The 54,330-nt window shown below is 68.6% G+C and carries 57 protein-coding genes and 1 tRNA gene (1 of these 58 only partly in view); 35 read left to right on the forward strand and 23 right to left on the reverse strand.

Going from position 1 to position 54,330, the window contains the following annotated elements; all coding sequences use genetic code 11:
* The first annotated feature begins 25 nt into the window (after positions 1-25).
* From GPA22_RS17055 to GPA22_RS17070, 4 genes are read left to right on the forward strand one after another with little or no spacing between them, the layout of a single operon-like run.
* Positions 26-949 (forward strand): ABC transporter permease subunit, encoded by a 924-nt coding sequence (locus tag GPA22_RS17055; protein ID WP_169257316.1) that lies wholly within the window; start codon positions 26-28, stop codon positions 947-949.
* 50 nt (positions 950-999) lie between these two features.
* Complete coding sequence (locus GPA22_RS17060) at positions 1,000-2,160, forward strand: ABC transporter substrate-binding protein (RefSeq protein WP_169257256.1); 1,161 nt, start codon at positions 1,000-1,002, stop codon at positions 2,158-2,160.
* A gap of 11 nt (positions 2,161-2,171) precedes the next feature.
* Positions 2,172-2,804, forward strand: a complete 633-nt coding sequence (locus GPA22_RS17065; RefSeq protein ID WP_169257257.1) for a flavin prenyltransferase UbiX — start codon at positions 2,172-2,174, stop codon at positions 2,802-2,804.
* Positions 2,804-3,436: an LON peptidase substrate-binding domain-containing protein gene (locus tag GPA22_RS17070; protein ID WP_169257258.1), complete on the forward strand. Its 633-nt coding sequence runs from the start codon at positions 2,804-2,806 to the stop codon at positions 3,434-3,436. The genes GPA22_RS17065 and GPA22_RS17070 overlap by 1 nt, the downstream gene beginning before the upstream one ends.
* Before the next feature lie 26 nt (positions 3,437-3,462).
* Here the strand turns inward: GPA22_RS17070 and mutY are convergent, their stop codons facing one another.
* Complete coding sequence (mutY, locus tag GPA22_RS17075; RefSeq protein WP_169257259.1) at positions 3,463-4,557, reverse strand: A/G-specific adenine glycosylase; 1,095 nt, start codon at positions 4,555-4,557, stop codon at positions 3,463-3,465.
* A gap of 133 nt (positions 4,558-4,690) precedes the next feature.
* Between mutY and GPA22_RS17080 the strand changes: the two genes are divergently transcribed.
* The 12 genes from GPA22_RS17080 to GPA22_RS17135 all read left to right on the forward strand — a co-directional run bounded on the left by GPA22_RS17080 (position 4,691) and on the right by GPA22_RS17135 (position 13,134).
* Complete coding sequence (locus tag GPA22_RS17080; protein ID WP_169257260.1) at positions 4,691-5,191, forward strand: flavin reductase family protein; 501 nt, start codon at positions 4,691-4,693, stop codon at positions 5,189-5,191.
* Between the two features lie 143 nt (positions 5,192-5,334).
* On the forward strand, positions 5,335-5,865 hold the full coding sequence (locus tag GPA22_RS17085) for a superoxide dismutase family protein (RefSeq protein WP_169257261.1): 531 nt from the start codon (positions 5,335-5,337) through the stop codon (positions 5,863-5,865).
* 140 nt (positions 5,866-6,005) lie between these two features.
* Positions 6,006-6,365 carry a hypothetical protein gene (locus tag GPA22_RS17090; RefSeq protein ID WP_169257262.1) on the forward strand — a complete coding sequence of 120 codons (360 nt, stop codon included), beginning with the start codon at positions 6,006-6,008 and terminating at the stop codon, positions 6,363-6,365.
* Positions 6,366-6,555: 190 nt separating this feature from the next.
* Positions 6,556-7,221, forward strand: coding sequence for a c-type cytochrome (locus GPA22_RS17095; RefSeq protein WP_169257263.1), 666 nt, complete (start codon positions 6,556-6,558; stop codon positions 7,219-7,221).
* Complete coding sequence (locus GPA22_RS17100) at positions 7,218-7,817, forward strand: DsbE family thiol:disulfide interchange protein (RefSeq protein WP_169257264.1); 600 nt, start codon at positions 7,218-7,220, stop codon at positions 7,815-7,817. Before GPA22_RS17095 ends, GPA22_RS17100 begins: the two co-directional genes overlap by 4 nt.
* The gene (locus GPA22_RS17105; RefSeq protein ID WP_169257265.1) at positions 7,814-8,380 is read left to right on the forward strand and encodes a TlpA family protein disulfide reductase; all 567 of its coding nucleotides are present in this window, start codon (positions 7,814-7,816) and stop codon (positions 8,378-8,380) included. Before GPA22_RS17100 ends, GPA22_RS17105 begins: the two co-directional genes overlap by 4 nt.
* Before the next feature lie 17 nt (positions 8,381-8,397).
* Positions 8,398-10,059, forward strand: coding sequence for a multicopper oxidase family protein (locus GPA22_RS17110; protein ID WP_169257266.1), 1,662 nt, complete (start codon positions 8,398-8,400; stop codon positions 10,057-10,059).
* On the forward strand, positions 10,056-10,799 hold the full coding sequence (locus tag GPA22_RS17115; RefSeq protein WP_169257267.1) for a cytochrome c biogenesis CcdA family protein: 744 nt from the start codon (positions 10,056-10,058) through the stop codon (positions 10,797-10,799). Before GPA22_RS17110 ends, GPA22_RS17115 begins: the two co-directional genes overlap by 4 nt.
* A gap of 59 nt (positions 10,800-10,858) precedes the next feature.
* Positions 10,859-11,731, forward strand: a complete 873-nt coding sequence (locus GPA22_RS17120; protein ID WP_169257268.1) for a WD40/YVTN/BNR-like repeat-containing protein — start codon at positions 10,859-10,861, stop codon at positions 11,729-11,731.
* Entirely contained in the window at positions 11,724-12,194 is a 471-nt protein-coding gene (locus tag GPA22_RS17125) for a c-type cytochrome (RefSeq protein WP_211169189.1), read from the forward strand. The genes GPA22_RS17120 and GPA22_RS17125 overlap by 8 nt, the downstream gene beginning before the upstream one ends.
* A gap of 2 nt (positions 12,195-12,196) precedes the next feature.
* The gene (locus GPA22_RS17130; protein WP_169257270.1) at positions 12,197-12,631 is read left to right on the forward strand and encodes a DUF411 domain-containing protein; all 435 of its coding nucleotides are present in this window, start codon (positions 12,197-12,199) and stop codon (positions 12,629-12,631) included.
* Between the two features lie 17 nt (positions 12,632-12,648).
* Entirely contained in the window at positions 12,649-13,134 is a 486-nt protein-coding gene (locus GPA22_RS17135; protein WP_169257271.1) for a c-type cytochrome, read from the forward strand.
* Positions 13,135-13,282: 148 nt separating this feature from the next.
* Here the strand turns inward: GPA22_RS17135 and GPA22_RS17140 are convergent.
* A tRNA-Gly gene (locus GPA22_RS17140) sits at positions 13,283-13,357 on the reverse strand.
* 123 nt (positions 13,358-13,480) lie between these two features.
* Here GPA22_RS17140 and thiS point away from each other — a divergent pair.
* The 4 genes from thiS (at position 13,481) to sppA (ending at position 17,342) form a co-directional block, all read left to right on the forward strand.
* The gene (gene thiS / locus GPA22_RS17145) at positions 13,481-13,684 is read left to right on the forward strand and encodes a sulfur carrier protein ThiS (protein ID WP_169257272.1); all 204 of its coding nucleotides are present in this window, start codon (positions 13,481-13,483) and stop codon (positions 13,682-13,684) included.
* Positions 13,685-13,740: 56 nt separating this feature from the next.
* Positions 13,741-14,526 (forward strand): thiazole synthase, encoded by a 786-nt coding sequence (locus GPA22_RS17150; protein ID WP_169257273.1) that lies wholly within the window; start codon positions 13,741-13,743, stop codon positions 14,524-14,526.
* A 113-nt stretch (positions 14,527-14,639) separates the two neighbouring features.
* A complete protein-coding gene (trmB, locus tag GPA22_RS17155; RefSeq protein WP_246264478.1) occupies positions 14,640-15,416 on the forward strand; it encodes a tRNA (guanosine(46)-N7)-methyltransferase TrmB in 777 nt (258 codons plus the stop codon).
* Between the two features lie 120 nt (positions 15,417-15,536).
* Positions 15,537-17,342, forward strand: coding sequence for a signal peptide peptidase SppA (sppA, locus tag GPA22_RS17160; RefSeq protein WP_169257274.1), 1,806 nt, complete (start codon positions 15,537-15,539; stop codon positions 17,340-17,342).
* 3 nt (positions 17,343-17,345) lie between these two features.
* Here sppA and hemW read toward each other — a convergent pair whose 3' ends face one another.
* From hemW to GPA22_RS17185, 5 genes are read right to left on the reverse strand one after another with little or no spacing between them, the layout of a single operon-like run.
* Positions 17,346-18,572, reverse strand: coding sequence for a radical SAM family heme chaperone HemW (gene hemW / locus GPA22_RS17165; RefSeq protein WP_169257275.1), 1,227 nt, complete (start codon positions 18,570-18,572; stop codon positions 17,346-17,348).
* Entirely contained in the window at positions 18,569-19,165 is a 597-nt protein-coding gene (gene rdgB / locus GPA22_RS17170; protein WP_169257276.1) for an RdgB/HAM1 family non-canonical purine NTP pyrophosphatase, read from the reverse strand. The genes hemW and rdgB overlap by 4 nt, the downstream gene beginning before the upstream one ends.
* 4 nt (positions 19,166-19,169) lie before the next feature.
* Positions 19,170-19,889, reverse strand: coding sequence for a ribonuclease PH (rph, locus tag GPA22_RS17175; protein WP_169257277.1), 720 nt, complete (start codon positions 19,887-19,889; stop codon positions 19,170-19,172).
* A 9-nt stretch (positions 19,890-19,898) separates the two neighbouring features.
* A complete protein-coding gene (locus tag GPA22_RS17180) occupies positions 19,899-20,816 on the reverse strand; it encodes a protein phosphatase 2C domain-containing protein (protein ID WP_169257278.1) in 918 nt (305 codons plus the stop codon).
* 10 nt (positions 20,817-20,826) lie between these two features.
* A complete protein-coding gene (locus GPA22_RS17185; protein WP_169257279.1) occupies positions 20,827-21,777 on the reverse strand; it encodes a serine/threonine protein kinase in 951 nt (316 codons plus the stop codon).
* 93 nt (positions 21,778-21,870) lie between these two features.
* On the opposite strand from GPA22_RS17185, the gene GPA22_RS17190 reads away from it, so the two are divergent.
* Positions 21,871-22,737 (forward strand): YicC/YloC family endoribonuclease, encoded by an 867-nt coding sequence (locus GPA22_RS17190; protein ID WP_169257280.1) that lies wholly within the window; start codon positions 21,871-21,873, stop codon positions 22,735-22,737.
* Positions 22,738-22,841: 104 nt separating this feature from the next.
* On the opposite strand, the gene GPA22_RS17195 is transcribed toward GPA22_RS17190, so the two are convergent.
* Positions 22,842-23,432 (reverse strand): DUF4276 family protein, encoded by a 591-nt coding sequence (locus GPA22_RS17195; protein WP_169257281.1) that lies wholly within the window; start codon positions 23,430-23,432, stop codon positions 22,842-22,844.
* Positions 23,432-24,628 carry an AAA family ATPase gene (locus tag GPA22_RS17200; protein ID WP_169257282.1) on the reverse strand — a complete coding sequence of 399 codons (1,197 nt, stop codon included), beginning with the start codon at positions 24,626-24,628 and terminating at the stop codon, positions 23,432-23,434. Before GPA22_RS17200 ends, GPA22_RS17195 begins: the two co-directional genes overlap by 1 nt.
* 633 nt (positions 24,629-25,261) lie before the next feature.
* Here GPA22_RS17200 and GPA22_RS17205 point away from each other — a divergent pair.
* Positions 25,262-26,398, forward strand: coding sequence for a S8 family serine peptidase (locus tag GPA22_RS17205; protein ID WP_169257283.1), 1,137 nt, complete (start codon positions 25,262-25,264; stop codon positions 26,396-26,398).
* A 136-nt stretch (positions 26,399-26,534) separates the two neighbouring features.
* Here the strand turns inward: GPA22_RS17205 and GPA22_RS17210 are convergent, their stop codons facing one another.
* From GPA22_RS17210 to GPA22_RS17220, 3 genes are read right to left on the reverse strand one after another with little or no spacing between them, the layout of a single operon-like run.
* Positions 26,535-27,179, reverse strand: coding sequence for a DUF4124 domain-containing protein (locus tag GPA22_RS17210; RefSeq protein ID WP_169257284.1), 645 nt, complete (start codon positions 27,177-27,179; stop codon positions 26,535-26,537).
* A 17-nt stretch (positions 27,180-27,196) separates the two neighbouring features.
* Positions 27,197-27,598, reverse strand: a complete 402-nt coding sequence (locus GPA22_RS17215) for a DUF488 domain-containing protein (RefSeq protein ID WP_169257285.1) — start codon at positions 27,596-27,598, stop codon at positions 27,197-27,199.
* Between the two features lie 32 nt (positions 27,599-27,630).
* On the reverse strand, positions 27,631-28,422 hold the full coding sequence (locus GPA22_RS17220) for an EcsC family protein (protein WP_169257286.1): 792 nt from the start codon (positions 28,420-28,422) through the stop codon (positions 27,631-27,633).
* Positions 28,423-28,610: 188 nt separating this feature from the next.
* Between GPA22_RS17220 and GPA22_RS17225 the strand changes: the two genes are divergently transcribed.
* The 6 genes from GPA22_RS17225 to GPA22_RS17250 all read left to right on the forward strand — a co-directional run bounded on the left by GPA22_RS17225 (position 28,611) and on the right by GPA22_RS17250 (position 34,805).
* Positions 28,611-29,840 carry an Eco57I restriction-modification methylase domain-containing protein gene (locus tag GPA22_RS17225; protein WP_169257287.1) on the forward strand — a complete coding sequence of 410 codons (1,230 nt, stop codon included), beginning with the start codon at positions 28,611-28,613 and terminating at the stop codon, positions 29,838-29,840.
* Positions 29,841-29,932: 92 nt separating this feature from the next.
* Positions 29,933-31,225, forward strand: a complete 1,293-nt coding sequence (gene gshA / locus GPA22_RS17230; RefSeq protein ID WP_169257288.1) for a glutamate--cysteine ligase — start codon at positions 29,933-29,935, stop codon at positions 31,223-31,225.
* Between the two features lie 9 nt (positions 31,226-31,234).
* Positions 31,235-32,191, forward strand: coding sequence for a glutathione synthase (gene gshB / locus GPA22_RS17235; protein ID WP_169257289.1), 957 nt, complete (start codon positions 31,235-31,237; stop codon positions 32,189-32,191).
* On the forward strand, positions 32,188-33,243 hold the full coding sequence (locus tag GPA22_RS17240; protein ID WP_169257290.1) for an FAD:protein FMN transferase: 1,056 nt from the start codon (positions 32,188-32,190) through the stop codon (positions 33,241-33,243). Before gshB ends, GPA22_RS17240 begins: the two co-directional genes overlap by 4 nt.
* A complete protein-coding gene (locus GPA22_RS17245) occupies positions 33,243-34,139 on the forward strand; it encodes a DMT family transporter (RefSeq protein ID WP_169257291.1) in 897 nt (298 codons plus the stop codon). Before GPA22_RS17240 ends, GPA22_RS17245 begins: the two co-directional genes overlap by 1 nt.
* A 60-nt stretch (positions 34,140-34,199) precedes the next feature.
* Positions 34,200-34,805, forward strand: a complete 606-nt coding sequence (locus GPA22_RS17250) for a 2-hydroxychromene-2-carboxylate isomerase (RefSeq protein ID WP_169257292.1) — start codon at positions 34,200-34,202, stop codon at positions 34,803-34,805.
* Between the two features lie 18 nt (positions 34,806-34,823).
* On the opposite strand, the gene GPA22_RS17255 is transcribed toward GPA22_RS17250, so the two are convergent.
* Complete coding sequence (locus GPA22_RS17255; protein WP_169257293.1) at positions 34,824-35,477, reverse strand: hypothetical protein; 654 nt, start codon at positions 35,475-35,477, stop codon at positions 34,824-34,826.
* A 65-nt stretch (positions 35,478-35,542) separates the two neighbouring features.
* Here GPA22_RS17255 and GPA22_RS17260 point away from each other — a divergent pair, with 65 nt between their 5' ends.
* From GPA22_RS17260 to purU, 4 genes are all read left to right on the forward strand, one after another.
* Positions 35,543-37,474 carry an ATP-binding cassette domain-containing protein gene (locus GPA22_RS17260; RefSeq protein WP_169257294.1) on the forward strand — a complete coding sequence of 644 codons (1,932 nt, stop codon included), beginning with the start codon at positions 35,543-35,545 and terminating at the stop codon, positions 37,472-37,474.
* 62 nt (positions 37,475-37,536) lie between these two features.
* On the forward strand, positions 37,537-38,775 hold the full coding sequence (ilvA, locus tag GPA22_RS17265) for a threonine ammonia-lyase (protein WP_169257295.1): 1,239 nt from the start codon (positions 37,537-37,539) through the stop codon (positions 38,773-38,775).
* 241 nt (positions 38,776-39,016) lie between these two features.
* Positions 39,017-39,631: a bifunctional phosphoserine phosphatase/homoserine phosphotransferase ThrH gene (gene thrH, locus GPA22_RS17270; RefSeq protein WP_169257296.1), complete on the forward strand. Its 615-nt coding sequence runs from the start codon at positions 39,017-39,019 to the stop codon at positions 39,629-39,631.
* Positions 39,632-39,635: 4 nt separating this feature from the next.
* Positions 39,636-40,523 carry a formyltetrahydrofolate deformylase gene (gene purU / locus GPA22_RS17275; protein WP_169257297.1) on the forward strand — a complete coding sequence of 296 codons (888 nt, stop codon included), beginning with the start codon at positions 39,636-39,638 and terminating at the stop codon, positions 40,521-40,523.
* Positions 40,524-40,610: 87 nt separating this feature from the next.
* On the opposite strand, the gene GPA22_RS17280 is transcribed toward purU, so the two are convergent.
* The 3 genes from GPA22_RS17280 to GPA22_RS17290 are packed head-to-tail and all read right to left on the reverse strand — an operon-like array spanning position 40,611 to position 43,208.
* Positions 40,611-42,065: an ammonium transporter gene (locus GPA22_RS17280; protein ID WP_169257298.1), complete on the reverse strand. Its 1,455-nt coding sequence runs from the start codon at positions 42,063-42,065 to the stop codon at positions 40,611-40,613.
* 10 nt (positions 42,066-42,075) lie between these two features.
* Positions 42,076-42,414 (reverse strand): P-II family nitrogen regulator, encoded by a 339-nt coding sequence (gene glnK / locus GPA22_RS17285; RefSeq protein ID WP_169257299.1) that lies wholly within the window; start codon positions 42,412-42,414, stop codon positions 42,076-42,078.
* Positions 42,415-42,464: 50 nt separating this feature from the next.
* Complete coding sequence (locus GPA22_RS17290; RefSeq protein WP_169257300.1) at positions 42,465-43,208, reverse strand: TorF family putative porin; 744 nt, start codon at positions 43,206-43,208, stop codon at positions 42,465-42,467.
* 327 nt (positions 43,209-43,535) lie between these two features.
* Here GPA22_RS17290 and GPA22_RS17295 point away from each other — a divergent pair, with 327 nt between their 5' ends.
* The 3 genes from GPA22_RS17295 to GPA22_RS17305 all read left to right on the forward strand — a co-directional run bounded on the left by GPA22_RS17295 (position 43,536) and on the right by GPA22_RS17305 (position 46,669).
* On the forward strand, positions 43,536-43,799 hold the full coding sequence (locus tag GPA22_RS17295; protein ID WP_169257301.1) for an accessory factor UbiK family protein: 264 nt from the start codon (positions 43,536-43,538) through the stop codon (positions 43,797-43,799).
* Between the two features lie 97 nt (positions 43,800-43,896).
* Positions 43,897-45,396 carry a YifB family Mg chelatase-like AAA ATPase gene (locus GPA22_RS17300; protein ID WP_169257302.1) on the forward strand — a complete coding sequence of 500 codons (1,500 nt, stop codon included), beginning with the start codon at positions 43,897-43,899 and terminating at the stop codon, positions 45,394-45,396.
* A 79-nt stretch (positions 45,397-45,475) separates the two neighbouring features.
* A complete protein-coding gene (locus tag GPA22_RS17305; RefSeq protein WP_169257303.1) occupies positions 45,476-46,669 on the forward strand; it encodes a multidrug effflux MFS transporter in 1,194 nt (397 codons plus the stop codon).
* 25 nt (positions 46,670-46,694) lie between these two features.
* On the opposite strand, the gene GPA22_RS17310 is transcribed toward GPA22_RS17305, so the two are convergent.
* The 7 genes from GPA22_RS17310 to GPA22_RS17340 all read right to left on the reverse strand — a co-directional run.
* Positions 46,695-47,696 (reverse strand): hypothetical protein, encoded by a 1,002-nt coding sequence (locus GPA22_RS17310; protein ID WP_169257304.1) that lies wholly within the window; start codon positions 47,694-47,696, stop codon positions 46,695-46,697.
* Positions 47,697-47,886: 190 nt separating this feature from the next.
* Complete coding sequence (locus GPA22_RS17315) at positions 47,887-48,624, reverse strand: ABC transporter ATP-binding protein (RefSeq protein WP_169257305.1); 738 nt, start codon at positions 48,622-48,624, stop codon at positions 47,887-47,889.
* Positions 48,614-49,390 (reverse strand): ABC transporter ATP-binding protein, encoded by a 777-nt coding sequence (locus GPA22_RS17320; protein ID WP_169257306.1) that lies wholly within the window; start codon positions 49,388-49,390, stop codon positions 48,614-48,616. Before GPA22_RS17320 ends, GPA22_RS17315 begins: the two co-directional genes overlap by 11 nt.
* Positions 49,387-50,487, reverse strand: a complete 1,101-nt coding sequence (locus GPA22_RS17325) for an ABC transporter permease subunit (protein WP_169257307.1) — start codon at positions 50,485-50,487, stop codon at positions 49,387-49,389. Before GPA22_RS17325 ends, GPA22_RS17320 begins: the two co-directional genes overlap by 4 nt.
* Before the next feature lie 17 nt (positions 50,488-50,504).
* The gene (locus GPA22_RS17330; protein ID WP_169257308.1) at positions 50,505-51,437 is read right to left on the reverse strand and encodes a branched-chain amino acid ABC transporter permease; all 933 of its coding nucleotides are present in this window, start codon (positions 51,435-51,437) and stop codon (positions 50,505-50,507) included.
* A 273-nt stretch (positions 51,438-51,710) separates the two neighbouring features.
* A complete protein-coding gene (locus GPA22_RS17335) occupies positions 51,711-52,826 on the reverse strand; it encodes a branched-chain amino acid ABC transporter substrate-binding protein (RefSeq protein ID WP_169257309.1) in 1,116 nt (371 codons plus the stop codon).
* Positions 52,827-53,360: 534 nt separating this feature from the next.
* On the reverse strand, positions 53,361-54,330 hold the 3' portion of the coding sequence (locus GPA22_RS17340; RefSeq protein WP_169257310.1) for a branched-chain amino acid ABC transporter substrate-binding protein. 143 nt of this gene lie beyond the right edge of the window; the window shows 970 of its 1,113 coding nt (coding positions 144-1,113); the start codon falls outside the window, past its right edge — the gene reads right to left on this strand; it ends in the stop codon at positions 53,361-53,363.

Here is a 54,330-nt window from a genome sequence, read left to right on the forward strand (position 1 = left end):
GGCGTGGGCGCCGGTTGCGGCGGGGGTGGGGCTCGCCGGTCTCGCGGCAGGCGTGCTGGGCGCGGACTATGCGCTGGCGCAGGCGGCTTTCGTGCTGACCTGGGCGATCGCCGGGCTGGGCGTGATCCTGATCGTCGGCCAGTGCGGCCAGATTTCGCTCGGGCAGGGCGCCTTGCTGGGGCTCGGTGCCTACGCGCAGGCGCTGCTCATGCTGCGTGGCGTGCCGGCGCCCGTGTCGCTACCGCTGGCGGCGGCGCTCGGGGCGGCCGGAGGCTGGCTCGCGAGCCTGCCGGCCCGGCGCCTCGGCGGCCTGTATTTCGCGATGAGCACGCTCGCCTTCGCGCTGATCGTCGAGGAGGGGCTGGTGCGCGCGGAAGCGCTGACCCACGGCGCCGCGGGCCTTGCGGTGCCGCCGCTGGCGCTCGCCGGCCGCGTGGCGGACACCTCGGCCGCGCAGGCGCTGGTGAGTGGCGTCGTGCTGGCGCTGGCCTGGCTGGCGTGCCGGCGCTGGGTGCGGTCGCGGCTCGGGCGCGCGTGGCGCGCGGTGCGCGAGGACGAGGCCGCCGCGGCCGCCGCCGGGATCGACGTCGCGCGCGCCAAGTCGCTGGCCTTCGTGCTCGGTGGCGGCCTGTCCGGGCTGGCGGGCGCGCTCTACGCGCACTGGATCGGCTTCGTGAGCCCCGAGCAGTTCGGCCTGATGCTGTCCTTCGAGCTGCTGATGCTCGCCTTCATCGGCGGGGCGCGACACCTCGCCGGGGCATTGTGGGGGGCGCTGGTGGTCGTCGCGCTGCCGCAAGGGGTGTCGCTCGCGGTCGAGCGCCTGCCGCCGGACATCGCCGGCGCGGCCGGCATCGAGACCCTGCTGTTCGGTGCAGTGCTCGTCGCACTGGTGCTGCTGCGTCCGGCGGGACTGGCGGGGGGCGACGGCGCGGGCGCGGATCGCCGATAATCGGCCCTTTCAATCGGCCTGTTGGCGCCGTCCCGGCGCCGGGAACATCCATGAACCTGATCCGCCGCATCCTCGTCCTGTCGTCCCTGCTCGTCGCGGGCGTGGCGGGCGCGCAGGCGCCCGGCGTGAGCGAGCGCGAGATCGTCGTCGGCAGCATCCAGGACCTGTCCGGCCCGATCGCGCTGCTCGGCGCGCCGGTGCGCGACGGCATGCTGATGCGCTTCGAGGACGCCAACGCCGCGGGCGGCGTGCACGGCCGGAAGCTGCGCCTCGTCGTCGAGGACGCCGGCTACGACCCGAAGAAGGGCGTGCTCGCGGCGAAGAAGCTCATCCAGCGCGACCGGGCGTTCGCCTTCCTCGCCGACCTCGGCACCCCGGTGGTGATGGCGACGATGCCGCTGATCGTCGATGCCGGCCGGCCGCATCTCTTCCCCTTCTCGCCGCACGAATCGACCTACGCGCCGCGCCATCCGCTCAAGTTCCAGCTGTTCGCGCCCTACCAGGACTACATGGACGCGGCGACGCGCCACATGGTGCAGACGCACGGCTACAGGCGCACCTGCCTGCTGTACCAGGACGACGACTACGGCCTGGAGGTGATGAAGGGCGTCGAGGCGGGGCTGGCGAAGCTCAGGCAGGCGCTCGCCGAGAAGACCAGCTACAAGCGCGGCGCGACCGACTTTTCCAGCCAGGTCGCGCGCCTGCGCGGTGCGGGCTGCGACTTCGTCGTGCTCGCGACGGTCGTGCGCGAGACCGTCGCCGCCGTCGCCGAGGCGCGCCGCACCGGCTGGAACGTCGACCTGCTGGTCACCGCGTCGGGCTATTCGGCGCAGACACACGAGCTGGGCGGCAAGGCGGTCGAGGGCCTCTATGGCGTGACCGTGCTGCCGCATCCCTACGAAGCGGGCGCGAACGCGCAGCTCGCCGACTGGATCCGCCGCTACCGCGCACGCTTCGGCGTCGCGCCCAACGTGTGGAGCGTGATGGGCTACGGCGTCGCCGACCTCTTCGTGAAGGCCGCGGACCAGGCCGGGCGCGAGCTCACCGTCGAGCGCTTCACGGCGGCGCTGGAATCGCTGCATACCCCGCGCGACTTCTTCGGCGCCCCGGAGTATCGTTTCAGTCGTGACGACCACCTCGGCAATCGCCAGGGCCGCATCGCGCAGATCCAGGATGGCCGCTGGGTGATCCTGACCGACTACCTGAAGTGAGCCCAGTCCCGATGAGCCTCCCCGCCCCGCAGACCGTCGCCGTCGCCTTCACCGGCGCTTCCGGCATGCCCTACGGGCTGCGCCTCGTCGAATGCCTGCTCGCGGCCGGCTGCACGGTGTGGCTGCTGTATTCGCAGGTCGCGCAGATCGTCGCGCGCCAGGAGATGGGGCTGGACCTGCCTTCGCGCCCGGCCGAGGTCGAGGCCGCGCTCGCCGCACGCTTCCAGGCCACGGAGGGCCGGCTGCGCGTGTTCGGGCGCGAGGAATGGTTCGCGCCGCTCGCCTCCGGCTCCAACCCGGCCGACGCGATGGTCGTGTGCCCGTGCACGATGGGCACGCTCGCCGCGATCGCCGCCGGACTCAGCCAGAACCTCATCGAGCGCGCCGCCGACGTCGCGATCAAGGAAGGGCGCAAGCTCGTGCTCGTGCCGCGCGAGACGCCGTTCTCGGCGATCCATCTCGAGAACATGCTCAAGCTCGCGCGCCTGGGCGTCGTGATCCTGCCGCCCAGCCCCGGCTTCTACAACCATCCGCGGACCGTCGAGGACCTCGTCGATTTCGTCGTCGCGCGCGTGCTCGACCAGCTGCGCGTGCCGCATCGCCTGACGCAGCGCTGGGGCGAAGCGGACGGGGAGGGCGCGTGATGGACGACGCCCGCCTGTCGCCGCCGTTGCCCCCGCTGTTGCCCTTGTTCCCGCTGCACACGGTGCTGTTCCCGGGCGCGCTGCTGCCGCTGCACGTGTTCGAGGCGCGCTACATGGACCTCGCGACGCGCTGCCTGAAGGACGACGCGGTGTTCGGCGTTAACCTCATCGCCGAGGGCCGTGAGGTCGGCGCGCCGGCGCGGCCCTACGAGGTCGGCGTGAGCGCCCGCATCGTTCGTTGCGACATGGTCCGGCCCGGCACGCTCGACCTCGTCACGCGCGGCGAGCGCCGCTACCGCGTGCTGCGCTCCGAGGCCGGACCCAACGGCCTGCTGCTGGGCGAAGTCGAATGGCTCGCCGAGGCGCCGCCGACGCCGATCCCCGGGAACTGCGCACCGCTCGTCGCGCTGTTGCGCGCCATCGTCGCCGACGCCGGCGAAGAACGGCTGCCCGGACCGCACGCCTTCGACGACGCCGGCTGGGTCGGCCTGCGCTTCGCCGAAGTGCTGCCGATCCCGGCGCAGGCCAAGCAGGCGCTGCTGGAACTGGACGATCCGGCCGACCGGCTGGAGATCGTCCGCCAGTTCCTCGACCAGCGCGGACTGCTCGCGGAGCGCCTGGAAAAGGGCTGAAGCGGGGCTGCTGACCGCCGCAGTGTTCAGAAGGCCAGCCGGCCCTGCGGCGCCTCCTGCGGTGCGCGCGCGAGCTCGGTGAGGATGCGCCGCACCGGCGTCGGCAGGCCGGCGCCCTCCAGGTCGGCCAGCGCGAGCCAGCGATGGTCGCCATCCGCGACCGCATGTCCGGCGGGCGCGACATCGACGCGGACCGGCGTGATCTCCAGGCGGAAATGCGTGAATGCATGGTTCAGCGGCGCGAGCGTCGTCGCGCCGCGTGGCGTGAGGCCGTAGCGCGCCGCGACCCAGCGTGCGGCGTCGGCTTCGTGTTCGGGCACTTCCGGCAAGGCGAGCAGCCCGCCCCAGATCCCGCTCGGCGGCCGGCGTTCGAGCAGCACCCGGCCGTCGGCCACGATCACCGCGACGCGCGCGTGCCGCTGCGGCACGGCCTTCTTCGGCCGCGCCGCGGGCAGTTCGGCGACGCGCTCGTCGCGCAGCGCGACGCAGATCTCGGCCATCGGGCAGCGTCCGCAGGCGGGCCGGCCGCGCGTGCACAGCGTCGCGCCGAGGTCCATCTGCGCCTGGATGTAGGTGCCGATGCCGGTCTGCGGCAGCAGCGCTTCCGCGAGCGCCCACAGACGCTGCTCGACCGCGCGCTCGCCGGGGAAGCCGTCGATGCCGAAGGCGCGGCACAGCACGCGCTTGACGTTGCCGTCGAGGATCGCCGCGCGTTCGCCGAACGCGAAGGCGGCGATCGCCGCGGCGGTCGAGCGGCCGATGCCGGGCAGTTCCGCGATCTCCGCGGCGCGGCGCGGGAATGCGCCGCCATGCTGCGCGACCACCGCCTGCGCGGCCTTGTGCAGGTTGCGCGCGCGCGCGTAGTAGCCCAGCCCGCTCCACAGCGCGAGCACGTCGTCGACGGGCGCCGCGGCGAGGCTCGCGAGGTCCGGGAAACGCGCGAGAAAGCGCGCGTAGTACGGGATCACGGTGTCGACCTGGGTCTGCTGCAGCATGATCTCCGACAGCCAGATGCGGTACGGGTCGCGCGTGGCCTGCCACGGCAGGTCGTGCCGCCCGTGCTTGCGGTGCCACGCGATCAGCCGCGTCGCGAAATCGCCGTCCTGCGTCGTGTCGTCCATTCCTTTCCTGTTCCCGATGCCTGTTCCGGCCCTGTCCCGCGTTGCCCAATGCCTTGTGCGCGGCGATAATCGCCGGTTCCAACCAATTTCGCGCCCGTCCCGAGAAGGGCCGGCGCCGATCACAAGAACCCCCATGTCCCAGCCGCCCGTCTCTCACCAGGATTTCACCCGCGCCTTCCGCGACGCCCTCGGCATGTTCGCGACCGGCATCGCCGTCGTCACGACGCGCGCACCCAACGGCGAGGCGATCGGCCTGACGGTCAATTCCTTCAACTCGGTGTCGCTCGATCCGCCGCTCATCGTCTGGAGCCTGTCGCGGCATCTGGCGAGCCTGCCGGTGTTCGAAGCCTGCGAATACTACGCGGTGAACGTGCTCGCGGAAGACCAGCAGGCCCTGTCGCAGCTCTTCGCGACGCGTTCCGACGACAAGTTCGCCGGCCTCGAGGTCGAGGACGGCCTCTACGGCGTGCCGCTGCTGCAAGGCTGCTGCGCGCGCTTCGAGTGCCGCAACACCGCGCGCCACGAAGGCGGCGACCACCTCGTGTTCATCTCCGAAGTCGTGCGTTTCGACCGCGAAGACCGTACCCCGCTCATCTACCACTGCGGCGCCTATCGCCGTCTCGCCGCGGGCTGAGCGTTCCGCGGCCGGCACCCGGGGCCGGCCCCGCAGCGGGGGCGTGACCGTATTCCTTTCGGCGTAGCGATGGATCATGTTGAACTGTAGCCGGCTTGCAGGCCGGCCATCGACATCCTCCCTTCGAGAAAGGACAGAAGAACATGAACGCCCGCTCCCCGATCCTCGCACTGCCCGCAACCCTCCTCGTCGCCGCCTGCAGCGCCCTCGGCCTCGGCGGCCCGGTCACCGCCGAGGCACCCCTCGCTGCCACCAAGGGCAGCACGGTGTCCGGCACCGTCAAGTTTGTCGAAGGCGATGCCGGCGTGCTCGTCGAAGCCCGCGTGACGGGGCTCGCCCCCGGCAAGCACGGCTTCCACATCCATGAGAAGGGAGACTGTTCGGCCCCCGATGCCACCAGCGCCGGCGGCCACTTCAACCCGACCGGCGAGCCCCACGGCAGCCCCGAACGGGGCGCACACCACCTCGGCGACATGCCGATGCTGATCGCCGATGCCGACGGTAATGCCCGGCTCGACACGATCCTCGAAGGCGTGACGATCAATGGCAAGGGCGAGGGCAACATCGTCGGCCGCGGCGTCATCGTGCATGCCGCAGCGGACGACTTCCTCACCCAGCCGACCGGCAACTCCGGCGCGCGCGTCGCGTGCGGCGTGATCGCGCTGCGCAAGTAGCCGCAGGGCGCCCGGCTCCTCATCGGCAAGCCGCTGCCGTTCGACTCGCGTGAACCTTTTCTTTCGGTCGCCTGTCGAACCTGACGTGTTCGGCGTCCGCCGACATGGTTATATATCCTTGTCTTGATCGGTCATTATCCGTGTATCGTTTCCGGCGCCTGCTCGCCCTGCTTCTGATCGTTGCCCTGCCCGCGTATGCGTGGGCGGCCGTCGGTCTGCCGGAAGCATGCGGCATACAGGCCGTGCCGACGGCGCAGGCAGCGGCGCCAGGCCACCCCTGCTGCGCATCCGGGCAGATGGGCGACGACACGTCGCAGCAGTCCGACCACGGCACGCCCTGCAAACTCGGGCAGCAATGCAAGACCGGGTCGCTGTCCGTGCTTCCGGCCGCCTTCCCGGCGCCCCCACTGCGTGCGCCGTACCTGCTCGTCGCCGACGGCGAAAGCCAGGTTTCCGCGCGCCTTCCCGACGCCATCTGGCGACCACCCCGTCTCCTCTGACCCATTTCGGCGGAATGTCTTTGCCGGCGCGCCCCTTGGGCTCGCGGGCGAGCTTTCGACCGTCCTGACCCGGGACCGACCCCCGCGCTGACGTGGCTGTACCGCCGCGGCCGCCGGAACGTGCGCGCCCCGCACGGATTCGGCGGCCGGCCCCGTGGTTCCGCGCATGGAACGACAACGGAGACCAAACATGATCCTGCACCGCTGGTTTGCGGCCCTGGCCGTCCTCGCGTCCGCGGCCGCCGCCTTCGCCGCGGGCGACGCGGCGCGCGGTGCCCAGGCTTTCCGCGCCTGCTCCGGCTGCCATTCGCTGGCGCCCGGAGATCACCGCACCGGGCCCAGCCTTGCCGGCGTCTTCGGCCGCCGGGCCGGCACGGCCGATGGCTTCGGGCGCTACTCCGAGGCGCTGCGCAAGTCGGGCATGGTGTGGAACGCGCAGGCCCTGGACGGATGGCTGCGCGATCCGGCCGCCTTCATCGCGGGCAACGGCATGACGTTCCCGGGCCTGCCCGATGCGCGCGTCCGCGCCGATCTGATCGCCTATCTGCAAGCCGTCTCGGCAGGGAAAATCGCCGCGCCGAAGACGCCAGGCCTGCCCGACCTCAGGGCGGCCGATGCGGGCGACCGGGTGAGCGCCATCGCCCACTGCGGCGACACCTATCGGGTCACGCTTGGCGACGGTACGCGGCGCGCGTTCTGGGAGTTCAACCTGCGCTTCAAGACCGACTCCTCGGCGCACGGCCCGCGCCGCGGCCAGCCGGTGATCGTCGGCGCCGGCATGGGCGGCGACCGCGCCCAGGTGGTTTTCGCCGAGCCGGCCGAGATCTCCAGCTTCATCCGGAGCCACTGCGAATGAACAAATCCGATAGCCCGAATGCCGGCGCTCCGGCGCAGCAAAACCTGTCGGCGAGCGGACCGCGGCGAACGGCCTTCCTGCTGCCGCTAGCCGTGTTCGCCCTCCTCGTCGCCGTGCTGGGCGTGGGCCTGTTCCTCGACCCGCGCGAGATTCCTTCGCCGCTGATCGGCCGGCCCGTCCCCGTTTTCGACCTGCCGCCGGTGCAGGGACGCACGCTGGGCCTGGCGAGCCGCGACCTCCAGGGCGAGGTGTCGCTGGTGAACGTGTTCGCGTCCTGGTGCGTCGCCTGCCGCGAGGAGCATCCGGTGCTGATGGAGCTCGCGCGTACCGGCGCCGTGCCCATCCACGGCCTCAACTACAAGGACAAACCGGAGGACGCGGCACGCTGGCTGAAAGAATGGGGCGACCCCTACACCCGCACCGGTGCCGACCTGGATGGACGCGTGGCCATCGACTGGGGCGTCTACGGGGTGCCGGAGACCTTCGTCATCGGCCGCAACGGCCGCATCGCCTACAAGCACATCGGCCCGATCACGCGCGAGTTCGCGCGCGACAAGCTGCTGCCCATGATCGAGCAACTACGGCAGGCGCCATGAGACTTCCCGCTTCCGTTCGCAATTCGCGCCGCCTGCTCCTCGGCCTCCTTGCCGGCCTGGCCCTGGCCGGCGGACTTGCGGCCTACGCCTTGCACGGCTCCCCGGCGACGGCGGCCGGGGCCGCCGAACGCAGCCTGCCGCGCGGCGTGCACTTCCAGGACGGTCAGGGCAAGGCGCTGAGCCCGGAGGATTTCCGTGGCAGGGTGGTGCTGCTCAACGTCTGGGCCACCTGGTGCGTACCCTGCCGCAAGGAGATGCCCGCCCTCGACCGTCTCCAGAAGCAGCTGGGCGGTCCCGCCTTCGAGGTGGTGGCGGTGTCGATCGACCAGGACGCCAATCTGGTGCGCGAGTTCTACCTCAAGTACGGCATCAGATCCCTCGCGCTCTACATCGATCCCACGACAAGCATCACTTCCACGCTGGGCACTGTCGGCATCCCGACCACCCTGCTGGTGGATCAGGCTGGCCGCGAGGTCTGGCGCAAGGTGGGGCCGGCCGAGTGGGATGCGCCGGCCTCGGTCGCGGAAATCCGCAAGCACTTGCCGGCAGGCGCGAAACCCTGAAGAGGAGTGCGAGGACGATGTGGACACGACGCAACGTACTGCAAGCCCTGGGCGCCGGGGCGGGACTGGTGGCCGTGCCCGCGCCGATCCGGCGTGCGCTGGCGGCGGCCGAGCCGGATCTGATCCTGAGACTCACCGCCCGGCGTGACGAGGTCTCCCTGTGGCCGGGCGCCAGGACCGCGGTGCTGAGGTACTTCGGCCAGGTGCTGCACGGCCGCACCGACGCCCTCAAACCCTCCCCGGGCTACCTGGGGCCGACGTTGGAACTGCGTCGCGGAGAGCGTGTGCGCATCGAATTTCGCAACGGTCTGGCCGAGCCTTCCATCATCCACTGGCACGGCATGCTCGTGCCCGAATCCGCCGACGGCCACCCGCGCTTCGCCGTCGGGCCGGGCGGCGAATATGTCTATGAATTCACCGTCCGCAATCCGGCCGGCACCTACCTCTACCACCCCCACCCCCATGGCCGCACCGGCAGCCAGGTGTACCGGGGGCTCGCCGGGTTGCTGATCGTGCGCGAGGACCGGGAGCGGGCCTACGGGCTGCCGGCAGCGGAGCACGAGTTGAGTCTCGCCATCCAGGACCGGCGCGTAGACGACAACCAGTTGGTGTTCAAGCGCACGATGATGGACGACATGAACGGCGTGTTGGGCGACACCGTGCTGGTGAATGGCATGCCGGACGCCGCTTTCCGGGTCACGCCGCGCCCCTGGCGGCTGCGGCTTGCCAATGTGTCGAATGCGCGCGTCTACAAGCTTGCCTGGTCCGACGGCCGACCGCTTAGCGTCATCGGTACCGGCAATGGCCTGCTGTCTGCCGGCGAAGGCATTCAGACACGACCCTACGTCGTCCTCGGTCCCTTCGAGCGCGTGGAACTGCTGGAGGATTTCGGTGCGCGCCGCCCGGGGGCAGAGATCGCCCTCGTGAGCCGCGACTTCGCCGGTGTGGGGATGATGGACATGATGGGCGGCGGCGCCGACGGCATGATGGACGGCATGATGGGCCGCGGCATGGGTGGAATGATGGGCCGTGGCATGGGCGGGATGATGGGTCCTGGCCAGGGCGAGGAACTGAACCTCGCCCGCTTCGCCGTCGCCGCCGCCGCGCGCAGCCCCGGCGAAACATCGCGCCTCCCGCCCGCCGAGGCACCGCCACAGGGGCGGCACGAGTTGCGCACCCGGCTTGCCTTTCGCCACATGCAGGGGTTCCTCAACGGTCGTCGCTTCGAGATGGCGGCGGTGGCCGGCGACGAGCGCCTGCCCCTCGGCAAGGGCACCGTATGGACCTTTGTCAATGACGGAGGAATGATGGCGATGCCCCATCCCATGCACGTCCACGGGGTTCGCTTTCGCATCCTGGAGCGCAGCGGCGGCGCCCCGGCGGACCTGGGCGAGGGGCTGGTGGACGCCGGCTTCAAGGACACCGTCCTCATCTTTCCGGGCGAGACCGTGCGCCTGCTGGTGGCGCCTACGGAGCCGGGGCTCTTCATGTACCACTGCCACAACCTCGAGCACGAGGACGGCGGGATGATGCGCAACTGCCTGTTCGGTCCACCGGTTCGCGGACAGGACCGCGCTCGCCGGGGATCGCTTCAACAAAGAAGGAACAAGGAAATGGAAACGTCCACAGCAGCTTCTCAACGCACCTCATTCGCGTACGGATCGGGGCGCCGGCCATGACCGACGCCTCCACCCTGAGCCTGGCGACGGCCGCCGCCGCGGGCTTCGTCTCCTTCCTCTCGCCCTGCGTGTTGCCGCTGGTGCCGGCCTATGTCTCGTACGTCGCCGGGCAGTCGCTGCACGGCTCGGGGCCCGCCATGGACGCCCGCGTGCGCCTGACCGCCGGGGCCATGAGCGCGTTCTTCGTGCTCGGCTTCAGCGCCGTGTTCATCACCCTGGGGGCAAGCGCCACGGCGCTCGGTCGGCTGCTGCTGCACTACCGCTACGAGGCCAACCTGGTCGGCGGTGCCATCGTGCTGGTCTTCGGCCTGTTCATGCTCGGCTTCGCACGCCACGCCACCTGGTTCCATCGCGACCTGCGCTTCCACCCGCACCTGGCCGGTGGTCACCCGGGCGCGGCGTTCGTGCTCGGGGTGGCTTTCGGCTTCGGGTGGACGCCCTGCATCGGTCCGGTGCTGGGCGCCATCCTCACTGCCAGCGCCCTGCACAGCTCGCTTTCCGCGAGCATGGGCCTGCTCGCCGCCTACGCGCTGGGCCTCGGCGTGCCCTTCGTGCTCGCGGCGGTGTTCATGCGCGAGCTGGTGGGGCGCCTCAAGTGGCTGCGCCACGCCGGACGTCCGCTGCAGATCGTCGCCGGCGCGGTCATGGTGCTGATGGGCGTGGCGATCATGACCGGAAAGCTGAGCGAGTTCAGCTACTGGCTGCTGGATCGCTTTCCTGTATTGGGACAGATCGGATGAGGGCTTTTTCCGGACCGCGGCGACCGTTCGCCGCATTCTTGCTCGAGAAGGAGTTTCAGATGATGAGCAAACGCATGACGATGGCCCTGCAGACCGTGCTCCTGGTTGCGGGCGCCGCGCTGCCCGTCGTCGGGCTGGGCGGCAGTTTCGCGGGCGCGGTGGTCGCGCGCGACGTGGTCGCCCTCGCCATCGACGGCGCCGGCCGAACGCTGGTCAAGGCCGGTCCCGAGTCCGTCTGGCGCAGCGGCGACGGCGGGCAGCACTGGGCGCCCGTGAAGCTGACGCCTCTCGCGGCGTCCGGGCGCATTGCCTCGGTCGCGGTGGCTGCGGGCGGCGTCTCCGTCTACCTCGCCGGCCCGGGCATCGGCGTGCTGCGCAGCGACGATGGTGGCGAACACTGGTCGGCCCGCTCGGCGGGCCTGCCCGGTGTCGACGTCGCCGCGCTCGCCACCCATGCCGAGCAGCCCGACACGGTCTACGCGTACGTGACCGGACACGGCTTCTTCCGCAGCCAGGACGGCGGGGCGCGCTGGCAGCTGATGGATGCCGGACCGCGCGGAGGCATCGTGCACTTCGTGCATTCGAACATGCCGGGCAGCATGCAGACCGGCTGGCTCTTCGCCGCCACCGGCCAAGGGGTACGCCGGGCCATGGATTGCTTCTGCGGCTGGCGCGACGCGGGCGAGTTGGCACGCCCGGTGACGGCCGTCGCCTACGACCCGCGCCAGCCCCGCACCGTCTATGCGGCGACCGGCGACGGCGTGTTCCGGAGCGCCGACGGCGGCGAGCAATGGTCGCGTGCCGGTGCACCCGCCGCCGCGGTCGGGGCTCTCGCCGTCGCGCCGGACGGCGCCGTCTATGCAGCGGCTGACGACGGCGCGCTGTTTCGCAGCCGTGACGGCGCGAAGACCTGGGAGCGCGTCGGTGCGTAGTTTCACGGGCGCGGCCCTGATCCTCTTCAGCGCGGCAGCGCTGGCTGTCGAACCGGGGCCGGACACCGGTCGCCGCGTCTACCACGCGCAGTGCGCCTCGTGCCATGGTGGCCGGGGCGAAGGGGCGCCCGACTGGAAGCAGCCGGACGATCAGGGCGAAATGCCCGCGCCGCCCCACGACCGCGAGGGACACACCTGGAAGCACGCCGACGGCATGCTGTACCGGATTGTCAAAAACGGCTGGCGCGATCCCTTCAACAAGACGCAGCGGCTCACCATGCCCGCCTTCGGGCAGACACTGTCGCCAGCGGAGATCCGTGCCGTGATCGACTACCTCGAGACCTTGTGGACACCCGAGCAGCGGCGCTTCCAGGAGGAGGAGAGCCGCCGCGAACCCTACCCGCCCGAGGCGCAACGAGCGCCCGGGCCCGTACCGACTCAACCTCGAGACAAGGAGCAATGACCATGCGTTACCCCAAAATCCTTCTGCTGGCCCTCATCCTCGGCGTGCAGCTGCCGGCCCTCGCGGCAGGAATTCCCGTGAAGCTGTACAAGAACCCCAACTGCGGCTGCTGCGACGACTGGGCGAAGCACATGGAGGCCAACGGCTTCGCGGTGGAGAAGATCAACACTACGGACCTGCCCTCGATCCAGCAACAATACGGCGTGCCGGACAAGCTCGCCGGCTGCCACACGGCCGTCGTCAGCGGCTACATCGTCGAAGGGCTGGTGCCGGCGGAGTTCGTCAAGCGCCTGCTCAAGGAGCATAGTCCGGTGAAGGGCATCGCCCTGCCGGGCATGCCGGTGGGCGCACCCGGGATGCCGGGCGAGAAGCGCGCGCCGCTGAACGTTTACTATCTGGACCAGGGCGCGACGCCGAAGATTTTCGGCAGTTTCTGAGTGGAGGGATATCGGTAATGAGCGCAGGCGATTCCGGGCGCGTCTTTCGCTGGCTGCTCGCGGGCGCGGTGGCCTTTCTCGTCGGCGCGATCATCGTCGCGGAGCGGGACGCACCCGCGGCCATCGACCCGGCGGACAAGGCGCTGGTCGCCGCGGGCAAGCGCATCTACGACACGCAGTGCAGCGCCTGCCACGGCGCGAAGCTGGAAGGGCAGCCCAACTGGCGCGAGCGTCTTCCCGGCGGGCGCATGCCTGCGCCGCCCCACGATGCCAGCGGCCACACCTGGCACCACCCCGACGCCGTGCTCTTCGGTATCGTCAAGGAAGGCCTGGTGCCCGGCAAGTTCGCGCCCCCAGGCTATGAAAGCGACATGCCGGCCTTCGGCACGACCCTGTCCGACGACGACATCCGCGCTGTGCTCGCCTACGTCAAGAGCACGTGGCCGCAACCGCAGCTCGCCTACCAACGGGAAATCGACCGGAACAGCCGTGCCGGGCGGTAAAGAACCCCTGAATGGGCTTCCCGGTACCGAGTGAAAGCCGGGGGTGCCGATGCGGCGGCTTGCCCGGCTGGATTTTTTCCAGTCGTTCCCCGGGGACGAAAAGCAAAAAGGCCAGTCCGTGAGGGCTGGCCCGAGTGCTTGAATTCATTGGAGCGGGTGAAGGGAATCGAACCCTCGTCATCAGCTTGGGAAGCTGAGGTAATAGCCATTATACGACACCCGCTTTGCCGGTCCGCGCCGCGAACCGAGGCGCCATTCTAATGGCCGGGATGGCACTGCGCAATGCGTCGGGAGCGCGGCGCGGGGCGTGGTAAGATTTTTGTCCGACGCTTCAGACAGTTTCCTCATGATCCAGCTCATCATCAACGGCCAGCCGGAACGCCTCGAACGGGCGCTGACGGTGCATGCGCTGCTCGAGGCGCGACAACTCGCCGGCAAGCGGCTGGCGGTCGAGCGCAACGGCGAGATCGTCCCCAAGGGGCGGCACGCCGACACCGTGCTCGCGGACGGTGACCGCCTGGAGATTGTCGTCGCCGTCGGCGGCGGCTGATCGACTCGCGCCGCCCTCTTCGCTTCTTTCTCAACCCGAATTTCCGCAGGTCGAACATGAACGACTCCCTGGTCATCGCCGGCAAGTCCTATGGCTCCCGCCTCCTCGTCGGCACCGGCAAGTACAAGGACTTCGCCGAGACGCGCACGGCGATCGACGCGAGCGGCGCCGAGATCGTCACCGTCGCGATCCGCCGCACCAACATCGGCCAGAACGTCGGCGAGCCCAACCTGCTCGACGTGCTGCCGCCCGACCGCTTCACGATCCTGCCCAACACCGCCGGCTGCTACACGGCCGACGACGCGGTGCGCACGCTGCGCCTCGCGCGCGAGCTGCTCGACGGCCATGCGCTGGTGAAGCTCGAGGTGCTGGGCGACCCGAAGACGCTGTTCCCGAACATGCCCGAGACGCTCAAGGCCGCCGAGATCCTCGTCAAGGATGGCTTCGACGTGATGGTGTACTGCGCCGACGACCCGATCCAGGCGAAGATGCTCGAAGACCTGGGCTGCGCCGCGGTGATGCCGCTCGCGTCGCTGATCGGCTCCGGCATGGGCATCCTCAACCCGTGGAACCTGCGCCTCATCATCGACCAGGCGAAGGTGCCGGTGCTCGTCGACGCCGGGGTCGGCACCGCGTCCGATGCCGCGATCGCGATGGAGCTGGGCTGCGACGGCGTGCTGATGAACACCGCGATCGCGCACGCGCGGAATCCGGTGCTGATGGCCAGCGCGATGAGGAAGGCGGTCGAGAGCGGGCGCGAAGCCTTCCTCGCCGGCCGCATGCCGCGCAAGTTCTACTCCGCCGATCCGAGCTCGCCGACGAGCGGCCTGATCGGCTCGTAAGCCGCAGCGCGGCGGCGCGCGCTTCGCGGGCCGCCGCGACGCCCGTATTTCCCCTTTCCGTTCCGCCCGCGGGGCGCGACCGCTTCCGCGCCGTCGCCCGCCGCCCACACACGATGACCGCAACGACTCCCCACCAGCCGGATGCCGATCTGCCCGGCAACGCCTCGCCCGCACCCGCCGAACCCCTGCACACGCCGCAGGGCGACCCCGAGGCGCGCTTCTCCAGCCGCTCGATCCGCAGCTTCGTGCTGCGCCAGGGCCGCATGTCGGTCGCGCAGCAGCGCCACCTCGAGGAGACCTTCCCGAAGGTCTCGATTCCCTACCGCGTCGCGCCGCTCGACCTCGACGCCGCCTTCGGCCGCAGCGCGCCGAAGATCGTCGAGATCGGCTTCGGCATGGGCGAGACCACCGCGAAGATCGCCGCCGCGCTGCCCGACCGGGATTTCCTCGGCATCGAGGTGCACGGGCCCGGCGTCGGCAGCCTGTGCAAGCTGATCGCCGAGAACGGCCTCGCCAACCTGCGCATCATGCAGCACGACGCCGTCGAGGTGCTGCGCGACATGATCCCGGAAGGCGCGCTCGCGGGCGTGCATGTGTTCTTCCCCGATCCCTGGCGCAAGAAGCGCCACCACAAGCGGCGCATCATCCAGCCCGACTTCGTCGCGCTGATCGCCTCGCGCCTCGCGCCGGGCGGCTACCTGCACTGCGCGACGGACTGGGAGGAGTACGCCCACTGGATGCTGGAGGTCCTGTCCGCCGAACCGGCGCTGGAAAACACCGCGGCCGGCTTCGCGCCGCGCCCGGATTACCGGCCGCTGACGAAGTTCGAGAACCGCGGCCTCAGGCTCGGCCACGGCGTGTGGGATCTGGTGTTCCGGCGGCGCGGGTGATGCCCCCGCTCACCGCGAAGACGGCAGCAGGCGCGGCATCCGCCAGGAATCGGGTAGCATTCGGCATAACGTCCGTTCGCGGCTGAAGCCGCTCCCACCGGGCGAACCGAGGTAAGGCACATGTTTGGGTTTCTGGGCAGGCTGGTGGCGGGACTCTGGTGGGCAATCGACCTGCTGCGGCGCGTCGTGTTCACGCTCGTGTTCCTGCTGGCGCTTGCGCTGATCCTGATGTTCGCGCTCCATCCGGGGCCGTCCGTGCCCGACGGGGCGGCGCTGCTGCTGCGGCCCGCGGGCACGCTGGTCGAGCGCGTGCGCGTCGATGACCCGCTGGGCATCATCCGCTCGGGCGGCGCAACGGTCGCTCAGACTTCGCTGCCCGACATGATCGAGGCGGTGCGCGCGGCGCGTGAGGACAAGCGCATCAAGGCGCTGGTCATCGAGACCGATCTCCTCGGCCAGGGCGGGCTGTCCAAGCTCTCCGAGCTGCGCGACGAGATCCTCGCCTTCAAGAGCGGCGGCAAGCCCGTGTATGCGCGCGGCGAGCGCTTCACGCAGGGGCAGTACTTCCTCGCCAGCGTGGCCGACGAGGTGCATCTCGCGCCCGACGGCTTCGTGCTGCTGCCGGGCCTCGCGCGCAACGTCAGCTACTACAAGGGGGCGCTCGACGCGTTGGGCGTGAAGGTGCATGTGTTCCGTGTCGGCGAATACAAGTCCTTCGCCGAGCCCTTCACGCGCACCGGCATGTCGGACGAGGACCGCGCCTCGTCGGTCGAGCTGCTCGACGCCTTGTGGAAGGGCCTGCGCGAACGCGTCGCGACCAGCCGCAAGCTCGCCCCGGACGCGCTGAACCGTTATGTCGACGGCTACGCCGAGGTGCTCGAGGCCAACGGCGGCGACACCGCACGTGCGGCGCGCGAGTCCGGCCTCGTCGATGCGCTGAGCCAGCGCGACGAGTGGCACGCGTTGCTGAAGGCGCGCGTCGGCACGGACGGCAAGGACTATCGCCGCATCGAGGCGGACGACTACCTCGCCGCGGTGCGTGCGGCGCGCCCGCACGAGGACGCACACGTCGCGGTGCTGGTCGCACAGGGTTCCATCGTCGATGGCGCGGCGGACGAGGACTCGGTCGGGGGCGACAGCCTCGCGGCGCAGATCCGCGCGGCGCGCGAGGACGAGAACGTAAAGGCGGTCGTGCTGCGCGTGGACAGCCCCGGCGGCAGCGCGTGGGCGTCCGAGGTGATCCGCCGCGAGCTGGAACTCACGCGCAAGGCCGGCAAGCCCGTCGTCGCGTCGATGAGCTCGGTCGCGGCCTCCGGCGGCTACTGGGTCGCGGCCGGCGCGGACGAGATCTGGGCGCGGCCGGAAACGCTCACCGGCTCGATCGGCGTGTTCGCGATGTTCCCCGAATTCTCCGAGCCGCTGAACCGCGTCGGCATCACCACCGACCGCGTCGCGACCGGCCCGCTCGCCGGCACCCTCGATCCGCGCCGGCCGCTGGAGCCCGCGCTCGCGAAGGCGATGCAGCTCGGTGTCGAGCACAGCTACCGCCGCTTCCTCGAGATCGTCGCGACGGCGCGCGGCAAGGACATCGCCGCGGTCGACGCGGTCGCGCGCGGCCGCGTGTGGACCGGCGAGACGGCGCACCGCCTGGGGCTCGTCGACCAGCTCGGCGGGCTCGAAGGCGCGGTCGCGGCGGCGGCGAAACGCGCGCGGCTCGAACGCTACGAGACGATCTGGCCGACCGGCGAGATCAACCTGCGCCAGCTGCTGCTGCGCCGCCTGATGTCGGTCGTGGGGCCGGTGGAATTCGGCGCCGCGTCGCCGCTCGCACGCCTGCTCGCGGGCGTGCAGGCGCAGGCCGCCGACCTGCTGCGCTGGAACGACCCGCAGCACCTCTACGGCCATTGCCTGTGCGACGCGCCCTGAGGCTCAGTCGCGCAGGAACAGCGTCAGCAGGTCGTTGAGGAAGCGCCGCCCCTGCTCGGTGGGGCGGATCTCGTCGGCGGCGACCTCGACCAGGCCGCGCTGCCGCGCCTCGATCAGTTCCGCCTCGATCGCCGCGAAGGGCAGGCCGGTGCGGTCGGCGAAGAGCCGGCGCGGGAAGCCGCCCGTGAGGCGCAGCGCGTTCATCATGAACTCGAAGGGCAGCTCCGCAGCACCGACCTCGCGCCGTTCCTGCACGAAATCGCGCCGCTGCGCGCCTTCGAGGTAGCGCGTGGGGTGCTTGTGGCGCATCTCGCGCACGATGCCTGCATGGCTGGAGAGCTTGCCGTGCGCGCCGGCGCCGATGCCGAGGTAGTCGCCGAAGGTCCAGTAGTTGAGGTTGTGCCGGCACTCCTGGCCCGGCTGCGCGAACGCGGAGGTTTCGTAGTGACGGAAACCCGCGCCGGCGAGCCGTTCCTCGATCGCCTCCTGCATGTCGGCGGAGAGATCGTCGTCGGGCAGCGGCGGCGGGTTGTGCGCGAAGGGCGTGTTGGGCTCCAGCGTCAGGTGGTAGCACGACAGGTGCGTGACGCCGAAGGCCAGCGCGGTGTCGAGGTCGGCGAGCGCCTCGGCGAGCGTCTGCTCCGGCAGTGCATACATCAGGTCGAGATTCACGCGCTCGAAGTGCGCGAGCGCGGTGTCGATCGCGCGGCGCGCCTCGTCGCCGCCGTGGATGCGGCCGAGCTGCGCGAGATGGCGGTCGTCGAAGCTCTGGATCCCCAGCGACAGGCGATTCACGCCCGCCGCGCGGTAGTCGCGGAAGCGCTGCGCCTCGACGGTGCCGGGGTTCGCCTCCAGCGTGACCTCGGCCAGCGGGTCGAGCGGCAGCAGCGTGCGAATGCCGGTGAGCAGGCGGTCCAGCCCCTGCGCCGACATCAGGCTGGGCGTGCCGCCGCCGAAGAAGATCGAATGCACGCGCCGCCCCCACACCTGCGGCAGGGCCGTTTCGAGATCGGCGAGCAGCGCGTCGATGTAGGCCGCCTCGGGCAGCTCGCCGCCGCGCTGGGCGTGCGAGTTGAAGTCGCAGTACGGACATTTCTTCACGCACCACGGGTAATGCACGTACAGCGCGAGCGGCGGCGGGGAGGCGAGCTGCGGGCGGTCCGGCAGTGCGCCGGAAGCGGTGCCCGCGGCCGGCGCGACCGCGAGCGGGATGATGCGGCGTTCGGTCACAGCGGGTCGGTTTCCAGCCTTTTCAGCAGGTGGCGCATCGCCGCGCCGCGGTGGCTGAGCGTGTTCTTCAGCTTCGCATCGAGTTCGGCGGCAGTCTGGCCCATCTGCGGGAGGTAGAACAGCGGATCGTAGCCGAAGCCGCCTTCGCCGCGCGGGGCGTCGAGGATCGCGCCGTGCCATTCGCCGTCGGCGATCAGCGGGCGCGGATCGTCGGCGTGGCGCACCAGCACGACCACCGAGTAGAAGAAGGCGCGCCGGTCGCCGACGTCCTCCAGGCGTTCGATCAGCAGCGCGTTGTTGCGCGCGTCGGACTTCGGCTCGCCGGCATAGCGCGCCGACTGCACGCCCGGTGCGCCCGCCAGCGCCATCACGCACAGGCCCGAGTCGTCGGCGACCGCCGGCAGGCCGCTCAGTCTCGACGCATGGCGCGCCTTCGCGAGCGCGTTCTCGACGAAGGTGTTGTGCGGCTCCTCGGCCTCAGGGATGTCGAAGGCCGACTGCGGCACCACCTCGATGCCCAGCGGCGCGAGCAGCGCCGCCATCTCGGTGGCCTTCTTGGCGTTGTTGCTGGCGAGTACGAGTCGTTTGCTCATCGTGTCACTGCTCCGCAATGGCCGCGCGCTGCGCGGCGAACAGCTGGCGAATGCCTCCCTCTGCGAGTGCCAGCAGCGCGTCGAGTTCCGCGCGCGTGAAGGGCGTGCCTTCGGCCGTGCCCTGCACTTCGACGAAGCCGCCGCTGCCGGTCATGACGACGTTCATGTCGGTGTCGCAGTCGGAATCCTCGGCGTAGTCGAGATCCAGCACCGGCACGCCCTGATGCACGCCCACCGACACCGCGGCGACGAAGTCGCGCAGCGGGCTCGCGGCGAGCTTGCCGGCGGCGATCAGCTTCGCGATCGCATCATGCACGGCGACGCAGGCACCGGTGATCGACGCCGTGCGCGTGCCGCCGTCGGCCTGCAGCACGTCGCAGTCGACGATGATCTGGCGTTCGCCCAGCGCCGCGAGGTCGATCACCGCGCGCAGGCTGCGCCCGATCAGGCGCTGGATCTCCTGCGTGCGCCCGCTCTGCTTGCCCCTGGCGGCCTCGCGCGCGCTGCGCGTGTGGGTCGAGCGCGGCAGCATGCCGTACTCGGCGGTCACCCAGCCCTGGCCCTTGCCGCGCAGGAAGGGCGGTACGTTCTCCTCGACGCTGGCGGTGCACAGCACGCGCGTCGCGCCGAATTCGACCAGCACCGACCCCTCGGCGTGGCAGGTGAAGTTGCGGGTGATCCGGACGATACGCAGTTCATCGGGACGGCGGTGGCTCGGGCGCATGCGGATTTCCTATTTGCTGAATTTGTGAATGGCGGCGTTGATTTCGGCAATCGCCTTTTCGATGTCGTCGTCGCTGATGTCGTAGCGCGAGGCGGGCGTGCGCGAGGTGTCGAAGCTCTCGAGCTGCGTCGTGAAGTTGTCGAGCGCCATCGTACGCGTCGAGATGGCGTCCGCGTGCGGCTGCGTCGCGTCGTCGTGCCAGCGCATCGCGATCATCGACAGGTTGTCGCAGCTCGGCCCGGCGATGCCCTCGGCGCGGTCGAGCAGGGCGGGGACCGCCTGCATGATGTCGGGCGCAGACAGCGCCGCGGTCAGCGCCGCGTCGCCGAGCGGCCCCCACACGCCGTCGGTGCACAGCGCGAGCACGTCGCCGTCGCGCAGCGGCAGGCGCTTGGAGAACTCCACCTGCGGCGCGTGGTTGCCGCCGAGGCAGCTATACACGCGGTTGCGCCCCGGATGGTGGGCGGCCTCCTCGGCATTGAGCAGGCCCTGGTCCATCATCAGCTGCACGCGCGAATGGTCGCGCGTGTGCATCGCGATCTGTCCCTGGCGCACCACGTACAGGCGCGAATCGCCGGCGTGCGCCCAGTAGGCGAAGCCGTCCTGCACGATGCACGCGACCACCGTCGTGCGCGGCGCCTCGTCGAGGTTCTTGTCGAAGGCATAGTCGAGGATCGCGTTGTGCGCGTTCGTCAGCACGCGCGACAGGAACAGCGAGGGGTCGCGCAGCATCGGCCGCGCGTCGCGCTGGAAGGCCTCGGTGACGAACTGCACGCAGATGTGCGCCGCAACCTCGCCATGCAGGTGGCCACCCATGCCGTCGGCCACCACCATCAGCAGCGCGTCGCGCGAATAGCTGTAGGCGAGCCGGTCCTGGTTGTTCTTGCGCTGGCCGATGCGGCTTTCCTGGTAGATCGTGAACTTCACGCTCAATTCCTCATGTACGTCCGATAAACGACTTCAGCCGTGCGCCGAGGTCGCCGAACAGGCCGGCATGCACCGCGTCGCCGTCCTCGTCGCGGCGGATCAGCGATTTCTGCAGCGAATACACGCTCTGCGGGCGTGCCAGCGGGTCGAGCTTCAGGCACCAGTCGATGGTGTCCAGCAGTTGTGCCGAATAGTGTGCCGCGTGCGTCCGGCGCAGCGGCACCACGGTGTCGTCCTTGACGCGCTCGTCGGAGCGCTGCGGCGCATTGCCGGTGATGCATGCGTGCAGGCTCGCGCCGACGCTGTAGATGTCGCTCCACGGCCCCAGCGCGTCGCGGTGCTCGAACTGCTCGGGTGACGCGAAGCCCGGTGTGTACATCGGCTTCAGGATGGGCTGGTCGCTCATCAGCGTCTGCCGCGCCGCGCCGAAATCCAGCAGCACCGGCGTGCCGTCGTTGCGCAGGTAGATGTTCGACGGCTTGATGTCGAGATGCAGCAGCTTGTGCGCATGCACCTCGCGCAGGCCGTTGAGCATGCGCGTGAACACGATGCGGATGAAGCGTTCGCTCACCTCGCCGCGGTGTTTCTGGATATAGTCGTGCAGCGTGCGCCCGCGCTCGAACTTCATCACCATGTACACTGTGCCGTTGGCGCGAAAGAAGTTCAGCACCTGCACGACGTTCGGGTGCATCAGCTTCGCGAGCGAGCGGCCTTCCTCGAAGAAGCACTTCATGCCGTAGCGGAAGGCGGGCATGTGCTCGTCGGACACCTGCGGCTCGAATTCGCCCTCCTTGCGCAGCGCGAGCGAGTTGGGCAGGTATTCCTTGATCGCGACCGGCGAGCCTTCCCGGTCGTGCGCGAGGTAGACGATGGAGAAGCCGCCCAGCGAAAGCTGCCGCTCGATCCGGTACTGGTCCAGCTGGAAACCGGCGGGAAGTGGGCAGTTCGTTTGCGCAGGCATTTGGAGGAAGGCTGGAACCCGGCTTTCCGCGACTGATTTTTGTTTGGAACCCGCAGTGTACAGGATCGCGGCGGGTTCCCGGAGACATGACAGATGATCCACAGCATGACCGGCTTCGCCGTCCAGACCCGCGACCTCGGTCGCGTCAGCGTCCACCTCGAACTGCGCAGCGTGAATTCGCGCTATCTCGACCTCTTCTTCCGCATCGGCGACGAACTGCGCCAGGCCGAGCCGGCGATCCGCGAGCTGATCTCGGCGCGCCTCACCCGCGGCAAGGTCGAATGCCGGCTGAACCTGCAGACCAACGGCGCCGCCCCGCGCAGCCTCGCCCTCAACGCCGCGCTGCTCGACCAGCTGCGCGAGGCCGAGGCGCGCGTGCGCGACCGCCTGCCCGACGCGACCCGCCTGTCGGTCGCCGAAGTGCTGCGCTGGCCCGGCATGCTGGCGGACGACGGCGTGGCCTTCGAGGAAGTGCAGCCGGCGGTGCTCGAGCTCGCGAAGGCCGCGCTCGACGAGCTCGTCGCGACCCGCCGCCGCGAAGGCGACAAGCTCGCCGCGATGATCCGCGAGCGCCTCGACCGCATGCGCGAGCTCGTCGCCCAGGCCCAGCCGCGCGTCCCCGAACTGGTCGCCGAATATCAGGACAAGCTCACGATGCGCCTGCGCGAAGCGGTCGCCTCGCTCGACGAGGACCGCATCCGCCAGGAAGTCGCTCTCTTCGCGCAGCGCATCGACGTCGCCGAGGAGCTGTCGCGCCTCACCGCCCACATCGACGAAGTGCAGCGCATCCTCAAGGCCGGCGGCGCCGCCGGCAAGCGCCTCGACTTCCTGATGCAGGAACTCAATCGCGAGGCCAACACGCTCGCATCGAAATCCGCCGCGACCGAGGTCACCGGCATCGCGATGGAGATGAAGGTGCTGATCGAGCAGATGCGCGAGCAGGTGCAGAACATTGAATGACGTTTTGCACCGTCTCAAGACCTTAGAACAATCGACAAAGCCCGCGTTGTTTGCGGGCGTGTCTGGCAATTTCACGTCGACAGACTAGGGCGACGTGGCGTTCTTTAAGGAGCAATTTTCTCGTTACGGATGTCGGCGGCCACGCGGCGAACGCCTTCTACGAAGACATGCAGGCTGCGTGAAAGATTGTTGTCCGGCTCAAGATGCTGAGCCATCGCGCGGGCGCCGCCGATCTTTTGGAACGACGGCACGAGGCGCTTCACCTCCGCAGATGGTTTGTTCCACTCGTCTGGATGGGCATAACGCTTGCGGTTTGCAGGGCTGTCGGCCTTGCGGGCGTCGAAGGCTGCGGCAAGAGCCCGTAGATCGCCAAGGTACCAACTTTCCAGTTCCTGGCAGACTAACCGTACTAGCGTTTGCGGACGACCTGCGTGTTTGCACAAGGTTTGCAACCGGGCTTTCAGGGCTACGCAATCAGCACCGTCGTTGTCGCGCACAATGACGAATCGATCGCCAGGAAATCTCCAGGCGGCCAGCTTGCGAGGAATGCTGCGGTCCAGATCGCTCTTGCCTTCATGAGGTACGCACTGGAAATGCAGCCCGTCCACCCAGTCGGGAAATAGGCGCGGTAACCAGTCATCCAACAGCGCCTTCATGGACGGTTCTTCGAGCAGAAAGACGATGCGCCCCTGCATCAGCTTACATCCTTGTTGACGCCTTCGAAGAGTCCCTGCTTCCATAGGTAGCCAGGGAGGTCGCCGGCCTCATATAGGGCGCGCAGATTTTCGGAATCGCTGGCACGAGTTATGGTCGTGAAGCCATGTGCCTTGCGTAGGCAGTAGATCTCGCCAAGGACGAGCGCGTTGAGGAAATCTGGTGAGTGTGTAGAGATGAATACCTGACCGCCGCGTTCGGCGTAGTCGCGGAACTCCTCGGCCAGTTCGGGAAGAAGTTCAGGATAGAGCTGGTTTTCGGGTTCTTCGATCGCCAGCAGCGGGTAGGGCTTTGGATCATTTAGCAGCACGAGGTAGGCGAACATCTTAATTGTGCCGTCGGAGACGTAGCGTGCAATAAACGGATCCTTAAAGCTGCCGTCCTGAAAGCGCAGCACCAATCGGCCGTCTTCGGTCTGCTTGGGTTCGACGATCGAAACCCCAGGTACTCGCCGCTTCATTGCATCGAGCACGCGCTCGAAGCGATCGCGGTGATGTTCGTAGAGAAAATTGGCGACCAGTGGCAGATTGTCGCCGCGCGTCGAGAGGTGTTCTGCAAATCCGTCTTCTTGGCTTGGGCGGGCATCGGAGACGTGAAAATCCGAGATGTGCCAATTTTCAATCATGAGCCGGAATGCGCTGGCGGCCTTGAAGCGCTCAAATTGCCCAAGGCCCTTGATAGCGAGAATGTCCGGGGCATCCAATTCCTGCTCTTCTCGTGTGAGATCCTCATCCTTCTTGGAAAAATCCTCCTCGTTGGTGATGGCGTAGCCCTTGCCACGAGAAAAATCGAGAAAGCGGAAAGGCGCTCCGTAGGCGCCACGCTTGTATCGCAGCACTTCACGTTCGACGACGGGCCGCCCCTCCTTGCCAGGGGCGATCTTGAGCGCGTACGTGACGAGCCGTTCTCGGCCCGTTATCTCCAAGCGGAATTGAAGGGTCAGTTCGATCGGCTCGCGTGCGAAACCTCGGCTTGCCACTTCACGATAGCCGCCGCGCTTTGACAATGCTTTGCTCACGTTCATCGACAGTGCATCCTTTAGAAAGGAAAACACATCAAATAGCGTGGATTTTCCGGTCCCGTTGGCACCTACCAACACGCACAGTCGCGGGATGCCTTCCAGACGGGCATCCCTGAACAGTCTGTAGTTTTTGATAACGATTGATTCGATCTGCATGGCCTGTTTCCGGGGCTGACAGTTGTTTGAAACGTGCGCGGAAGTCCGTTGCAAGGGACTTCATTGAATGATCCGCCCGACGAGCAATGGATCCTTTCGTCACGCGCCTGTCAAGGGGCGAAAGTGCGATTTCGACAGGTTCAGTCCGAAGGATATGGGTAGCCGGGTCAATATATCGACCAAGGCCTAATTTAAAATGGTTTCCGCCGACTTATAAAGGGTTGAAATAACGACCGGCTGTGTGATCGAGTTTGCTGACCAGATCCCGCACTGCGCCGTAGGCAGTCGTGACCGGTCTGTCTGTCTGTGTTCGACCCAGCATGTAGCTGGTGCCGCCGCCGCTGGGCGCACAACACAGAGCCCGCGGTGCGTACCAGATGCCGCTGCAAAATCCTGTTGCGGCACGCGTCAGCAGATCTGCGTCCTCGGTTTGTGCCCACAAGCGCCGGTGGGCTGCCGCGCGGCGCTCACAAATTATGACACTAAAATGTTTGCGCCGTTGTGCGGAACGCCGCACGATTGCCGGGTTTTTGCTCGCGCAGGGCAGTCTTTGCGCGCAAAGTTAAAGTGCCCGGCCGTACCGGCCGGCGATGCGGAGCGGCGTCTCCGCCCAGCGATCGAACGGAGCGGAAAATGAGGAACGGAATACTTGCGGCGGCCGTGATCTGCACACTCGCCGGCATGAGCGGCGGTGTTGCGGCGCAGACGCCGCCGGCGAATCTCGGGGTGTCGGTGGAAGTGCGCGAAGAGGTGCGCAACAGCTTCATCTTCGTGCTGCGTGACGACGTTCCCGCGAACGAGGTGGGGCGCCACGCCAACGCGCTGGCGGCCGGGGCGGGCGGCCGGGTCACGCATGTCTACACTGCGGCGATCAAGGGTTTTGCGGCGAAGCTGCCCGACGAGGCGGCGGCGCGCATGCTCGCGGCGAACCCGCGGATCGCTTCCTACGAGCCCGACGCCATCGCCTACGCGTTTGCCAAGCCGGGCACGTCCGTGAGCTATCCCTGCACTGCGCCGCAAACGCCGAAGGGCATCACACGCGTCGGCGGCGGGGAGCCGGCACCGGCCAACCACAAGGCGTGGGTCATCGATACGGGCATCGACTTCGAGCACCCGGACCTGAACGTCGATACCGTCCTGAGCAAGAGCTTCCTGCTGCGCCGGAGCTCGGCGGACGACGGCAACGGGCACGGTACCCATGTCGCGGGCACGATCGGTGCGTGGGACAACGGTTGCGACGTCGTCGGCGTCGCGGCCGGAGCGAGGCTGGTCGCGGTGCGCGTGCTCGACAACAACGGTTCCGGCACTTATTCGGGGGTGATTGCAGGCGTCGATTATGTGGCTGCCAACGCGCAGGCCGGCGACGTCGCGAACATGAGTCTGGGCGGGGGATTCAGCGCGACGCTCAACGCGGCGGTCGAAAACGCAGCAGGGAAGGGCATCTTCTTCGCGCTCGCGGCGGGCAACGAGAGCGACGAGGCGGCGAAATACTCGCCGGCGAGCGCGAAGGGGTCGAACATCTACACGGTGTCGGCGGTCGACTCGGGCGACAACTTCGCGTGGTTCTCCAACCACGGCGATCCCATCAAATGCGCTGCGCCGGGCGTGGACGTCGTGTCGACGCGCAAGGGCGGCGGCGTGACCACGATGTCGGGCACGTCGATGGCGGCGCCCCACGTCGCCGGGCTGCTCCTGTGGGGCACGCCGAACTTTAGCGGCAGCGCGAACAACGATCCCGACGGCAGCCCCGATCCGATCTGTCACCGCTGAGGCGCGAGCGCACGTCCGGCGAAAATGAGGCGATCGCTGCCGCCGGGCGACGCTCGCTGAGGGGCCGAGCGGGGCGGCTCGCCCGGCCGTACAAGGTCATGGGGTCATGGGGTCATGGGGTCATGGGGTCACGGCTTCATGGGCACTTCAGCACCTTGCCCATGAAGCGGCAGGGGCCGTTCGGACTGTGGAGCGTGCCGCGCCGATCCTTCTGGTAGTGGTTGCCGGCGCTGTCCCAGCAGTCGGACCCCTGGCAGCGCGTGTCGCGGCCGGCCAGCGCCGCCGATCGGTGTACCGGCGCCAGCTCCTGCCGTACGACGACATTCCTGCGCACTTCCACGCGGTCCGGCTCCTTCATGCCGCACGCGCCGAACATCGCCGAGCGCTTCGCGTCGATCGCCGCCTGGTTGTTCGGATTGGTGCGCGTTTCGCTCTCGTAGTACCAGCGCGCGTCCTCGCAGGCTTTCGAATCGAAGCGCGTGGCCTGCAGGTCGGCCTGTGTCCGTCCCGTGGCGTCCGCCGGCGAGGCCTGCTGCTGTTCGCGCAGCTTCTCCCGCAGCTCCTGCACTTCGTTACGCAGCGCCTGCTCGCGGCTGGCCGAGGAGTCGAGGGTATTCGGTGTCACGTCGATCTCCCGGCCGGTCGCCTTGCCGTGGCAGGGCACGTCCGAGAACGTGATCCTGCCCGTGCCGTCCTCGACGCAGCGATAAACCTGGGCCTGGGCGCCGGCAACGAGGCCCAGCGCCAGCAGCAGGGTGATCGGCAGTGTGCGGGCTTTCATGGTCGCCTCCGTTGGTCTCAACCCGCGGTGATCGCGGCGCCGTGCTCGGCGAGCAGCGCGCGCAGCACCGAGCGATGGCAGTGCGCCTCGTCGGCGCAGTAGCAGCCGACCGAGAAGTTCGTCTGGTGCGACAGCGCGGCGAGCACATCGAGCGAGCGGCTGTTGTCGGGCGTGCTCATTTCGCCGCGGTAGCGTTTCACGAAGGCCTGCCACTCGCCCGCGTCCTGAGTCTGCTGGGCCTGCTGCGCGAGCTTCATCGTTTCGACGCTGGGCGCGAGGTTGGGATACCACACGTCGTACCAGTTCTGCGACGCGAACTCGGCTTTCGGCACGCCGCGCGGCGGGCGGCGCACGGTGCCGATGCGCAGGCCTTCGTCGGCCGCGCGCGGCGTGCCCAGGCGGACGATGCGCAGGACCATGGCTTTTTCTCCTTTTTCCATGCGCGCCGGGCTCACCGGCGCGCGGCAATCTCGTTATACACCCGTCGTACCTCGTCCGGGCCATAGCGGCGTTCGAGCCGGCGGACGATGAAGTGGCCGCGCGCCATGTCCTGGAAGTGGTCGATGAACACGGTGTTCACCAGCGCCCCGCCGACCGCGCCGAGCACGGGCACGGCCTGCGCGGCGACTTTCTGCGACACGGTGACCGAGAAGCGCGACGCGACCTGCGCGATGAGGCGCACGATGACCGGCGCGCCCTGCTGCACGGCGCCCTGCTGGGCAAGAAAGCGCGCGGCCTCGGACACCGCCTTCGCCATCGCCGCGCGGGCGGTGAAGTAGGCGGTTTCGGCCGCGTCGTCGCCGGCCGCGCGCCCGCCCAGCGCGAGCACCTGCAGGCATTGCAGGCGCGTGTCGACGCTGCGCAGGTCCTCGCCTTCGCTGCGCGCGATGTCGGCGATCGAGCGCAGCATGATCGCCGTCGACAGCGGCAGCTCGACCGCCAGCGCGGCGAGCCCGAACGCTCCGCCGGCCGCGCCCGTCGTGCCGACGGCCAGCTTGTGGAGGCGGTTGGCCGGGCCGGTGGCGCGCGCGTGGTCGAGCGTGTGCAGCGCGACGTGAAGCGCGCCCTCGATGGCCTTGCGCGCCGCGCCCATCACCGCGCTGTTCCAGGATTTCGGCAGCATGTCGAAGCCGCGCTCGATCGGCGAGCCGAGGGCGTTGCTGATGCGCGCGGCAAGGCCCGGATGCTCCAGCAGCGCCTTCGCGGTGCGTAGATCCTCGATGTCGGTGGTCGTCAGTGTCATGCCTCTCCCTGCGTCGTGCCCTCGGCTACCCCGCACATTGGATGCGTGCGCCCCGGCGCGGGTTCGCCCGCGATGCCGACGATTGCGCGCCGCGCCGCGGACGTTTATCTTCCACCGGTTTCGCTTCGAGTGCACGAATCCATGAGGAAGATCCGCCCGCTGCCCGACAACCGGGAACGAACGCCCACATGAGTGTGCTCGCGCCCGCGCGCCCGCGCGATGTCGCCGTGCTCGGCCAGGTGTTCACGCCCGAGGCGGTCGTGCGCGCGATGCTCGCGCTGCGCCGCCGGCACGGCCGCGTGCTGGAGCCGTCCTGCGGCGACGGCGCCTTCCTGCGCCACCTGCCGGGCGCGGTCGGCATCGAGTACGACGCCGCACACTGCCCGCCCGGCGCGACGAACCTGGATTTCTTCGCGTATCCGGCGAGCGAGCGCTTCGACACGATCATCGGCAATCCGCCCTACGTGCGCTTCCAGGACATCCCCGCCGCGACGCGCGCGCTGCTGCACGACGAGCATTTCGACGGGCGCTCCAACCTGTACCTGTTCTTCATCGAGAAGTGCCTGCGCCACCTCGCGCCCGGCGGCGAGCTGATCTTCATCACGCCGCGCGACTTCCTCAAGGTGACGTCGGCGGTGAAGCTCAACCGCCTGATGATGGCGAGCGGCACGATCACCGACGCGATCGAGCTCGGCGACGCGCGCGTGTTCGACGACGCGGTGCCGAACTGCCTGATCTGGCGCTTCGAGAAGGACCGCTTCGAGCGCAGCGTGCGCTACGCCGAGATCGGCGTCGCCGACCGCCTCGCCGATGCGCTCGCGGCGCCGGCGTGGCAGACGCGCCACCTCGTCGAATGCGCCGGCCACCTGATGTTCGCGCGCGGCGACTACCCGCTGCGGCTCTCCGACGTCGCCTTCGTGAAGGTCGGCGCCGTGTCCGGGGCGGACGACCTGTATACGGACGCCGCCGCCGGCAACCGCGACTTCGTCTGCTCGGAAACCGTCAAGACCGGGCGCACCCGGCGCATGCTGTGGGTGGAGCCGGGCGATCCGCCGCCGGCGGCGCTCGTGCCGCACAAGGCGCGCCTGATCGCGCGCCGCGTGAGCAATTTTGACGAGCGCAACTGGTGGCAGTGGGGGCGCGGCTATTTCCAGTCCGGGCGCCCGCGCGTGTATGTGAATGGGCGCACGCGCCGGCCGCAGCCCTTCTTCCTGCACGACTGCGCGCACTACGACGGTGCCGTGCTGGCGGTGTTCCCGCGGCGCGAGGACGTCGATCTCGCGGCCTTCCGCGACGCCCTCAATGCCGTCGACTGGGGCGATCTCGGCTTCGTGTGCGACGGGCGCTACCTCTTCACCCAGCGCAGCCTCGAGAACGCGCCCCTGCCCGAGCACTTTCGTGTCTTTGTAACGGTCTGAATCCCTGCGGGGATCGGCTGTTGTAGTATTCGTGCAAATCCATCGCCGCAGGCTGTGCGGTCTGCCGTGAATCTTTTCGGGAAAATTCCAAAATGGTCCCTCACCTTACGACGGCCCTGACCGGTCCGCTGCTGGAACTGGAGAAGCACTTCCTCGGTCATGCCACCGAGATCGAGCGCTGGATGCGCGTGCAGTGGCAGGATCATATGCCGCCCTTCTACGCGTCGACCGACCTGCGCAATTCGGGCTTCAAGCTCGCGCCGGTCGACCTCAACCTCTTCCCCGGCGGCTGGAACAACATCAATGACGTGTTCATGCCGCTGTGCGTGCAGGCGGCGCAGGACGCGATCGAGCGCATCTGCCCCGACGCGCGCCAGCTGCTGCTGGTGCCCGAGAACCACACGCGCAACCAGTTCTACCTGCAGAACGTCGCGAAGCTCGTGTCGGTGCTGCAGCTCACCGGGCTCGACGTGCGCGTCGGTTCGCTGCTGCCCGAGATCACCGCGCCGACGACGCTGGAGCTCGCCAACGGCGGCAGCCTCACGCTCGAGCCGCTGGTGCGCACCGGCAACCGCGTCGGGCTCGCCGGCTTCAATCCCTGCGCGATCCTGCTCAACAACGATCTCTCCGGCGGCGTGCCGGCGATCTTCAAGGGGCTGGACGAGCAGTGGCTGATCCCGCCGCTGCACGCCGGCTGGCACATGCGGCGCAAGTCGCGCCATGCCGCGGCCTACGACCGCGTCGCGCGCGAGTTCGGCGAGGTGATCGGCATCGACCCGTGGCGCATCAACCCCGAATACGGCGTGTGCAGCCAGATCAACTTCCAGGAGCGCACCGGTGAGGAATGCCTCGCCGCCGAGGTCGACAGCCTGCTCACGCGCATCCGCGCGAAGTACAAGGAATACGAGGTCGACGAGACTCCCTTCGTCGTCGTCAAGGCCGACGCCGGCACCTACGGCATGGGCGTGATGACGGTGCGCGACGCCTCCGAGGTGGTGGGCCTCAACCGCCGCCAGCGCAACAAGATGAGCGTCGTCAAGGAAGGCCTGCAGGTGCAGGAAGTGATCATCCAGGAAGGCGTGCATACCTTCGAGACGGTCGATGACGCGGTCGCCGAGCCGGTCGTGTACATGATGGACCGCTTCGTCGTCGGCGGCTTCTACCGCGTGCATACCGAGCGCGGCCGCGACGAGAACCTCAACGCGCCGGGCATGCACTTCAAGCCGCTGGCGTTCCAGACCTGCTGCTCGCTGCCGGACTGCCGCCAGGCGCCGGACGCCGCGCCGAACCGCTTCTACGCCTACGGCGTGGTCGCGCGGCTGGCGCTGCTCGCCGCCTCGGTCGAGATCGAGGAGACCGAACCCGCCGAAGCCGACGCGGCGTAAAGGGCGGTCATGGCCAACCGTCTCAGGATCGCCTTCATCGTCGACCCGCTCGACCGCCTGAAGGCCTACAAGGATTCGAGCATCGCGATGATGCGCGCGGCGCACGCGCGCGGACACGAGGTGTTCGCGATCGGGCGCGAGGCGCTGACCTGGCGCGACGGCGTCGTCTCGGCGCGCGCGCTGGCGATCCGCCCGACCGCGGACGACCACGCGTGGTACCTGCCGGGCGACGAGGCGGTGCTGCCGCTCACCGCCTTCGACGCGGTGCTGATGCGCCAGGATCCGCCCTTCGACTTCGAGTACGTCACGGCGACCTGGATGCTGGAGCGCGCCGTCGCGGCCGGCGCGCGCGTGTTCAACGATCCGCGCGCGATCCGCGACCACTCGGAGAAGCTCGCGATCTGCGAATTCCCGCAGTTCGCCCCGACGACCCTGATCGCGCGCGACGGCGCCGACGTGCATGCCTTCATCGACGAACTCGGCGACGTGATCCTGAAGCCGCTCGACGGCATGGGCGGCAGCCAGATCTTCCGCGTGCGCGCCGACGACCCGAACCGCAACGTGATCGTCGAGACGCTCACGCACGAAGGCGTGCGCACGATCATGGCGCAGCGTTTCCTGCCGGGGATCGCCGAGGGCGACAAGCGCGTGCTGATCGTCGGCGGCGAAGTCGTGCCGTATTCGCTTGCGCGCATCCCCAAGGCCGGCGAGACGCGCGGCAACCTCGCCGCGGGCGGGCGCGGCGTCGCGATGCCGCTCACCGCGCGCGAACGCGAGATCGCCGAGGCGCTCGCGCCGGTGCTGTGGGGACGCGGCCTGCTGATCGTCGGCCTCGACGTGATCGGCGGGCATCTCACCGAGATCAACGTCACCAGCCCCACCTGCTTCGTCGAGATCGCCGAGCAAAGCGGCTTTTCGGTGGCCGCGCTGCTCGTCGACATGCTCGAGGAGGCGTGCGCCGGATGAGCCTGCGCCAGGTGGCGGGCCGCCTGCGCGCGGCCCTGTTGGTGTTGCTGTGCACGACGCTGCTGGCGGCGTGCACGCGCCCCGAACTGTACAAGCAGGAGGCCTATGTCTTCGGCACGCGCGTCGACCTCACCGTGTATGGCGAGCCGCGCGAGACCGCCGAGGCGGCGATGGCCGAGGTGCTGCGCGAGTTCGACCGCCTGCACCGCGCCTATCACGCATGGCAGCCGTCCGAACTGACGGCGCTGAACGACGCGATCGCGCGCGGCGAAGTCGCGACCGTGTCGAACGAGCTCGCGACCATGCTCACGGACGCGCGCAAGCTGTCGGAGACGGGTGACGGGCTGTTCAATCCGGCGATGGGCGCGCTGATCGAGATGTGGGGCTTCCACGCCGACGAATTCGTCCCGCGCCGCCCCGATCCGGCCGCGCTGCAGGCGGTGCTGCACGCGGCGCCGCGCATGTCCGACCTCATCATCACCGGCAACCAGGTCGAAAGCCGCAATCCGGCGGTCAAGCTCGATCTCGGCGGCTACGCGAAGGGCTACGCGCTCGACCGCGCGGCCGCGATCCTGCACGCCAAAGGCATCGAGAACGCGCTCATCAACATCGGCGGCAACGTCATGGCGCTGGGCAAGAAGGGCGACAGCCCGTGGCGCATCGGCCTGCAGCATCCGCGCGAGCCGCAGCCGCTCGCGACGCTGCCGCTCTACGACGGCGAGGCGATCGGCACGTCGGGCGACTACCAGCGCTACTTCGAGCTCGACGGCAAGCGCTACTCGCACCTCATCGACCCGCGCACCGGCGGTCCCGCGGAGGCGTCGCAGTCGATGAGCGTGCTCGTGACGCCGCGCGAAGGCGCCGGCACGCTGTCCGACGCTGCCAGCAAGCCGCCCTTCATCGCCGGCGACAACTGGCGCGAATACACGCGCCGCTACGGCATCGAGCACGCGCTGCGCGTCGCCGCCGACGGCCGCATCGAAGTCACGCGCGAATTGCGCGCGCGCCTGCAGTTCGCGCCGGGCACTTCACGCGTCATCGTCGTCGACTGATGCCTCCGCTGCGCCCGCAGCTCGATCGCCTCGCGAGCTCGATGATGATCGTGCTGTGCACGATCTGGGGTCTGCAGCAGGCCGCGATCAAGATCACCAACGCGGGCATCTCGCCGCTGTGGCAGGCCGGCTGGCGCTCGGTCGGCGCGGCCCTGCTGGTGCTGCTGTGGGCGCGCCTGCGCGGCGTGAAGCTCGCGCAGGCCGACGGCACCTTCGCGCCCGGCGTCGTCGCCGGCCTGCTGTTCGCCGTGGAATTCGCGCTGATCTTTGCCGCGCTGCAGTACACGAGCGCCTCGCGCGGCGTGATCTTCCTCTACACCGCGCCCTTCCTGGTCGCGGTCGGCGCGGTGTGGCTGCTGCCGCACGAGCACATGCGCCGCGCGCAATGGGTCGGCATGGCGCTCGCGTTCGCGGGCGTGCTGGTGCTGTTCGGCGAGGGCCTGCTGCAGCCGTCCGGGCGGGCGTGGATCGGCGACCTGATGATGCTCGGCGCCGCCGTGGCCTGGGCGGCGACGACGCTGACCGTGAAGGTGAGCGCGCTCGCCCGCGCATCGGCGGAGAAGACGCTGCTGTACCAGCTCGGCGTCTCGGCGCTGACGCTGACGCCGCTGTCGCTCGCCTTCGGCGAGGCGGGCGTGTTCGCGGCCGATGCGCGCGTGTGGGGCGCGTTCACCTTCCAGGTCGTGATCGTCGCCGCAGCCAGCTACCTCGCGTGGTTCTGGCTGATCGCGCAGTATCCGGCGACGCGCCTGTCCTCGTTTTCCTTCCTGACCCCGGTGATGGGTGTGCTCGCAGGCGTCGTCGTGCTCGGCGAAGCGATGACCCCGGCGATCTGGTCCGCGCTCGCGCTGGTCGGCACCGGCATCTGGATCGCCAACCGTCCGGCAGCGGCCTGAGCGGCTGCGGCGCCGATCGGCTACAGTTCCGTCGACCGTCCAAGCGAAGGAGCGTTGGCCATGTCGGGACCGAAGATCGAGTTCTGGTACGAGTTCGCGAGCTCGTATTCCTACCTTTCCGTGATGCGCATCGAGGCGCTGGCGCGCGATGCCGGCGTCGCGGTGGAGTGGAAACCCTTCCTGCTCGGGCCGGTGTTCCTGGCGATGGGCTGGAACGATTCGCCGTTCAACATCTACCCGCCCAAGGGGCGCTACATGTGGCGCGACCTCGCGCGGCTCGCCGACAAGTACGCACTGCCCTTCCGCCTGCCCAGCTGTTTCCCGCGCAACGGCCTGCTCGCGGCGCGCGTCGCGCTGCAGGGCGTGGTGCCGGGCTGGGTCGCGGAGTTCTCGCGCCGGGTGATGCTCGCGAACTTCGCCGAGGACCGCGACATCGGCGATGCGGAGGTGGTCGGCGCGATCCTCGCCGATCTCGGCCTGCCGGCCGGAGAACTGCTCGCCGCCGCCGTCACGGACGACAACAAGCTCGCGCTGCGCCGCCAGACCGAGCGGGCATCCGAGCTGGGGATGTTCGGTGCGCCGAGCTTCCGCGCCGGCGACGAGCTCTTCTGGGGCAACGACCGGCTCGAAGACGCGCTCGCGTGGGCGCGCCGCGCGGCCGGCTGAGCGGCGGTCCGGGCCGCCTCAGTTGGCTGGTTTGACCGCCTTGGACGCGTCCTGCGCGGCGTCCTCGGCCTTGTCGGCTTCGCGCTTGCGGATGCGTTCCTCGTAGCGCGCGCGGTCGCGCGCCGCGGCCTCGGCGCGGGTTTTCGCTTCGGCCTCGACCTGCGCGCGCTCCTTGGCCTTCTGTGCGTCCTTCTGCCTGCGTTCGGCCTTCTGCTGCTCCTGCGCGCGGATCGCGTCGGCCTCGCGCTGGCGGCGCGTGCTCTCCGCCATCGGATCCGGGTGGATCTCGAAGGACTCGGCCGCCGCGGGTTCTGCCGGAACGGTCGGTGCATCGGTGCTGGTGCGCCCGGCTTCGACCGCCATGCGCCGCTTCTCCGCGAGTTCGGTGCGGCTCGCCTCGGCTTCCAGTCCGCGCGCCTTCTTCAGCGCTTCGAGCTGCGCTTCCTTCGCCTGATTGATGCAGCGATTCACCTGGAAACGCTCGTAGCACTTCGGCGTCTCGGCGGCGAGCGTTTCGTTGGCCTTCTGGCGCAGCGTCTTGGCCTCGTCGCGCAGCCTGGCCGCGCGCTCGAACTCGGGGTTGGGGCCCGTGGCGGTGTCGGCGGCAATGGCGCTGCCGCAGGCGAGGGCGAGGGCGAGGGCGAGCAGGAGAGGTGGCAGATGAGGGGGCACGATGTCCGGCGTCGGTCGGGTTCGGGGATGCGTAGAATAACGCCTTTGCCCGAAGATGCGCTGACGTGATCCAGTTCCGTAACCTTCGCCTCGCCCGGGGCGCCAAAGTTCTCGTCGATTCCGCCTCGCTGCAGATCCACCCCGGCTGGCGGGTCGGCCTCACCGGCGCCAACGGCACCGGCAAGTCCAGCCTGTTTGCGCTGCTGCGCGGGCTGTTGCATCAGGACCAGGGCGACCTCGACATCCCCGCCGGCTGGCAGATCGCGCACGTCGCGCAGGAAACGCCGGCCTTGGCGAAGCCGGCGATCGAATACGTGCTCGACGGCGACGCCGAGCTGCGCGAGGTCGAGGCGAAGCTCGCGGCGGCCGAAGCCGCGCACGACGGCGCCCACATCGGCGAGCTGCACGCACGCCTGCACGAGATCGGCGGTTACGCGTCGCGCGCCCGCGCGGCGGCGCTGCTCGATGGCCTGGGCTTCGTCGGCGACGATCCCGAGCGGCCCGTGTCGGATTTCTCCGGCGGCTGGCGCATGCGCCTCAACCTCGCGCAGGCGCTGATGTGCCGTTCGGACCTGCTGCTGCTCGACGAGCCGACCAACCACCTCGACCTCGACGCCGTGCTGTGGCTCGAACAGTGGCTGCGCGACTACCGCGGCACGCTGCTGCTGATCTCGCACGACCGCGAGTTCCTCGACGCCTGCGTCACCCACATCGCGCACATCGAGCAGCAGCGCCTGACGCTCTACACCGGCGGCTACTCGGACTTCGAACGCCAGCGCGCCGAGCGCCTCGCGCAGCAGCAGTCGCTGTTCGAGAAGCAGCAGCGCGAGATCGCGCACATCGAGGACTACATCCGCCGCTTCCGCGCCAAGGCGACCAAGGCGCGCCAGGCGCAGAGCCGCATCAAGGCGCTCGAACGCATGGAGCGCATCGCCGCCGCGCACATCGACAACCCGTTCTCGTTCAGCTTCCGCGAAGGCCCGGCCGCGCCCGACCCGCTGCTGCAGATCGAGGACGGCGCCGTCGCCTATGGCGACCGTACCGTGCTCGACCGCATCCGCCTGACGCTGCGCCCGGGCGAGCGCGTGGGCCTCCTCGGGCGCAACGGCGCCGGCAAGTCGACGCTGATCAAGCTGCTGGCGGGTGAACTGCCGCTCGCCGCGGGCAGCCGCAGCGAAGGCAAGGGCCTCGCGACCGGCTACTTCGCGCAGCACCAGCTCGAAACCCTGCGTCCCGACGAATCGCCGCTGCAGCACATGGTCCGTCTCGACCCGCGCACCCGCGAGCAGGAGCTGCGCGACTACCTCGGCGGCTTCGATTTCCGCGGCGACGGCGTCGGCGGCAGCTCGACCCCGGCGACCACGCCCTGCGGGCCCTTCTCGGGCGGCGAGAAGTCGCGCCTCGCGCTGGCGCTGATGATCTGGCAGCGCCCCAACCTGATGCTGCTCGACGAGCCCACCAACCACCTCGACCTCGAGATGCGCCACGCGCTCACGCTCGCGCTGCAGGACTACGACGGTGGCATGGTGCTGGTGTCGCACGACCGGGCGCTGCTGCGCGCGACCTGCGACCGCTTCCTGCTCGTCGACGACGGCCGCATCCAGCCGTTCGACGGCGACCTCGACGACTACCGCGACTGGCTCGCGACGCGCCGCGCGCAGGCCGCCGAGGCCGCCAAATGCCCCGACCGCGAGGCCGACAAGGCCGCACGCAAGGCCGACCGCGCGCAGTCCGCGGCCGAGCGCCAGGCGCGGCTCGCCGCACGCCGTCCGCTGGTGAAGGAGATCGACCAGCTCGAAAAGAAGCTCGCCGGCTGGCAGGGCGAGAAGAAGCTGCTCGACACGCGCCTCGCCGACCCCGCGCTGTACACGGGCGGCGATTCCGCGCAGCTGCAGACGCTGCTCAAGCGCCAGGCCGAGCTCGCGGGCTGGATCGACGAGGCGGAGCTGCGCTGGCTGGAGATTTCGGAGGCGCTGGAAGCACTGCCGGCCGACTGAGTCGCGAACCCCGCCCGAACCCCTGACGAGGGCTCGCAGAGGCCCCGCACCGAGGAGACACGATGCCTGCCACGATCCCGCTGGCCCTGACCGACCTGCTCGCCGCCCGCGAGCGCATCCGCGACGCCCTCCTGCGCACCGTGCAGTGGCAGAACGATCCGCTCTCCGAGGAGCTCGGCGTGCCGCTGCGCCTCAAGCTCGAGAACCTGCAGCGCACCGGCTCGTTCAAGCTGCGCGGCGCCACGCACAAGATCGGCCGCCTGCTGGCCGGCGCCAACCCGCCCACCGGCGTGGTCGCCGCGTCCGCGGGCAACCATGCGCAGGGGGTCGCGCGCGCGGCGGCCCAGTGCGGGCTGCGTGCCGTCGTCTGCATGCCCGCGAACGCCCCGCTCACCAAGATCCAGTCCTGCCGCAGGCTCGGTGCCGACGTGCGCCTCGTCGGCGAGACGCTGGAAGCCGCCACCGACGAGGCCTTGCAGCTGGCGAAGGCCGAAGGGCTCGCCTTCCTCCATCCCTACGACGACTGGGACGTGATCGCCGGGCAGGCGAGCTGCGGCCTGGAGATGCTCGAAGACGCCCCCGACATGACCGTCGCGATCGTGCCGCTGGGCGGCGGCGGGCTGATCGCCGGCATCGCGCTCGCGCTCAAGCTGCAGAACCCGGCTATCCGCGTGATCGGCGTGCAGACCGAGGCGGTCGCGCCGTGGCGCACCTACCTGTGCGACGGCGCGCTGGAAGAGGTGCTGCCCGGCGCGCACACCATCGCCGACGGCATCAAGGTCAAGCGTCCCGGCCAGCTCACGCGCCGCGTCATCGCGCGCTACGTGGACGAGATCGTCACCGTCGACGACAACGCCATCGCCGAGGCCATCGTCACGCTGCTCGAGCGCACGCGCACGATCGGCGAGGGCGCCGGCGTCGTCGGCCTGGCGGCGCTGATGCAGAAGAAGATCGCGCTGCGCCCCGACGACCGCGCGGTGGTCGTGATCTCCGGCGGCAACGTCGACATGACGCTCGTGGGCCGCTCGATCGACTACGGCCTCGCGTCCAGCGGGCGGCTGATGTGCGTCGCGGTGACGATCTCGGACGCGCCGGGGCAGCTGCTCGCGCTGTTGGAGACCGTCGCCGACCTCGGCATGAACGTGCGCCACGTCGAACACCGGCGCGGCGAGCTGCACGTGCCGGTGGGGATGACCGAGGTGATCCTGCAGATGGAGACGCGCGACTTCGAGCACCAGGACGAGTTGCGCCGGCATTTCGCGCAACAGGGGCTGCGCGTGCGCAACCTGCTCGTCAGCTGAGGGGGCGCGGGAAAGAAAAAGCGGGACGACCGGAGTCGTCCCGCGAAACGGCCTCCATCGGGCCAAGGGTTACGCATATAGCCCCAGCATTATAGGGCCATATTCCCCAGACCGCTGCGCGAGCAATTGGTTCCCGATAGATTAAATTTTTTGAACCCGACAACTTCCGCGTGCCGCGGTGGAATCCGCCGCGGCTGCTAGAATCGGCAGTCCGTTTATCCGCCGACACAGGAATATCGCCGTGCAGATCGTCTGTCTCGACCTCGAAGGTGTGCTGGTTCCCGAAATCTGGATCGAATTCGCCGAGCGCACCGGCATCCCGGAGCTGCGCCGCACGACGCGCGACGAGCCGAACTACGACACGCTGATGAAGTACCGGCTCAACATCCTGGCGGAGAGGAAGCTCGGCCTGCCCGACATCCAGGACGTGATCGCCGGCATGGGCCCGATGCCCGGCGCGCGCGACTTCCTCGACGACCTGCGCGCGAGCTACCAGGTCGTCATCCTCTCCGACACCTTCCAGGAATTCGCCAAGCCGCTGATGAAGCAGCTCTGCTGGCCGACGCTGCTGTGCCATTCGCTCGTCGCCAACGCCGAAGGCATGCTGGTCGACTACCGCCTGCGCATGCCCGACCAGAAGCGCGAAGCGGTCAAGCGCTTCAAGGAACTGAACCTCAAGGTCGTCGCGGCGGGCGATTCCTACAACGACACCGCGATGCTCGGCGAGGCCCACGGCGGCATCCTGTTCCACCCGCCGGAGAACGTGATCCGCGAGTTCCCGCAGTTCCCGGTCACGCGCACCTACCCCGAGCTGCGCCGCGAGATCGACCAGGCCTTCGCGCGCGTTGCGGGCTGAGCGCATGCATCGCGAACGCTTCTACACCCTGTCGGCATCCTGCCCCGATCGCGTCGGCCTCGTCGCGCGCGTGTCGGGCTTCGTCGCCGAGCACCGCGGCTGGATCCTCGAGACCTCGCTGCACGCCGAGCCCGCGCGCGCCGACGCAACCGAGGGGGAGGGGATCGGGCGCTACTTCATGCGCGTCGAGATCCGCGCCGATTCGCTGCCTTTCCACCTCGCCGAATTCCGCGAGCGCTTCCGCCCCATCGCCGAGGAACTGGAGATGGACTGGTCGATCACCGATTCCGCGGTGAAGAAGCGCGTCGTCGTGCTGGTGTCGAAGCAGGAACACTGCCTCTACGACCTCCTCGCGCGCTGGCAGTCGAAGGAGCTGGACATCGAGATCCCGTGCGTGATCTCCAACCACGACACCTTCCGCGGCTTCGTCGAGTGGCACGGCATCCCCTTCCACCACGTGCCGGTCGCGCCCGACAACAAGGCCGCGGCCTATGCCGAGGTGCAACGCATCGTCGAGGAAGTGCGCGGCGACACCATCGTCCTCGCGCGCTACATGCAGGTGCTGTCGCCCGAGCTGTGCGCCGCCTACCCGGGGCGCATCATCAACATCCACCACAGCTTCCTGCCCAGCTTCGTCGGCGCGAAACCCTACCACCAGGCCTGGGCGAAGGGCGTGAAGCTGATCGGCGCGACCTGCCACTACGTCACGTCCGAACTCGACCAGGGGCCGATCATCGAGCAGGACGTGATCCGCATCGACCATTCGGATTCGGTCGAGGACATGGTGCGCTACGGCAAGGACATCGAGAAGACCGTGCTCGCGCGCGGCCTGCGCTACCACCTCGAAGGCCGCGTGCTGCAGTACGGCAACAAGACCATCGTGTTCCGCTGACGCCCTGCGATCCAGCCGTGAACGAAAACGGGCGCCCCCGAAGGGGCGCCCGCTGCAGGACCGGACGAGGGAGCGATCCGGCAATGCTCAGATGTGATAGGCCGTCTCGCCGTGCGCGGTGATGTCGAGGCCTTCGCGCTCCTCTTCTTCCGGCACGCGCAGGCCGATCAGCACATCGACGATCTTGTAGGCGACCACCGAGACGACGCCCGACCACAGGATCGCGACGACCACGCCCCAGACCTGGCTGGTGACCTGCGCCGAGGTCGAGAACGGCGCCACCGCGTTGGCGACGTAGTCATACACGCCGACGCCGCCGAGGTCCGGGTTCGCGAACACGCCGGTCAGGATCGCGCCGAGGATGCCGCCCACGCCATGCACGCCGAACACGTCGAGCGCGTCGTCGGCGCCCAGCATGCGCTTGAGGCCATTCACGCCCCACAGGCAGATCACGCCGGCCAGCAGGCCGATCACCAGCGCGCCCATCGGGCCGACCCAGCCGCAGGCCGGGGTGATCGCCACCAGGCCCGACACCGCACCCGAAGCCGCACCCAGCAGCGAGGGCTTGCCCTTCATCAGCCATTCCGCCGTCATCCACGACATCGCCGCCATGCCGGTCGCGACCATCGTGTTGAGGAAGGCGAGCGCGGTGAGGCCGTTGGCTTCGAGGTTGGAGCCGGCGTTGAAGCCGAACCAGCCGATCCACAGCATCGACGCACCGACCATCGTCAGCGTCAGCGAGTGCGGGGCCATCGATTCGCGGCCGTAGCCGATGCGCTTGCCGATCAGGAAGGCACCGACGAGGCCCGCGACCGCGGCGTTGATGTGCACCACGGTGCCGCCGGCGAAGTCGAGCGCGCCCTTCTGGAACAGGAAGCCTGCGGTCGCAGCAGCCGCGTCACCCGCGGCGGCATCCACGTAGGCATCCGGGCCCGCCCAGTACCACACCATGTGCGCCATCGGCAGGTAGGAGAAGGTGAACCACAGCACCATGAACAGCAGCACCGCGGAGAACTTCATGCGCTCGGCGAAGGCGCCCACGATCAGCGCCGGGGTGATCGCCGCGAAGGTCGCCTGGAACACGATGTAGGCGAACTCGGGGATCGCGACGCCCTTGCTGAAGGTCGCGGCCATCGAATCGACCGTCACGCCCTTGAGGAACACCTTCGACAAGCCGCCGATGAACGCGTTGCCCTCGGTGAAGGCGAGGCTGTAGCCGTACACGAACCACAGCACGACCATCAGCGAGAAGATCACGAAGACCTGCATCAGCACCGACAGCATGTTCTTCGAACGCACCAGGCCGCCGTAGAACAGCGCGAGGCCCGGGATCACCATGAAGGCGACCAGCGCGGTGGAGGTCAGCATCCAGGCGGTGTCGCCCTTGTTGACCGTGGGCGCCGGCGCCGCGGCCGCGGGGGCGGCAGCGGCCTCGGCCACCGCGGTGACGGCCTCGGCCGCAGCCGGGGCCTCCTCGGCGGCGGCGAGCCCGGCGAAGCCGAGCGCGAGCACCGCAAGCAGGACAGCAAACAGTTTTTTCATGACGTTCTCCTTACAGCGCATCGGCGCCCGTTTCGCCGGTGCGGATGCGAATGGCCTGTTCGAGGTCGAAGACGAAGATCTTACCGTCGCCGATCTTGCCCGTCGCGGCGGACTTCTCGATCGCCTCGATCACCTGGTCGAGCAGCTCGGTGGCGACGGCGGCCTCGATCTTCACCTTGGGCAGGAAGTCGACGACGTACTCGGCGCCGCGGTACAGCTCGGTGTGACCCTTCTGGCGCCCGAAGCCCTTGACCTCGGTGACGGTGATGCCCTGCACGCCGATCGCCGAGAGTGCCTCGCGCACTTCGTCGAGCTTGAAGGGCTTGATGATGGCGGTGACGAATTTCATGATGGTTTCCTTTCAGTCATGCGGGGCGGGTGCCCCGCGGCAGTGCAGGCTCAGAAGGTCTTGCTGACGCTCACGATGTAGCGGGCGTCGGCGTTGAGGGCGTCCTTGTCCTTCAGGTTGGTGTCGACGTAGTGCAGCCCCAGGGTCACGCCCGCGACGACCTGGCTCACGCCGAGCTTCCAGTCGGTGTAGGAGTCGGCCGGGCCGGCGATCATCTGGCGGCCGACGTGGGCGTTGAGCGTCGTGCCCGGGATCACCTCGTAGGCGGCCGTCAGGTCGAAGTACTGGCTGTTCTTCGAGTCCGGCGTGCCGAACAGGTTGGTCAGCGAGTTCGAGTACTTGAACGACAGGAACTCCCACGACAGGCCGACATAGGCTTCGAGCGTGTTCGGCTTCTTCAGGCCGACCGTGCCGCGCCAGTTCGCATCGAAATCGCCCGGGTAGACGTACTGCAGCAGGCCGACGTCGTAGCCGATGGCGCCGATGGTGCCCTTGTAGCCGCCGTAGATGTCGAGCTCCAGGCTGTTGCCGGAATTCGCGTCGGTACCACGCTCGAGATCGCTCAGCCACGACACGTTCGATCCCCACACGCCGACGTACAGGCCGCTCGGATGGGCGTAATCGAACCCGCCCTGCAGCGCCGGCTTCTCGTCGGTCTGGCTGATGCCGCGGTAGGCATAGTCCGACACCAGGGCGACGTTGGCGGCGATCGGGCTGTCGGCGGCCACGGCCGTGCCGGAGCCGATCAGCGGCAGGGCTGTTGCAACGGCCAGGGCGATGAGGCGCTTGTGCATGGTCTTGCTCCTTGATGGTTGGTGTTTGATAGCTGGCAAGTCCTCCTACGCATGCGCCGTGCCAAGTTGTGTCAAGTGTCGATAAGTAACTGTTACACAAAGGGAACGCTGGGTTTCCGGGGTTTTTCGGAGCGGATTTGTGCACCCGCAGCAGATTCGCGGCGCGATGGAATGCACCGAGTTGGTGCGTTTCTGTCGATATCGTGGTGCATCGCTGCCGACAGCCTCCGCGTGCTCACCGCAATGGGGCACGGCGTGGCGTGCCGGCTGTCGCTCGGCGTCCGTGCTAGACTTTCCGCTTTCCCTTCTGTCATTTGAGGTGCCTTCATGGCAGGTCCCCGCTTCCTCGACGAAATCGGCGCCAAGCTCTCCGAACTGGCTGCCAGCAATCCCGCCAAGGACTTCGAAAAGAACGCCAAGGCCCTGCTCGGCAGCGCCTTCGGCAAGCTCGATCTGGTGACGCGCGAGGAATTCGACGTGCAGCGCGAAGTGCTGGCGCACGCACGCCAGAAGCTCGCCGAACTCGAAGACCGCGTCGCCGCGCTCGAATCCGAGCTCGCGCGCGCCCGCACCGAGCGCGACGGCGAGTAAAGCCGCCTGCCCCCGTTTTCGCGGGGGCTGCCGATCTAACCGTTTGTCATTGTCGGCACCTCCGGTAGACTGCGCGCAGTCCATTCCGGAGGAACCGATGTCGCTGGCTCTCGTACGCACCCGCGCGCTCGCGGGTCTGGGCGCACCCGAGGTGACGGTGGAAGTGCACCTCGCCAACGGTCTGCCGGCCTTCAACCTCGTCGGCCTGCCCGACACCGAGGTGCGCGAAGCGCGCGAGCGCGTGCGCGCCGCGATCGCCACCTCGCAGTTCGAATTCCCGCAGCGCCGCATCACCGTCAATCTCGCTCCGGCCGACCTGCCCAAGGAAGGTGGGCGCTTCGACCTGCCGATCGCGCTGGGCATCCTCGCCGCGTCGGGGCAGGTCGAGGCGGCGGCGCTGGGCGGTCACGAATTCGTCGGTGAGCTGTCGCTCGACGGCAGTCTGCGCCCGGTGCGCGGCGGCCTCGCGATGGCCCTGGAGAGCGGCCGCAGCGGCCGCGCGCTGGTGCTGCCCGCGGCGAATGCCGACGAAGCCGCGCTCGCGCGCGACGCGAGCGTCCTGCCGGCTCAGAGCCTGCTGGCCGTGTGCGCCCACCTCAACGGCCACACGCCGCTCACGCGCCGTCTTCCGCCGCCGGTGGCGGAGGGCAGGGAGGACGAACCGGACCTCGCCGAGGTGAAGGGGCAGCTGCAGGCACGCCGCGCGCTCGAAGTCGCCGCCGCCGGCCAGCATTCGCTGCTGATGTTCGGTCCCCCGGGAACCGGCAAGTCCATGCTCGCGCGCCGCCTGCCGGGGCTCCTGCCGCCGCTCGACGAGGCCGAGGCGATCGAGAGCGCATCGATCCAGTCGCTCGAAGGGGCCTTCGACGCCCGCCGCTGGGGCCGACGCCCCTACCGCGCGCCGCACCATTCCGCCTCGGCCCCCGCGGTGGTCGGCGGCGGCGCCAGTCCGCGGCCCGGCGAGATCAGCCTCGCGCACCACGGGGTGCTGTTCCTCGACGAGCTGCCGGAGTTCGAGCGCCGCGTCCTCGAGGCGCTGCGCGAACCGCTCGAGACCGGCACCGTCACGGTGTCGCGGGCGCGGCAGCGCGCGGAGTTCCCCGCGCGCTTCCAGCTCGTCGCGGCGATGAACCCCTGCCCGTGCGGGCATGCCGGCGACAAGGGCGGGCGCTGCCGCTGCACGCCGGACCAGGTCGCGCGCTACCGCGGGCGGCTCTCCGGCCCGCTGCTCGACCGCATGGACATCGTCATCGAAGTGCCGCTGCTCGATCACGCCGACATGCTCGGGCAGCCCGCCGGCGAACCGAGTGCCGCGGTGCGCGAGCGCGTCACACAGGCGTGGGCCGTGCAGCGCGAGCGTCAGGGGCGCGCCAACAGCCACCTCGCGCCCGGCCGCGTCGATGCGCTGTGCGCGCCCGACGAGCAGGGCAAGGCGCTGCTCGATCACGCGATCCGCCGGCTGAACCTGTCCGCGCGGGGGTATCATCGCATCCTCAAGGTCGCCCGCACGATCGCGGACCTGGCCGGCGCCGAGCGCGTCGGCCCGGCGCATCTGGCCGAGGCGATCCAGTACCGGCGCGGCCTCGATTCCCGCTGACGCGGCCCCGCGCGGGGCCGCCGACGCGGGGCAGGGGCGCACGGCACCAATAACAAGACGCCCCAGAGAAACCCCCTTCATGCCCGCCTCCTCGCCCTGGCTTGCGTTCGTCCTCGCCGCGCTCGCCGCCATCGGCCCGTTCTCCATCGACACCTATCTGCCCGCGTTCGGCGCGATGGGCGAGGCGCTGTCGGCCTCGCCGCTGCAGATCCAGCAGACGCTGACCGCCTACATGGCCACCTTCGCCTTCATGGTGCTGTGGCACGGTGCGCTGGCGGACCATTTCGGCCGCCGGCGCGTGCTGATCGTCGGGACGGCACTGTTCGCGCTCGCCTCGCTGGTGTGCGCGCTGGCGCCGTCGATCGAATGGCTGTGGGCCGGGCGGGCGCTGCAGGGCATGGTCGGCGGTGCGGGCATGGTCGTCGGCCGGGCGGTGATCCGCGACCTGTATGAAGGCGAGCACGCGCAGCGGCTGATGTCGCGCGTGATGCTGATCTTCGGCATCGCCCCGGCGATTGCGCCGATGATCGGCGGGCTGCTGCTCGCGCTGGGCGGCTGGCGGACGATCTTCTTCTTCCTCGCCGTCTTCGGTGCCTGGCTCAGCTTCCTCACCTGGCGCTACCTGCCGGAAACCCTCGCGCACGAGCATCGTCATCCGCTGCACCCGGTGCTGCTCGCCCGCGCCTACCGGCGGGTACTGGGGAGCGCCGCCTTCGTGCTGCTGGCCGGCGCGGTGGCGTTCAACTTCAACGGCTTCTTCCTCTACGTGCTGTCGGCGCCGACCTTCCTGATGAAGCACCTCGGCCTGTCCGCGCAGGAGTTCGGCTGGATGTTCGTCCCGTCGGTGATCGGCATGACCGCGGGATCGGCCCTGTCGGGGCGGGTCGCCGGGCGCTGGCATTCGCGGCGCACGATCGTGGTCGGCTTCGCATTGATGGCAGGCGCGGCGCTCGCGAACGTCCTCGTCGCGTCGCTGATGCCGCCGGGCCTGCCGCAGTCCGTGCTGCCGATCATGCTGTACACCTTCGGCATGGCGCTGTCGATGCCGAGCCTGACGCTGCTCGCGCTGGACCTGTTCCCCACGCACCGCGGGCTGGCGTCGAGCTGCCAGAGCTTCCTGCAGGTCGGCATCAACTCCCTGACCGCCGGCGTGCTCGCGCCGGTGCTGTGGTATTCGCCGCTCACGCTGGCGGCGGGCATGGCGGGCTTCCTGACGCTCGGCGGCATCGGCTTTGTCGCCTGGTGCCGTCGGGCGGTCGGCTGCGTGCGCTGAAGCATGCGTGTGCGGCGGACAATCTCTACGCGACTGGACTTCGGGTGGCAGACAGGTCCGCTACGTCCGTCGGCAATGCCTGAAGGCGGAACTGCACCTTCATAGCGTCCCCGTCTCCTTGCCACTGCCCGCAGTTCAGCAATGCGACCACCCTGTCATGCTCCAGCAGGGGGTGGAATCCCGGGGCAAGGAAGCAGCCGAACAATTCCGTGATACCGGATGATTTCAAGTCCTGGTGGTGCAGGCGCCCCTTGATTCGGGGTGCTTCCTCATCGTCGAACCCGAACCGGCCGCTGAGCAGATCCAGCACGAAGTGAACATAGAAAAGCAGTTCGCTGACAATTCCCATCGGTCGGTTGCGACCCGCTTTCAACTCGAAAATCCACAACCGGTTGCGCTGCTCATCGACCGCCACGAGGTCGATCGCGCTCTTGCCACCCGTAAATACCCGGCTACCCCCGTTTCCGGACACCTTCCCTTCAAATAGGCCCACCGGAAACTGACGTCCCACCCGGTCGGGGCGAAGCCCGAATGTGCGTGCCAGCCAGCCGGATTCAACCAGGTGCTGTTCAAGCAACGATTCGGGCGAATGCTTGCTTGGCTCGTTCTGCGGGTTCTGCGCGGTATTGACCAGGAACCTGCGGGACCCCGGGTTTCGCACCCTGGAGTCGTCCAAAAGCGACCGGCTCCGCTCGTTCACCCTGAACCAGTCGAAAAGCCCCGCGAAGTTGACGACGCGGTACAGGAAACGCTGGTAATGCCCGTTGTTGCGGTCAGCCGGCGGCTCCCAGGCCAATTCCGCGTCGTCGATGCAACCCCAGGCCTTCAAAGCGAGCAGCCAGGCTTCAAATGCTGCTTCGTCGTCCTGCATGTTGCGTGTGACCGCGCTGGATGAAAGCGTCAGAACGACTTTCTTCCCGCTGCCGGAGAACCTGCAATTCGTAGGTAGCCGAATTGAGCGGCGCTTGGCCTGTGCCTGCTGATAAGCGGCACGGAGCGCGGTTTCCAGCAGTAGGGCATCTTGCATCGTCGTTCTCCCGAGAGCGGCGGTAAAGGGCTTGATATGTGTTCGACCTATGATTTGGCAGCGGCTACCGGGGAAACGTGCCTCGTGAAGCCGGCTGATCGGCAGTGGCGGCGATTCCTGCTCCGTAAACGGACGACGGGCGCGTACCCCGAGGTCCGCGCCCGTCTCCGGATTGCGGTGTGGCGCCGCGTCAGGCCGCTTCTTCGCCGAGGTAGGCGGCGCGCACCTTCGGGTTGGTCAGCAGGTCGGCGCCGCTGCCGGTCAGCGTGATCTTGCCCGACTCCATCACGTAGGCGCGCTGCGAGAACTCCAGCGCGAGGTTGGCGTTCTGCTCGACGAGCAGCACCGTCACGCCTTCCTTCGCGACCGACTGCACGACCTCGAAGATCTTCTCCACGACCAGCGGTGCGAGGCCCATCGACGGCTCGTCGAGCAGCAGCAGCTTGGGGCGCGACAGGAGCGCGCGGCCGATCGCGACCATCTGCTGCTCGCCGCCCGACAGCGTGCCGGCGATCTGGTGCAGGCGCTCCTTCACGCGCGGCAGCATCGTGTAGACGCGTTCGAGGTCCTGTTCGATGCCCGCCGTGTCGTTGCGCGTGTAGGCGCCCATGCGCAGGTTCTCTTCGACGGTGAGGCGCGTGAAGATGCCGCGCCCTTCCGGCACCAGCGCGATGCCGCGGCGCAGGCGCCTGTGTGCGGGCAGCACATGGACCTTCTCGCCTGCGTAGTGGATCTCGCCGCCGGCGATCTTCAGGCTGCCGGCGATGGCGTTCAGCGTCGTGGTCTTGCCGGCGCCGTTGGCGCCGATCAGGCTCACGAGCTCGCCGCGGTAGAGCTCGAGGTCGATGCCCTTGACGGCCTTGATGCCGCCGTAGGCGACCTCCATGCCGGCGAGCTGGAGCAGGGGGGAGTTGGGATTAGTGTGCATGCTTCTGGCCTCCGCCGAGGTAGGCGCCGATCACGGCCTCGTTCTTCTGCACCTCGGCCGGAACGTCCTCGGCGATCTTGCGCCCGAAGTCGAGCACGGCGACGCGGTCGCACAGGCCCATCACGAGCTTCACGTCGTGCTCGATCAGCAGCACGGTGATGCCGTCGCCGCGGATCTGCTCGATCAGCGCCTTGAGGTGGACGGTCTCGGTCGCGTTCATGCCTGCGGCCGGTTCGTCGAGGGCCAGCAGCTGCGGCTCGGTGGCGAGCGCGCGTGCAATCTCGAGCCGGCGCTGGTCGCCGTAGGAGAGGTTCTTCGCCGTCGCGGTGGCGAAGCGTTCGATACCCACGTACCTGAGGAGTTCGTACGCGCGTTCGGTGGTCAGGCGTTCCTCTTCGACGGTGTGCTTGTTCTGCGTGAGGATGCCCCACACGCCCGCGCTGGTGCGGATGTGGTGTCCCGCCATGACGTTCTCGAGCGCGGTGAGCTCGCGGAACAGGCGGATGTTCTGGAAAGTGCGCGCGACGCCCTGTGCAACCACGAGATGCGGCTTGCCCGACGGCAGGACCGCGCCGTTGAACACGAACTCGCCGCCGTCGGGCGTGTAGGCGCCCGTCAGCACGTTGAAGAAGGTCGTCTTGCCGGCGCCGTTGGGGCCGATCAGGCCGTACACCTCGCCCTTGCGGATCGTCAGCGACACATCCGAGAGCGCCTGCAGGCCGCCGAAGCGCTTGCCGATGTTGCGGGCTTCGAGCAGGGTGATCATTCGGTCACCCCCTTGGCCTTCAGGTAGCGGATGTGGGAGTACTTGGCGCTGGCCGGGATCAGGCCGGACGGGCGGAGCAGCATCATCAGGATCATTGCGAGCGACAGCAGCAGCATGCGGAGCACTTCGGGGTCGAGCAGCACGTGGCCGAACAGGGCCTGCTGCACCGGTACCGCGAGGTGACGGAGGATTTCGGGCAGCGCGGAGAGGATGATTGCGCCGACGATCGCGCCGGCGATGTTGCCCATGCCGCCGAACACCACCATCGTCAGCACCGCGATCGACTCCATCAGCGAGAACGATTCGGGCGACACGAAGCCCTGGAAGGTGCCGAACAGCACCCCGGACACGCCGCCGAAGGTCGCGCCGAGCGCGAACGCCAGCAGCTTCATGTTGCGCGTGTTGATGCCGATCGCCTTGGCGGCGAGCTCGTCGTCGCGCATCGCGGCCCACGCGCGGCCGACGCGCGAGATCTGCAGGCGCTGGATGAAGATGATCGAGCCGACCACGCACAGCAGGAAGAAGTAGTAGTAGAGGAACAGCGAGTTGATCGACAGCTCCTCGGTGACCTGGATGTTGCGCGAGAGGTCCCAGCCGAACAGCACGACCGGGTCGAGCGCGTTGATCCCCTGCGGCCCGTTCGTGATGTTGATCGGGTAGTTCAGGTTGTTCATGAAGATGCGCACGATCTCGCCGAAACCCAGCGTCACGATCGCGAGATAGTCGCCCCGCAATCGCAGCACCGGGAAGCCGAGCGTGATGCCGGCGGTCGCCGCGAAGCACGCCGCCAGCGGCAGCACGATCCAGATCGGCAGGTGCACGTCGAAGTGCGGCGACGCGAGGAAGGCCGCGGTGTAGGCGCCCACCGCGTAGAACGCGATGTAGCCGAGGTCGAGCAGGCCGGCGAAGCCGACGACGAGGTTGAGGCCCAGCGCCAGCAGGATGTAGAGCAGCGCGAAATCCAGCACGCGCACCCAGGTGCGGCCGAAGGCCATCGCGACCAGCGGCGCGGCGATCGCGATCGCGATCACGAGCCAGCGCGCGGCGAGCGGGTTGCGTTTGCCGAGCCAGGGAATGGCCAATGCGAGTTCATTCATCTGTGCATACTCCCGCGTCAGGCCCGGTCGGAGACGCGTTCACCCAGCAGGCCGGTAGGCTTGAAGATGAGCACGAGGCCGAGAATCATGAAGGCGAAGATGTCCTGGTAGGACGAATTGAGGAAGCCGAAGGTCAGGTGCTCGATGTAGCCGGCGCCGAAGGATTCGACCAGGCCCAGCACGATGCCGCCCAGCATGGCGCCGCCGAGGTTGCCGATGCCGCCCAGGACCGCAGCGGTGAAGGCTTTCAGGCCGGGCATGAAGCCCATGCCGTAGTGCGCGATGCCGTAGTTGCTCGCGAACATCACGCCGGCGACCGCCGCGAGCGCCGCACCGATCACGAAGGTGAGCGCGATGATCATGTTGGTGTCGACGCCCATCAGCGCCGCGACGCGATGGTTCTCGGCGGTCGCGCGCATCGCGCGGCCGAGCTTGGTCTTGGTCACCAGCAGCACGAGGCCGGCCATCATCAGGGCCGAGACGACGATGATCGTGATCTGGATCGGCGTGATGAACACGCCTTCGATCGGCTGGATCGGCGTCGTCGAGATCAGCTGCGGGAAGGTGTGGTAGTTGCGGCCCCAGATGATCATCGCCAGGGTCTGCAGCAGGAAGGACACGCCGATCGCGGTGATCAGCGGCGCGAGGCGCGGCGCGTTGCGCAGCGGACGGTAGGCGAGGCGCTCCATCGTGAAGGCGAGCAGCATGCACACCGGGATCGCGACGAGCAACGACAGGGACAGCATCGCGATCGGCGACATGCCGGGGGCGACCCCCATCAGGAACATCATGGTCTGAAGCGCGGTGAGCGCGCCGACCATCACGAGATCACCGTGGGCGAAGTTGATCAGGCCCAGGATGCCGTAAACCATCGTGTAACCCAGCGCGACCAGCGCATACACGCTGCCGACGACGAGACCGTTCACGATCTGTTGAAGAAAGATTTCCATGTTTACCCTCGGGATGTCGGGTGCGGGCCGCACAGGGATGGATCAAGCGGGGCGGTCGTCGTGGGGCCGGTACGCCGTTCGGACGCGGAATTCGCGCGCGCGGATCGCGGGCGCAGCGGGCTCGGCGCAGGTGTGTTCGCCGGACCGCGGAAGAACTGAAGATACATCGGGTTACATGTCGCGTGGTTCATAAAAAAGGGGGTGCGACCGTGCTGCGTGATCGCAACCCCCGCTTCGGGTCATCCAGACTGGAGGGCCTGAATAACGCCAGCCTTACATCGGCGCCCAGGTTCCGGACTTGAACTGGTACAGCGTGATGGCGCCGTCCTTGATGTCGCCCAGGTCGTCGAAGGCCACCGTGCCGGTCACGCCGGGGAAGTTGCTCTTCTTCAGCTCGGGCAGGTACTTGGCCGGCTCGACCGAGTTGGCCGCCTGCATCGCCTTGATCATCGCCATCGCCGCATCGTAGGCGTACGGCGAGTAGATCTGCACGTCGGCATTGAAGCGTGCCTTGTAGCGGTTGCGGAACTCCGTGCCGCCCGGCATCTTCTCGAGCGGCAGGCCCGCCATCGAGCAGTAGGCATTGGCGCCGATCGCATCGCCGGCGAGCTTGATCATCTCGGGGCTGCAGCCGCCGTCGCCGGTGACGAACTTGGCTTCGACGCCCAGTTGCTTGAGCTGGCGCAGCATCGGGCCGCCCTGCGCGTCCATGCCGCCGAAGAAGATCACGTCGGGCTTGGCGCCGCGGATCTTGGTCAGGATCGCGTTGAAGTCGGTCGCCTTGTCGGTCGTGAATTCGCGCGCGACGATCTTGCCGCCGCCCGCCTTCACGGCCTTCTCGGTCTCGTCGGCGAGGCCCTGGCCGTACGCGGTGCGGTCGTCGATGATCGCGACGGTCTTCGCCGCGAGCGAGCCGACGATGAACTTGCCGAGCACGCTGCCCTGCTGCACGTCGTTGGCGATCGTGCGGAACACGGCCTTGTAGCCCTGGCGCGTGAGCGTCGGGTTGGTCGCCGAGGGCGAGATCATCGGCACGCCGGCCTGGTTGTAGATGCGCGAGGCCGGGATCGTGGTGCCCGAGTTCAGGTGGCCGACGACGCCCTTCACGCCCGCATCGACGAGACGCTGGGCGACGGTGGTGCCGGTGCGCGGGTCGGCCTGGTCGTCCTCGCCCATCAGCTCGAACTTGACCTTCTTGCCGGCGATGGTGACGCCTTTGGCATTGGCGTCCTCGATGGCGAGACGTGCGCCGTTTTCGTTGTCCTTGCCGAGGTGGGAGATGGTGCCGGTCAGCGGTGCGACGCTGCCGAGCTTGACCACCATTTCCTGCGCCTGGGCGGCGGACAGGCCGATTGCCATGATCGCGAGTGCGACGACGGTTTGCTTCATGTTTCTCCTCCAGCGAGATCGATTCGTGAGATTGAGAGCCCGAACGACACTTCCGGCCTTCGTGAGCGCCAAAGGGCCGCCGGGGTGCTGCACGTGATGCCGCTTCTCCATTCGCCCCCGACTATCACCTTATGCAAAGGTCCCGGGGGGCTGAAAAGTCCGCGTATTCTGCCCAAAAAAGGGCCGGGATGCGCAAATTGCAACAGAGATATGATGGATTGCGCCTTCTGCATCGCAGCAACGGGCCCCGCGTGTCCGCCCATGTCGATGGCGGGAGGATGGTGCGGATGTCAAGGATCGTTGGCTGGTGCGGGTTTCGAACGGGTCGGCGTGCATTCATACGCATGATGCATCGCACAATCCATGCCAGATTGTGGATTACCCTAATGCCAAACGTGGATACACAGCGGCAGCCCGGGAATCGGCGGATCGCGGCCTGCGCGGCAACAAAAAGGGGCGCCGCAGCGCCCCGATCCGGTTCGTTCCCGCCGCCCGCCGCACGCCTGTGGTGCGCGGCGGGCGTGTTGTACATGCTCAGTTGAGCGCTTCCCACTTGCCGCCCTTGAACTGGTACAGCGTCACGCCGGCGTCGAGGACGTCGCCGTTCTTGTCGAAGGCGATCTTGCCGGTGACGCCCTGCATGTTGAGCTTCTGCAGTGCCGGCAGGTACTTGGCCGGTTCGACCGAGCCGGCGGCCTTCATCGCCTCGATCAGCGCCATTGCGGCGTCGTAGTTGTAGGGCGCGTAGAGCTGCACTTCGCCCTTGTAGACTTCCTTGAAGCGCTTGTTGAAAGCCGCGCCGCCCGGCATCTTGTCCATCGGGATGCCGGCCTGGGTGCAGTAGGTGTCGCCGCTGAGTGCGTCGCCCGCGAGCGTGATCATCCCGCCGGTGCAGGTGCCGTCGCCGCCGAGGAACTTCGCGGCCATGCCGAGCTGCCGCATCTGGCGCAGCATCGGCGCGGACTGCGCGTCCATGCCGCCGAAGAACACGGCGTCGGGCTGTTTGGTCTTGATCTTGGTGAGGATCGCGGTGAAGTCGGTGGCCTTGTCGGTCGTGAATTCGCGGCCCACGATCTGGATGCCTTCCTTCTTCAGGCTTTCGGCGAACGCATCGGCGAGGCCCTGGCCGTAGGCGGTGCGGTCGTCGATGATCGCGACCTTCTTCGCGCCGAGCTTGTTGGCGTACTTGGCCATCGCCGCGCCCTGCTGCAGGTCGTTGGCGATGACGCGGAAGGTGACCTTGTAGCCCTGCTGCGTGAGCTTCGGGCTGGTCGACGACGGGGTGATGACCGGCACGCCGGCCTGCTCGTAGATGCGCGAGGCGGGGATCGACGCACCGGAGGTGACGTGGCCGACCACGCCCTTGACGCCGGCATCGGTCAGGCGCTGCGCGACGGTGGTGGCGGTGCGCGGGTCGGCCTGATCGTCTTCGCTGACGAGCTCGAACTTGACCTTCTGGCCGCCGATGGCGATGCCCTTGGCGTTGGCGTCTTCGATCGCGAGG

It is taken from the genome of Aromatoleum toluvorans, from assembly GCF_012910905.1.
Classification (GTDB): domain Bacteria; phylum Pseudomonadota; class Gammaproteobacteria; order Burkholderiales; family Rhodocyclaceae; genus Aromatoleum; species Aromatoleum toluvorans.

Excerpts from the sequence above, each read along its gene's own strand:
- GPA22_RS17060 (WP_169257256.1), top strand. The coding sequence starts at position 1,000 with ATGAACCTGATCCGCCGCATCCTCGTCCTGTCGTCCCTGCTCGTCGCG.
- GPA22_RS17065 (WP_169257257.1), top strand. The coding sequence starts at position 2,172 with ATGAGCCTCCCCGCCCCGCAGACCGTCGCCGTCGCCTTCACCGGCGCT.
- GPA22_RS17070 (WP_169257258.1), top strand. The coding sequence starts at position 2,804 with ATGGACGACGCCCGCCTGTCGCCGCCGTTGCCCCCGCTGTTGCCCTTG.
- mutY (WP_169257259.1), bottom strand. The coding sequence starts at position 4,557 with ATGGACGACACGACGCAGGACGGCGATTTCGCGACGCGGCTGATCGCG.
- GPA22_RS17080 (WP_169257260.1), top strand. The coding sequence starts at position 4,691 with ATGTCCCAGCCGCCCGTCTCTCACCAGGATTTCACCCGCGCCTTCCGC.
- GPA22_RS17085 (WP_169257261.1), top strand. The coding sequence starts at position 5,335 with ATGAACGCCCGCTCCCCGATCCTCGCACTGCCCGCAACCCTCCTCGTC.
- GPA22_RS17095 (WP_169257263.1), top strand. The coding sequence starts at position 6,556 with ATGATCCTGCACCGCTGGTTTGCGGCCCTGGCCGTCCTCGCGTCCGCG.
- GPA22_RS17100 (WP_169257264.1), top strand. The coding sequence starts at position 7,218 with ATGAACAAATCCGATAGCCCGAATGCCGGCGCTCCGGCGCAGCAAAAC.
- GPA22_RS17105 (WP_169257265.1), top strand. The coding sequence starts at position 7,814 with ATGAGACTTCCCGCTTCCGTTCGCAATTCGCGCCGCCTGCTCCTCGGC.
- GPA22_RS17110 (WP_169257266.1), top strand. The coding sequence starts at position 8,398 with ATGTGGACACGACGCAACGTACTGCAAGCCCTGGGCGCCGGGGCGGGA.
- GPA22_RS17115 (WP_169257267.1), top strand. The coding sequence starts at position 10,056 with ATGACCGACGCCTCCACCCTGAGCCTGGCGACGGCCGCCGCCGCGGGC.
- GPA22_RS17120 (WP_169257268.1), top strand. The coding sequence starts at position 10,859 with ATGATGAGCAAACGCATGACGATGGCCCTGCAGACCGTGCTCCTGGTT.
- GPA22_RS17130 (WP_169257270.1), top strand. The coding sequence starts at position 12,197 with ATGCGTTACCCCAAAATCCTTCTGCTGGCCCTCATCCTCGGCGTGCAG.
- GPA22_RS17135 (WP_169257271.1), top strand. The coding sequence starts at position 12,649 with ATGAGCGCAGGCGATTCCGGGCGCGTCTTTCGCTGGCTGCTCGCGGGC.
- thiS (WP_169257272.1), top strand. The coding sequence starts at position 13,481 with ATGATCCAGCTCATCATCAACGGCCAGCCGGAACGCCTCGAACGGGCG.
- GPA22_RS17150 (WP_169257273.1), top strand. The coding sequence starts at position 13,741 with ATGAACGACTCCCTGGTCATCGCCGGCAAGTCCTATGGCTCCCGCCTC.
- trmB (WP_246264478.1), top strand. The coding sequence starts at position 14,640 with ATGACCGCAACGACTCCCCACCAGCCGGATGCCGATCTGCCCGGCAAC.
- sppA (WP_169257274.1), top strand. The coding sequence starts at position 15,537 with ATGTTTGGGTTTCTGGGCAGGCTGGTGGCGGGACTCTGGTGGGCAATC.
- rdgB (WP_169257276.1), bottom strand. The coding sequence starts at position 19,165 with ATGAGCAAACGACTCGTACTCGCCAGCAACAACGCCAAGAAGGCCACC.
- rph (WP_169257277.1), bottom strand. The coding sequence starts at position 19,889 with ATGCGCCCGAGCCACCGCCGTCCCGATGAACTGCGTATCGTCCGGATC.
- GPA22_RS17185 (WP_169257279.1), bottom strand. The coding sequence starts at position 21,777 with ATGCCTGCGCAAACGAACTGCCCACTTCCCGCCGGTTTCCAGCTGGAC.
- GPA22_RS17190 (WP_169257280.1), top strand. The coding sequence starts at position 21,871 with ATGATCCACAGCATGACCGGCTTCGCCGTCCAGACCCGCGACCTCGGT.
- GPA22_RS17195 (WP_169257281.1), bottom strand. The coding sequence starts at position 23,432 with ATGCAGGGGCGCATCGTCTTTCTGCTCGAAGAACCGTCCATGAAGGCG.
- GPA22_RS17200 (WP_169257282.1), bottom strand. The coding sequence starts at position 24,628 with ATGCAGATCGAATCAATCGTTATCAAAAACTACAGACTGTTCAGGGAT.
- GPA22_RS17205 (WP_169257283.1), top strand. The coding sequence starts at position 25,262 with ATGAGGAACGGAATACTTGCGGCGGCCGTGATCTGCACACTCGCCGGC.
- GPA22_RS17210 (WP_169257284.1), bottom strand. The coding sequence starts at position 27,179 with ATGAAAGCCCGCACACTGCCGATCACCCTGCTGCTGGCGCTGGGCCTC.
- GPA22_RS17215 (WP_169257285.1), bottom strand. The coding sequence starts at position 27,598 with ATGGTCCTGCGCATCGTCCGCCTGGGCACGCCGCGCGCGGCCGACGAA.
- GPA22_RS17220 (WP_169257286.1), bottom strand. The coding sequence starts at position 28,422 with ATGACACTGACGACCACCGACATCGAGGATCTACGCACCGCGAAGGCG.
- GPA22_RS17225 (WP_169257287.1), top strand. The coding sequence starts at position 28,611 with ATGAGTGTGCTCGCGCCCGCGCGCCCGCGCGATGTCGCCGTGCTCGGC.
- gshA (WP_169257288.1), top strand. The coding sequence starts at position 29,933 with ATGGTCCCTCACCTTACGACGGCCCTGACCGGTCCGCTGCTGGAACTG.
- gshB (WP_169257289.1), top strand. The coding sequence starts at position 31,235 with ATGGCCAACCGTCTCAGGATCGCCTTCATCGTCGACCCGCTCGACCGC.
- GPA22_RS17240 (WP_169257290.1), top strand. The coding sequence starts at position 32,188 with ATGAGCCTGCGCCAGGTGGCGGGCCGCCTGCGCGCGGCCCTGTTGGTG.
- GPA22_RS17245 (WP_169257291.1), top strand. The coding sequence starts at position 33,243 with ATGCCTCCGCTGCGCCCGCAGCTCGATCGCCTCGCGAGCTCGATGATG.
- GPA22_RS17250 (WP_169257292.1), top strand. The coding sequence starts at position 34,200 with ATGTCGGGACCGAAGATCGAGTTCTGGTACGAGTTCGCGAGCTCGTAT.
- ilvA (WP_169257295.1), top strand. The coding sequence starts at position 37,537 with ATGCCTGCCACGATCCCGCTGGCCCTGACCGACCTGCTCGCCGCCCGC.
- purU (WP_169257297.1), top strand. The coding sequence starts at position 39,636 with ATGCATCGCGAACGCTTCTACACCCTGTCGGCATCCTGCCCCGATCGC.
- GPA22_RS17280 (WP_169257298.1), bottom strand. The coding sequence starts at position 42,065 with ATGAAAAAACTGTTTGCTGTCCTGCTTGCGGTGCTCGCGCTCGGCTTC.
- glnK (WP_169257299.1), bottom strand. The coding sequence starts at position 42,414 with ATGAAATTCGTCACCGCCATCATCAAGCCCTTCAAGCTCGACGAAGTG.
- GPA22_RS17290 (WP_169257300.1), bottom strand. The coding sequence starts at position 43,208 with ATGCACAAGCGCCTCATCGCCCTGGCCGTTGCAACAGCCCTGCCGCTG.
- GPA22_RS17295 (WP_169257301.1), top strand. The coding sequence starts at position 43,536 with ATGGCAGGTCCCCGCTTCCTCGACGAAATCGGCGCCAAGCTCTCCGAA.
- GPA22_RS17300 (WP_169257302.1), top strand. The coding sequence starts at position 43,897 with ATGTCGCTGGCTCTCGTACGCACCCGCGCGCTCGCGGGTCTGGGCGCA.
- GPA22_RS17305 (WP_169257303.1), top strand. The coding sequence starts at position 45,476 with ATGCCCGCCTCCTCGCCCTGGCTTGCGTTCGTCCTCGCCGCGCTCGCC.
- GPA22_RS17310 (WP_169257304.1), bottom strand. The coding sequence starts at position 47,696 with ATGCAAGATGCCCTACTGCTGGAAACCGCGCTCCGTGCCGCTTATCAG.
- GPA22_RS17315 (WP_169257305.1), bottom strand. The coding sequence starts at position 48,624 with ATGCACACTAATCCCAACTCCCCCCTGCTCCAGCTCGCCGGCATGGAG.
- GPA22_RS17320 (WP_169257306.1), bottom strand. The coding sequence starts at position 49,390 with ATGATCACCCTGCTCGAAGCCCGCAACATCGGCAAGCGCTTCGGCGGC.
- GPA22_RS17325 (WP_169257307.1), bottom strand. The coding sequence starts at position 50,487 with ATGAATGAACTCGCATTGGCCATTCCCTGGCTCGGCAAACGCAACCCG.
- GPA22_RS17330 (WP_169257308.1), bottom strand. The coding sequence starts at position 51,437 with ATGGAAATCTTTCTTCAACAGATCGTGAACGGTCTCGTCGTCGGCAGC.
- GPA22_RS17335 (WP_169257309.1), bottom strand. The coding sequence starts at position 52,826 with ATGAAGCAAACCGTCGTCGCACTCGCGATCATGGCAATCGGCCTGTCC.